This is a genomic window from Sulfurospirillum sp. MES, assembly GCF_000789415.1.
In the GTDB taxonomy this organism is placed as follows: Bacteria; Campylobacterota; Campylobacteria; order Campylobacterales; family Sulfurospirillaceae; genus Sulfurospirillum; species Sulfurospirillum cavolei.
Map to the genome: position 1 here is coordinate 1 of NZ_JSEC01000006.1, position 56,297 is coordinate 56,297.

Sequence of the window (56,297 nt, forward strand, 5' to 3'; positions counted from 1 at the left end):
AAAAACACCAAATGAGTTTTTTCTGTTCCTCAAAGTGTTCAAAAAGTAAAAAATGTAAAGTTTCATAAACCCTGAGGAAACTTTTTATATAGGAAATTTACGATTTTCTATGTGCGAAAGTTGAGTAAACATGAAAAACGCGATGATCTGACCTATGATTTTTGGCTCAGAGACGACGTGAAATTTCAAGACGGTACACCCTTGAATGCCGATGCCGTCGTTGAAAATTTTAACCATTTTCTGCAAGGTGCTTTTACTTACACAGACATTCACCGCAAACTCAAATCCGTCGAAAAACTAGACGCGTACCGTATTCGCATTCATCTCAATGCCCCTTACGGTATGCTTTTTCACGATCTCGCACGCATCAATTTTTACACCAAAGAGTATTACCGACACCATCAATGGTCAAAAAGCATCACTGCCGAAAATACCGCTCTTGTAGGGCCTTTCGGTGCGGGACCGTATATTTTAACGCAAGGGTATGCAACGGGGTTAGCCCAAAGCGATACGGTTGTTTTAAAAGCCAATCCTTACTATTTTGAAAAATCGCAACCCTATATCCAAACTTTAACGATTCACACGCGTATGCCCATCGATCGCGTGATCGACGCACTAAGCAATAAAGAAGGTCAAATCGACATTGCCTTTATCCCGCTGAATAAAAAAACCGAGATCGTCAATTCAAAATACGCAAAATTATACACACTTCCTTCGACGACGACGCTGAGTTTTCATATGAATCTGATGAACCCCCAAACGCCTTTGCACGATCTTCGTATACGCCAAGCGCTGAATGAAGCTTTAAACCAAGAAAACCTCGTCAAATTTGCATACAAAGGCGAAGGCGTTCCCTCTCCTTTTCCGATCTCGGCGAACATGTACGCCGCCAAAGCACTTTCGAATGCTTACATGTCACACCCGCCCGCGCGAATGAGCGACGAGGAGATCGCACGCATTTTAAACGGCGTTCATCTCAAAGTCGTCACGCAAGACCGTTTTGTCTCGATCTGTAAAGGGATCGAATACCAACTTAAACGTTTCGGCGTCACGTTAAGCTACGATATTACAAGCGACGAAAAATACGTTTTCAAACAACTCTTAACCAATCGCGAACATCGGTACGATTGGGACTTGTTATTGTGGGGAAATGAGGATTGGTACGGGCATCCTTGGTCGAGCCTGTTTACGCTTTACACGCCCAACCAATGGTGTGCTATCGACAAAGACGACACGCTTGATGCATACATGCGAACCCTCTTTACGCTCGAAAACAGCGATTCTCGTTTTTTACCCTTGATGGATACTATTTTGAAACATGTGTATGAAAAAGCTTACATGTTAAGCATTCCTTCTCCCAATATGGTCGTAGGCATCAATAAAGAAGTCGATTTTACCCCCTCAAGCGTAGCGATTATGCGTCTATGGGAAGCAAAACTCACACCCTATCATTGGTCGATTCGCTCGTCGCCTCTGCCGCAAGAGCGTTTACGTTACCGTTTACCGACAAAGGTCTTACCCGATGAATAACCTCAGCATCCGCACCAAATTTCTCATTTTGGGCATTATCGCCTTTGTGTCGCTTTTATCGCTGGCACTTCTTTCGATGAACATTAATCAACGCGGCTTTGCCAACCTTCATCACGTCTTTACCGACTTCAAAAAAGTTCAAAACCTGCAAAGCAACTACATCGAACCGCTTTTTATGTTACGCGAAACGATGCTAACCATGGTCATGTCGCCCAACGACGACTATAAAAAGCGTGCGGATCAAAAGCTCATGCCCATTTTTAACAAGCTTGAAACGATGATCGAACAAGCTCCCGAACCGATAGCCGAACAATGGATTCGTTACAAAGAACTTTTGCTCACGACGCGCTCTTACGCCCTGCAAAGCTTTGACGAGGGCTCGTTTATGAATGCCGTTTCAGCGGAAAGAGACGCTTTTTACACGCTCATCGATTCATTGAAAGCCTTGCAAGAAGATCGTTTGGAAGCTTCGCAATCGACCTTTTCCAATGCCGAAAAAAACGTGATTCAAAGCCATTATTATTTGATTGCCGGTTTCTTTTTAATCGCCGTGATCAGCTTCTTGTTCGACTCGGTCATCGTCAAGCAAATCGTCGAGTCGATCGAAAAAGTTCAACACGGATTGCAACAGTTTTTTAGCTATTTGAAAAATCCCGCCAAAACGGACGAGCAGGTTTTTATCACGCTCGATCATAATGACGAACTCGGAAAAATGGCGCAAACGATCAACCAACATGTCGCAAGCGTGCAAGAGAGGCTCAATCAAGATCGATTGTTAATTCAAGAAGCGACGCAAACGGTAAATCATCTCAAAGAGGGGAAATTCGGTCAGCGATTGAGTTTAAGTTCCAACTACCACGAACTCAACGCGCTTAAAGACGTCATGAACGAAATGATGGACAGTTTGGAGCAAAAAATTCAAGCGGAGATCAAACAACGAAGCGATCAAGAAAAGCTTTTAGTCCAACAATCCAAACTTGCCGCGATGGGCAATATGCTCGGCAATATCGCCCACCAATGGCGTCAGCCCATCAGCGAAATCAACGCTATTTTGATGGAAGTCGAAGCCGTCGCGCGTTACGACACGTTAAGTCAAGAGAAGCTTCTCACGTACATCCATACCTGTTGCGACGTCACCGAACACATGTCCAATACGATTTACGATTTTCAAAACTTCTTTCAACCCTCCAAAAATAAAGAAAGTTTTAGCGTTATGGAAGCATGCAATAACGCCATCTCCATCATCAATGCTTCGCTCAAATACCATAACATCACGCTCAGCTATGATTACGCCGCCAAAGACAGTTTGATTATCGGCTATCCCAACGAGTTTGCCCATGCCGTTTTAAATATTTTATCCAACGCAAAAGACGTCTTAATCGAACGACGTGTTTTAGAGCCTTCCATTCGCATCAACATTAAAACGGGTAAGCACTTTACGATCATTCGTATCGAAGACAACGGCGGGGGCATCGCACCTGAAAATATCGATCGTATTTTTGAGCCCTATTTTACGACCAAACACGCTAAACAAGGCACGGGTATCGGGCTTTATATGACCAAAGCGATTATCGAGAACAACATGTAAGGCTACGTCAACGTCGAAAACACCGATCAAGGAGCACTCTTTTCGATCAAACTGCATTTACCGCTCTAAACGCCGTTTTTTCGCCATTTTTTTTCCACCAAATTCCCTTTTTTATCGCTTATACTCCTTCTTAGATTTCAAATATTTTAGTTACTACGGAGGTATTTTATGTGGAAACAAATCGCGGGTATCGCCTTGGCGTCAAGCGCGCTTTTTTCGAACGACGTCGTCTATTTCGTGAAAGAAAAGCCCGTTTATTTGGACGCAACATCCGGAAAAGTCGTGGGGAAACTTCTTCCTACTAACGCGGTCGAAATTCTTTCGCAAGAGGGTGATCGAATCAAATTTAAGATCACGGGGTATCAAAACAAAACTGCGCCCAACGTGATTTATTTTACCGACAAAGCACGTATCTTTTCTTTAGCCTTTGCTAAAAACATCACGCCCGTAACGCAAATCGTGGAAAGCAAAGATCAGTGGAATCTCGTTACCGCTGAAGCGTACACCACTAAAGGGGATTTTGAAAAAGAGCTTCAGCCGATGATGGAGAGAGCCGCTAAACTCTACTCGGATAATTGCTCCATGTGCCATACGCTCAATGCCGTCGATCACTTTACCGCCAATCAATGGCCATCTACGTTTCGCTCGATGCTAGATCGAACACCGATTCAAAAAGACGATGTGTGGTTAGTGACTCAGTATTTGCAAAAAAATGCCAGCGATATGAAAAAGTAAGAGGAGAACGTTATGCAAGAAACAATCAATCGAAGAGGATTTTTAAAAATCGGTGCCACATTAGAACATAAATGGGGACAGGCTACTTTTATGGAACTAGATAATAAATCTTTTACATGTAAATAAACAGTTTTAGGGGTCAGGGCTAAACTTTTAACTTTTTATACTTTAAGCCAATCTACCACAAACGCTCCAAAAATAATATCTCTTTAATCTTTAAAAATAAAACAGCAAACAAGCAAAAAAAGACCTTCTGCCTACTTATTGCACACCCGCCTAAGAAACCTTTTGATACAATGTCGTATTATTTTTTTTGGAGTCTGTAATGAGCAGTATTGTTTTTTTAAACGGAGATTTTTGTAAAGAGGAAGATGCGAAAGTATCGATTTTTGATCGTGGGTATCTTTTTGGCGACGGTATCTACGAAGTGGTTCCTGTTATTAATGGCAAAGTGATCGACAAAGAGCCTTTTTTTGAGCGTTTTGACGGGAGTATGCGCAAAATCGGTCTTCAAGCGCCTTATTCGCATGATGAGGTTATGACGATTTTAAATACCTTGATCGCGAAAAACGACGTCGTCGAAGGCGGAATTTACATGCAAGTTACGCGCGGCGTCGCCCCTAGAGAATTTTATTTTCCCGAGAACACGCCTACGACGTTTACGGCGTTTACCTTTAAAAAAGAGATCATTCACAACGCGCTCGCCGAAAAAGGGGTTAAAGTTTTAAGCGTTAACGATATTCGTTGGAAACGCCGCGACATCAAATCCATCTCGCTTTTGGGACAAGTGCTTGCCAAAGAAGAAGTCCACCAAAAAGGTGCTTACGAGGGCTGGATGGTCGAAGACGGTTTTGTCACGGAAGGTACTTCTTCCGCGGCGTTTATCATTAAAGACGGCGTCATCATCACGCGTCCCCTTTCAAACGCTATCTTACCGAGCATTCGTCGCAAACTTTTGATGGAATACACCAAAGAGAACAACATCAAAGTCGAAGAGCGTCTTTTTAGCATCGAAGAAGCCATCCATGCCGATGAAGCTTTTATGGCAAGTGCTACGATTTTCGTTCTTCCGATCGTTGAAATCGACGGAAAACCGATCGGTACGGGAAAACCGGGACCCATGGTTCAAAAATTACGTGCTATGTACGTACAAGCCGCACTTAAAGAAGCAAGCGAAGCCTAAGCGCATCGTATCGGGCGGTGACTCTATCCGCCCTTTTTTCACATACAAAGGGATACTCCTTCCATGTTAACCTTGGCAAAAAAAATGCAACACCTTGTCGATCTCATCGTCGTCAAATCGCCCGTAAGCGATAAAGAAGAACGTGTCAGGCTGAACCACTACGTGTGGGTAACGTTTATGATGCTTCCTATCACGCTGATTGCCGGAGCGTATCATGCCTCCGTACGCAATTACGCCTTGACGTTTTTAATCGTTCTCTTTTCGGCGTACCTCGTCACCACGCTTTTTTTGATTGCCAAAACCCGTAAAACGTACCTTTTGTATTTTGTCTCCAATGTCATTTTTACCGTTTTGATGATTTATCTGCTCTACCATGCCGATTTTGACGCCTCGATGATTTTATGGCTTTTTACCTATCCGTTGGGAACGATTTTTTTATTTGGAAATCGTATCGGTTTTATGTGGAGTTGCGTATTGCTTGCGATCGTCATGGTCTTTTTCATATGGGTTCCGCACGTCGATCACGCGTACGATCTAGCGTTTAAAATCCGTTTTTGCTTTTCGTATCTTGCGATCGCGTTTATTACCAGCTGGATCGAATACTACAGACATCGCTACCAACACGAGTCCGAAGCCAACCGTGAAGCCCTTTTAGCGGAACAGACCCTTTTAAAAGAAGAGATTCACAGACGCACGCTTTTGGAAGAGGAGTTGCACTACCTTGCGCAAACCGACATGCTGACCAAACTTTACAATCGCCGTCACTTTCTCAACTGCGCTCACAAAGAGTTCGTACGCGCCAAACGTTACGGTTACGATCTGGCATTCGCCCTTTTGGACGTCGACCACTTTAAACACATTAACGACAGCTTAGGACATCCCGTAGGCGACGTCGTACTGCAAACACTCGGAGAGTATTGCGTTTCTCAGGTTCGCGATACCGATATTGTCGGGCGATTGGGCGGCGAAGAGTTGGCATTTTTACTCTTACATGTCAACGAAGAAAAGGCGAAAGAGAAGATGGAACACTTGCGTATCGCTTTAAGCCGATTGCGTATCACGTACGCGCAAGGAATCGAGCCTTTAAACATTACCGCCAGTATCGGCGTGGCTTCGATTACCTCCGAAGTGCAAAGTTTTGAAGATTTGTATCTGCGTGCCGATAAAAAACTGTACGAAGCCAAAAACGCCGGACGCAACTGCGTGCGTTAAGAGGCTTTTTTGAGCTTTGCGTTCTCTTTTTTCGTATGTCCGAAACGATCCAAGCCGTAGCGATTGTATCCGTCGACGAAAATTTTCTGCGACGGATCGAAACTCTCGCCGCAAGCTTCTTTATCGTAAATCACTTCGATACCTCTTTTCCCGTCCTTAACGCGTAACATGTACTCTACGCCTTGAGCGACCATGGAGACTTTGGAAAAGTCGTTGCACTGTCGTTTCAGATCGTCCGGCAAGGTTTTGTATTTGTAAAGTTCGTCAAGAATCTCTTTCGACTGCGACGTCGTCGCATCGAGCAAAACCCGTTTTCCTTCCACATCGACATGTTGGACGACGAGCCTTAACTCTTTGTACTTAAACGTTTGCGGGAGATTGGACTCCATACTTTTTGCCATCACGGACGCAAGAAGTTCAGGCGTTATCTTAAAACCCGACTGGGCACACACAAGCGAAACCAAACATCCTAAAGCCATCCAAAAGCGCATGTCATATCATCCTCAAATAATTTTCGTAATTGTACTTCTTTTTTGAGCAGATGTCAGCCTCCTTTTGCTTCAAAAAAGATACAATATACGCTTTTAATTGAGAAAGGAACTACATGCACAAAAACTCTCTGAGTCGAGGTCTCAAAAACAGACACGTTCAGTTGATCGCCTTGGGCGGAGCGATCGGAACGGGACTGTTCTTAGGCGTTTCAACCACCGTCCAAATGACCGGTCCGGCGGTTCTTTTAGGCTATGCGTTAGGCGGATTTATCGCGTTTATGATTATGCGGCAACTCGGCGAAATGATCGTCGAAGAGCCGGTAGCAGGTTCTTTTAGCCACTTTGCAAATACTTATTGGCATCACTTTGCCGGCTTTGCTTCGGGCTGGAACTACTGGATGCTTTACGTTTTAGTCGGTATGGCGGAACTCACCGCTATCGGAACGTTTATTCATTTTTGGTTACCCAACGTTCCGACATGGGCGTCCGCGGCCTTCTTTTTCGTCATCATCAACCTCGTCAATCTTGCCAACGTACGTTTTTACGGCGAATTTGAATTTTGGTTTGCCATCATCAAAGTGATCGCGATTATTGCGATGATCGCTTTTGGTTCCTACCTTCTTATCAGCGGCAACGGCGGCGAACAAGCACATTTGAGCAACCTTTGGGCACTTGAGGGCGGTTTTATGCCGCACGGATTTTCAGGCTTTGCGATGGCGATGGTGTTTATTATGTTCTCATTCGGCGGGCTCGAACTGATCGGTATCGCAGCAGCCGAAACGGACGATCCGAGCCGTACGATTCCCCAAGCGACCAATCAGGTCATTTACCGTATTTTAATCTTCTACGTCGGAGCGCTCGTCGTTTTACTTTCGTTAATGCCGTGGATGAAAATGACCAAAGAGGTAACGCCTTTTGTGATGGTCTTTCACAGTCTGGATCAAAACTTTGTTGCACACATTCTCAACGCCATCGTTCTTACCGCCGCACTTTCGGTCTACAATAGCGGAGTTTACTCCAATTCGCGTATGCTCTACGGTCTTGCCGCACAAGGTAACGCACCCAAACGCTTTATGAAAACCAATCGCGCGGGCGTACCGGTCAATGCCGTTTTATTTTCGGCTCTCATTACGGGTCTGTGCGTCGTTTTGAACTACTTTATGCCCGAAGACGCTTTGAATTATCTCATGGCATTGGTCGTTTCGGCATTGGTTCTCAATTGGTTTATGATTAGTTACGCGCATCTAAAATTCCGCTTGGCGAAAAATAAAGAGAAAATCGTTCCGAAATTTAAAGCGTTGTGGTTTCCGTACGGAAATTATCTTTGCCTTGCGTTTTTCATCGGTATTTTAGTCGTGATGTGTTTCATCGACGGTATTCGTACGTCGGTTTTCCTCATCCCCGTTTGGCTCATCATTCTTGCGTTAGGCTATAAATTTTTACGCAAATAGTTCTGTTTTTTTCTTACATGTAAAGCCTTAACATGTAACCGACCTTGCGCTGCTGTTGACAAGCACGCCAAGGTCGGCTTTTTGTTCTATCCCAAAGATGAGGGATTTTACAAAAACTCTATTTTTCGAAGGAAATCGTGTGTGTTCGAAAACGACGCTTCCTTTTGAGGTTTTATACCGAGTGCTCCGCTATCTATGACGAATCGCTCCAAAACAGACTATGATGCGCCCATTTCATACAAAGGTCGTTTATGCCAAAAGAGATCAAAGCGCATTTATTGGTTTTACTCAACACGTTTCTCATCGCAGGCTCGTTCATAGCATCCCAAAAAATTGCAGGGCTCATTCACCCTATTTCGCTGGCACTGTTGCGTTTTGTTCTTGCGTCTATTTTACTGAGCCCTTTCATTTTTTTCAACTCTACGAAACGAGAAAAACTGACAAACACATTTCCTAGAGCGATGATGATTAGCCTATTTTATTCACTCTATTTCATCGCTTTTTTTAAAGCGTTGGAGATAACAACAGCGCTCAATACGGGCACACTTTACACGCTTGTACCGCTTGTCACGGCTATTTTGTGCATCTTTTTCTTTAAAGAGCGCATCAGCCCTTTTCAATTGCTGATTTATCTTTGCGGTATCGTGGGAACGGTGACTATCGTTTTTAAGGGCGAGCTCTCTTTGTTGCTTCATTTTTCAATCAACAGAGGCGATTTTATCTTTTTGAGTGCCGTACTTTTTATGGCTATTTATTCGATTTTGACCAAATTTTTGCATCACGAAGAGGATGACGTGCTAGTGTTGGTATTTATGACGCTTGTGGGTGGAAGTCTTTGGATGTTTACCGCATTGATGATCATGGACATACCGCTTCAATGGGGACGCATTACAGGCAATGCGCTCTTTTATATGCTTTATCTTGTCATCGGAGCAACGCTTTTAACGGTCTATCTTACACAAAAAGCCTCCATCATCATCGGTCCCAAAAAAGTGATGGCGTATGTTTACATCAACCCGGCAAGTATCGCTCTTTTACTCTATTTGATTGAAGGCGCTACACTTACATGGGACATTGGCGTGGGCATCGGTGTCTCTGCTGTTTCAACGCTCTTGCTACTGAACCATCACGCTAAGCGTTGAGTGTTACCGAGCCTTGTAAATACGGAACACACGTAGCTGAGACAAAAACACGCTCTTGCGTAACACGACAATAAAGCACGCCCGTACGTTTTGACGCTTGTAGCGCTACTAGTTCACTTTTTCCTAAACGCTTTGCCCAAAACGGTGCAAGTCCTGCATGAATCGAACCGGTCACAGGGTCTTCCACACCGCCGTTGGCAGGCCAAAAGTAGCGTGACGCAAAGTCATATGTCTTGCGTGGAGCGGTCACGACAACGTCCAAAGGGGCAAGCGTTTTTAGTTTTTCAAGATCAGGCACGACTTTTGCCACATCGTTTTCATCGTCATACACCGCAAAATAGGCTTGTTGGTTTTTGTAAAACTCAAGCGGTTGGATGGAAAGTCCATTTTGCAACGCTTCAGGGACATCGTCCACACGTTCAGGCTCACGGTTGGGAAAACACATCTCAATCAAACCATTTTCAAGCGCATTGACTTCTATCTTCCCGACCGCTTTCGCCCAAAACGTGATGCAAAACGGATGACCCAAATGGTTGAAAATGACATACGCACTCGCCAACGTCGCATGCCCACAAAAGTCGATCTCTTTGAGTGGCGAAAACCAACGAATCTCAAAAACGCCCTCAGCATTTTTCACAAAAAAAGCCGTCTCCGAGAGGTTGTTTTCAGACGCAATGCTTTGCATCATAGATTCTGGTAGCCAATGCTCAAGCGGCACAACGGCGGCTTGATTGCCTTTAAAGAGTGTGTCGGTAAAAGCGTCGATGATATAGATGGGAAGCTCAGTAAAGGTCATTGTTGTGTCCTATTCAGGATATTTTGAAATAAAAGTTTAGCGCATTGTCATTAAATTTTCATTTTCTCAAACTATTTTATGTTTTCATTCATACAAACTCTTTACATGTAAAAGTTGTTTATAGATTTTGAACACACTTTTTTATATATTTCACAATATAATGTACTAAAAAATTGGATACTCAATGTTTTTTATTCCTAGAAAACTTCGTAAGATTGATGATAGAAACTCCTCTTTTCATGAGTCTTTTACACTTGAATATCTTCTTAATGAGAATACTCAAGTCCTTGTTTTACTCGGCGAGCCAGGGAGCGGGAAAAGCTTTTTACTTAAATATTTTCATGATGAACATCCTAATACATCTGCTTATTTTTCACTTGCAAACATGAAAGATGAATTTTTCCAAGAGAATCTAGAAAATAAAAAATTTTTATTATTAGACTCTATTGATGAAGGATTATTTGAAGCAACATCTCAAGAAAGGTTCATTGCTTCATTACTCAAAAATCTTGAAAAAAATAAAGACAAAAAAATTGTCATTACATGCCGTTCTTTAGAATGGCGAGAAACTTTTGCAACACGATTAGAAGCACTTTTTGAAAAAGATTCGGTGAAAAAATTTGATTTTCTCCCTTTAGGAGATGATGAAATAATCCTTATCTGCTCACACTTTGGTCTTAATGATTATTCCTCATTTAAAAATTTTGTTGCAAACCATTATCTGCAAGGCTTTCTACAAAATATCTTTATGCTTATCGGTATGGTTCAACTCTATACGAAAAAAGAACTCCCCAACAATTCGCTTGAGATTTATGACAGAACCATCGAAAAAAATCTCATCAATTACAACGATGAACCACTTGAATATACCAATGAAGCAAATGAAAAAGAGAATATCTCACCAGCTAATGCAAAATCAGCGGTGCAAACGCTTGCAATTTATATGACACTGCTTCATAAGGTAGAAATTGAAAAGAAAGAAGCTGACACAATTCTTTCCAATTTTTCATCCAATGAAGTAAAAGCCATTCTTAATACCAAACTCTTTGATACAAAAAATACTAAAACAACTTTCATTCATAAGTCGATACAAGAGTTTTTAAGTGCTCAATTCCTACATAAAGCTAAAATACCCTTTCGTAAAATCAAGCAATTACTAACCAACAAAGGCTCTTTTTTAGAAGCCTATGAAGAGGTCATGGTCTTTTATTCCAATTTTCAGACAAGCTATTTCGATGAAATACTTAACATTGATCCTTTCATTTTACGAAGACATCCCACATTAAATGAAGTGCAAGAAGCCCAACTCTTCACGGCTATTATGAATCTTTTACAGCAGGATAAAACAAGACTGTGGGGAAATTGGAGCAAACTTTACCATACAACGCTCGTACAATTTAAATCTATTGATGCAATAAGAAAAACACTCTATCGAGATTTTCAGCCATCACAACTCAACGATGAGCAGATTGATTATCTCTCCTATATCGTGACCAATAATGACAGTATTGAGATTGAAGAATTTTTACTCAAAGGGTTGCCTGATTATTCTAAAGAACAAGAATTTCCTGCTCAACTTTTAACTTATTATTGCAAAGACAGATGTGTTATAAAACTTTTTGATTTATTGGAAAAACAAAATGCATGGAAAAATATTTCTGATGATTATTTGCAAATTTTTATCGATAGACTTTATAATCTAATTGATTTCAAACGATTGATACCATTGTTTAAAACCATTAAATACCCTCATCGTATCGATACAACGGTAAGTTTATTTTCATATAAGCTAGTGATGCAACTTTTTGAAGCTTTTCAAGAAAAAAGCAACAGCCGCAGGCACCACGAGTATCCACTTGCATGTTTACAGTGGTTTTTAGAACATTATGAAGAGTGCAAAAGACACAACTCAAATTTTCTGCAATGGTTTTTTATAGAAAAATTAGAAACATTGGGTTACGTTTATTATTATCAACCTGAACCGTGTTTTACAAAACTATCACAAGAATTTTTTGATGATATTTTTGCGCTCTATTTTCACCCTGAATTTGAAAAGTATCATCGTATTTTAGAACTTTTTGAACGTTTTTTCACACCAGAAGCATTACAAAGCATATCACTTCCAACATTGTTTAAAACCTATCCTTTGGATACTCATTTAAGAGCTTATCGAAGTTTAATCAATCGTCTACCGCTCAATGAAATTGAGTTAGTGAAGCAACATCCCACCATCCAACAATGGCAAAAAGAAGAAGAGAAAGAGCGTATAAAAACTCAAAAAGAGTATCAAAAAAACGTGGCAAAACGCCAACAACACATCGATACTCAAAAACAAAAATATCAAATGTGGCTTGGCGATATTGATACATATTGGCTTGCTATTTTTAATAACCAAAAGAATCAAGACAATTTTGAGAAACTTCGTGAAAACCTTATCAATGATTTGCAGGGAAATTATCCTATCTTTGTCAAAAAATTACAGGATGAGTTTAAAACACATCAGCTTTATCTTAAAATTCAAGCTAAGGAAGCATCTCGCTATCATTTTTCTGAAGCAATGGCTTTTTTATTTGAAGAACTTCATCTCACACAAAAACTTGATAATGTGATACAAACAAAAGAAGATTATGGAAAACTGTTTGATTACACATTAGATGCTTTCAATCAAGAGAGTGCGCCCTTTTTTATGGCACAATCCAATCGCTTTCAAACAGACTATCTCGAAAAAATGCACCAACATCTTGACTATCTATTTTTAGATGTAGATAATCGTCTTTATATTGTTTCGCACATTCGAAAGACGATTCAATCATTTACGAACCCTGACTTTAACGCGATTAATACTTTTATAAATTCAATCATTAATTTTTTCGATAAAAATATTGATCAACTCAATGAACATCTCCAAGAACAATTTCTTGTTTTAATTACATTGACTACAAACGGCTTTGAAGTCTTAACAACACTCTATCAAGCAAAACCATGCAATCTATTTGCATATTTAAAAGCATTGATGAGCATTGATATAAACAAAGCTTTAGAGTATTTTTTTAACTCCTTGTATTCAAAGAACCATGAAACTTTAAAATCATGCTTGTCTGCATTTTATGAATACCAAGGTCGTTATGAAAAAAAAGATATTAGCGAAATAGATGCACAGTATTGCCAAAAGCTGATTGAAGCTTATTATGAAAACCTATTAGACACAAAACCTTATCATAAATCAGGCGAATCCTATACGCCTCAAGCAGAAGATAATTGGGAAAGAGTTATTTCACATCTTGAACAGGAATTAAAAAAGAGAGGCGATGAAGAAGCATTTATTCATTTAGTAAAAAGTCCTATTGAAGCTTTACGAGATATGGCAAACTACTCTCTTCGGCAAATAAGAATAAACACAGAAAAAACAAACTTTGACATTAAATGTATTCAAAGTTTTTTCCAGCGAAATGCTGAAATAATCAAAAATGATGATGATTTATTAGATCTCCTTTTAGAAACATTAGAAGAGATACAAAAAGATTTCAAAGGAGGATATGGCATTGTCAATCTTCTTTATAAAGATACGATTCATCCAAATGAAGCTCTAGTAAAAGAGCTTAAAAAGAACTATGACAAAGAGCTGATTCAAAACTATCATAAAAAGCCTCGCATCGAATCTTACTTTCAAAGATTAATCGCTTATATGCTCAATGAAAAATTAAAGCAAAAATCATTTGTGATTCATCGTGAAATTGCAGTTGAAAAAAAACATGAAGAAAATAAGCCCGATATTATCGTTAGCAATGGAGTGTGCTCTGTTTTAATTGAATGTAAAAGAGACGACAATGATCCTAAAAAATATGTCAAAGAGCAACTGATCGATAAATATCTTTCACGTTCAGAGTATTCAAGACTTATTTATTTGATCGCTATTTATGATCCAAAAAATCATCATAAACTTGAAAAAACCATCTCTAAAGAGATAGCTTTGCATCAAAAAGAAAATGAGATTTTTCCTTTTTACATGGAAGTTTTTGATTGAGTAATTTTACATGTAAAGACATTTTCAACTAAACAATTCCGAATGCGAGCCAAGTCGTATAAGGTTGAGTGTTTGCTCATCAAACATGTAGACAACCAACAAATCACCACTGATATGAAACTCTCTAAACCCTGACCAATTACCTTCAAGTGCATGATCTAAAGCTTCAGGAGGTAAAGGTTCACATTGGAGGAGTTTTGTTACATAAACGACAAATTTAGCAAAATGCTTTTCGCTCATTTTTACATGTAAAAAATCTTTCGTAAACTGTTTATGTCTCTTAATGCTGAGCACTTTTTTGACTTTCAAATTCTGTTTTTAGCTCTTCAAGTGTGACGGTTTCCATATTGATGCCCAAGCGCGCTTCATGCATCGCTTTTGCCGTTGTTTCATTAGGAATTTTAAGCTCAAAAGGAATGCCATTTTCGCTTTTAACTTTGGCTAAGAACATATTAATCGCTTGAGAAGTCGAAATGCCTAATTGTTTAAAAATAGCTTCTGCGGACTGTTTCAATTCAGCGTCACATCTGGCTCTAATCGTTGCTTCGAGTGCCATTTTTTCTCCTTATTTTATTTTGTAGCACCATTGTAGCACAAATTTGCTACAATGGCTAGTACAACTTCCCAAACTGATCTAAATGCGTGAGGTAAAGCCTGACGTCAAACTCAAGTTGATGGTAACTTGGCTCCATTTTTTCGCACAGGGCATAAAAGGCTTTGTTGTGAACTTTTTCTTTTAAGTGTGCTAATTCATGCACGCAGATCATCTTTAAAAAAGGCTCCGGTGCGGTTTTGAAAAGCGTTGCGATACGGATTTCGCTTTTGCTTCGAAGGCGTCCGCCGTGGTTTTTGATGGTGGTGCGATGCAGCCCAAGTGCGTCGTTAATGTCACTGATCTTTCCGTCGTACGAGACGCGGCTGATCGGTTCGCTTTTACGAAGAAATTCCGAACGTAACGCTATGACGTAGGCATACAAGGCTTTATCGCCGCTGATCGCGTGCGTGGTGGGGTACTTTTTTAGCAGGTATAAACCGAGTTTTTCCTCGTCGATGAGGCGTTGTACTTGTTGTTGCAGGCTATGAGGATAGTGTTCTACGTAGTTTAAAGGATTCATCGTGCCTCATCGCATCGTTGAAAGCGACGAAAACGTTTTTTGAGATTTTCGGCTTTACATGTAGCGATACATGTACGTTTATCTTCACGCAAATCCGCTTTCAGCAGTGCCGAAAGTTCTCGAAGTTCGGTTTGATGCAACGCGTTATAGCGTTTGATACGTTTGATTTGCACATGTTTATCCTGTACGTTTCCCAAGGCGGTTTGCATCGGCTTCAAACTCTTGGCAAAATCTTTCCAGCCAAGAGCGTCGCAGGTATAGCGTAAGGTTTTGTAGTGTAGGCGTAGTTGATGTAAACGTTCGTTGGAAGCATCCGCCACGAGGTGTTGCGAAAGCTTAGCGATCTTTTTCACGCGGGCGCGAACGATTGCTTCGAGACGGTGTGAAGCATGTTTTTGCGTTGGAGTGAGATACAAGCTTGCATCTTCTACGCAACGTTGTAGCGATGAAAGCATCTCAGATTCGCGCTCGTAGCGTTCGCAAAAACGATCGTATGCGTCTTGTCGTTCTTGGCGCAAAATGTTTTCAACCGCTTCGAGTTCAGCAAGCGAAACGGCTTCGACGCGGTTTTTATACGTCTCGATGCACGCTAAAAAGACATCCAAATCCCGCATGGCATTGGTCTCTTTTTGCAAAAATTTAAGGGTTTGTATGAGGACTTTGCGGCGTTTTTTTTCCAAAAACGAACCGAACTCTTGGCATAAAGAGCGGCTAAAACGAAGGTGTATGCGATAACGATGCAAACTCTCCGGCTCGTCGGTTTGTATAAAGCGTTTGACATGTAAGGCTATCTCGCTTTGCGCGTGCATGAGATTTTGTTGGAGAAGCGTTGAAATTTCAAGCGTACCGTGATCGTTTAAAGAGCTCATTTGTCGCCTTTAGAAAACATTGTATAAGTATCAAGAGAAAGAAAAAGCACTCACCGTATCGAAAAAGATTGTAGTATTTTAATCGTAAAAACGGCATTAAAAAGCCCGTATATTTACTTTCCGTATAACAAATAAGGCTATAATAGGACATCTTTAATGCATGTTCTTGTCATACTGCAAGAACGTTTGAATTGTCACAAAGGCTCTATGATGAATGAACGAATGGATGAAATGCTTCAAGACTTAAGTGCGCTAGAGCGCAAACCGACATCGGGCATCGGAACGTATTTAAGCTTAATCGCCCTACCGAGTGCGGCGTATCTTTATTTTATTCTCGGGTATTTGGACGTTCTTCACTTCCATGTCGGCATACACAGCATCGTTTTGATCGGACTGATCTTTTTCGTGTCGCTTGTGTTTGCCAAACATAACGGAGAGTACGGCGCATGCACGTTTCGCCGCTACGGCAACGAGCTCAAAAGCGAACTCAACGCGTACGTGACGAAAAACCTTATGCGTATCGGCGAAACCGAAAAGTCAAACGCAACGTTCGAGACGTTTATGGACGCTTACGCTAAACGCATTCGAAACGACAATTATGCTTCAATCGCCGCGGGCGTTTTCCCGACGATGGGAATTTTGGGTACGTTTATCTCCATCGCGTTGACGCTTCCCGATTTTTCGTCTCAAACGGCGGGTGCTTTGGAGCAAGAGATTTCCGTTTTGCTAAGCGGCGTGGGCACGGCGTTTTACGTCTCGATTTACGGTATTTTGCTCTCACTTTGGTGGATTTTCTTCGAAAAACGAGGACTCAGCCGTTTCGATCGAGACGTTGAGATTATTCGTGAAGCGACCGCATCGCTTTTTTGGACCAAAGAAGAGATCGAACAAGCCTACCTCAAAGAAAACCTCCAACATTTTGAAAAAATCGGCTTGATGTTCGAACGTCTCAGCTCAAACGACTTTTTCGAGCGCTTGGGTAAAAATATCGAATCAAAATTTGAACTCTTCGACGAAATGCTCACCATGGAAGCCAGTGCGGTCAAACGCGTCTCCGAGCATATCAAAGAGGGTATGGACACGTTAGCGCGTTCCCAAGAAAAGCAAAAAGGGTTGATCGAACTGCACGAACAAATGCTTGCCAAAATCGAGGGCTTTAACGAAAATACGACGGCGTTACATGTCAAAATGACAGAGAACCACGAAGAGATGATCGCCACCAATCAAGAGCTTTTACGCGTACTCAAAGAATCCGCCGCGGCGCGCAATCCCAACGAGCCTAACGCGGAAGTCGAATCGCTCAAAGAGAGCCTCAAAATGATCGACGCCGAAACCGAAGAGATCATTCAAAAAATGGATGCGTTAAAATAATGCGCTACCGTCCTTCAAAAAGCTCGGATCAAAACTTTTGGGTCTCTTACGCCGACTTGATGGCAGGGCTTTTGTTCGTCTTTATTTTGCTCATCGGCGCGATCGTCGTCAAATACGTCTACGTTCAGACGGATTTGAAGGGCATTAAAAACGATCTTGAGGCGCAAACGCGCGTCTTACGTCAAAGTCAAGAGGAGCTTTTACGCCAAAAACAAGACTTTTTACGCCTCAAAACCGATATGAACGCGACCAGTGCTTCATTGCAAATCGCCCAAGAGTTGTTGATGCAAAAAGAGTCCGATTTGAACGCATCCAACGCGAAATTGCAATTAAGCGACCAAGAGATCGAAAACCTTAAAAAGCTTCTTTTGGAAACCGAACTGGCACGCGACGAAATCAAAGGCGAATTGGTCGCCAGCCAAATGGAACTGGGCACGACGACGCAAACGTTGAAGCTCAAAGAGGGAGAACTCGCTCTTTTGAGCGCAAAACTCTTGGAAAGCACCGCGGCGCATCAGCAACTGGTTGATGATTTGAATCTGACCAAAGCGCGCATTAAAAACCTGACGGGACTTCGCATCAAAGTAGTACAGGAGTTGAAAAACAAATTGGGCAAGAAGATCGATATCGATCCCAATAGCGGAGCGATTCGACTTCCCTCGGGCGTTCTTTTCGACGTGGGCTCTTACGAGATCAAACCCGAAGCCAAAGCACGCTTAAAAGAGACCTTGCAACCCTATTTGGACGTTCTTTTAAACGACGCGTCCATACGTGAAAACATCGACCACATTATGATCGAAGGGCATACCGACTCAGACGGTACCTATATGCACAATCTGGATCTTTCCCAAAAAAGAGCCTATGCGGTTATGGCGTTGATCTATTCGTGGGACGAAAGTAAAAACGCGCTTTTACAACGTTACGTCAGTGCCATCGGACGCTCTTACAGCGACCGTATCTTTAAAAACGGCATCGAAGACAAAGACGCGTCGCGTCGCATCGAAATCAAATTTAGCCTCTCCAACAAACAAGCCATTCAAGAGATCGAAACGTTTTTACAACGCAAAAACGAATAAAGCGCAAAGAAGGAAATCCTCTTTTTCTCAAGAGTTCTACAAGAACTCTTTTCTTTGCGGTATCGATTTTGTAGCTATTCTCTCTTTTTTACGTGCATTTACCGCTTCATTTTCACAATGTCACTTCCGTCGATCATTTTTATGTTAAGATAATCGCTAAGGAATAAAGGAGAAAATATGGCCTTGATTCAAAAAAACATTTGGACGATTTTTTATATTCTTCTTCTTTGCGGTATCGGCTTTTTAGGCGTCGTATCGTACGCCAAATGGGATAACGTTCGCGAACACTACGCCGAAGATCAGATCAATCTCGTAAAACTCGTCGGCAACGCGACGCACTCTTTGCTTCTATCGCAAGAGATGATACTCGATGTTTTAGGCAAACAAGTTCTCAGAGACAAAGATCCTCGTATTTTAGACGAATTGCTCTTGCTCAATCCCTCCGTCGTAGCCTTCGGTTTTGTCGATGTCGAGGGCAATTACCGTTACGTCAATACCAAATTTGACAAAGCCAAACTCCCCAATCTTCGTCAAAACCCTCTCACGAAAGAGTCGTTCGAGTATACCCTCACGCAAGAATCGATGATCTTAGGCAGAACCTATTATATCGCGGCAAGCGGACGCTGGGGCATTCCGATTCGCAAAAGCGTTGTGGACGATTCGGGTAAAATCATGGGCGTTATGACCGCCGGACTCGGCATAGAAGGAGCGTTTAAAATTTACACCGAGAACCTTTCGCTTGGAGATTACAATAAAGTCACGCTCATTCGAGAGCGCGATCATTTTGTTCAATTTCAATCCGCAAGCCGCGAAATCTCTAAAGAAATTTACGAAAACCCTCTTCCCCAAACGTTTTTTAATGCATTGATGGACGCAATCGTGCAACGATACGCCGTTTCCAAAGACGACATTAAAGCAAGCGGCCGTATTTACACCGCAAATGCGCGCGACGTGACGGGAGAGAATATCCAGTTTGCGCTCAAGTACGAACCCCGCTATGCATTATGGATTCTCTCCGATATTGACGAAACGCAAATTACGCGCGAATTTATGAACCATTTTTTCATCTACATCCTTCTTTTTGTCGGCGTACATGTTGTTTTGTTTATTCTCTTTAAAATCATTTCGAACGCGGAGAACAAACGCCGTGCCGATTTAATGTTCCAAGCCACGCACGATTCGCTTACGCATCTGCCCAATCGCGCTTACTTTCAACAATACATCCACGATTGGATGGGCGAAAACGCTCCGCCTTTTAGCCTTTTGTACCTTGATTTAGACCATTTTAAAAACGTGAACGACAGTTTCGGACATCATTTCGGCGATCTCTTGCTCATCGAATTTTCAAGGCGGCTTTTAGAGGTTAAGACGCCCGAAAGCATCGCCATTCGACAAGGCGGCGACGAGTTTCTTCTCTTAAGCTACGTAACGGACGATCACGAACTCTTAGCCCAAGCCGAAAAAATTATGCAAGAGATTTCCAAACCTTACCGTATCAAACAGTTTAATTTTGTGGTAGGTGCAAGCATCGGTATCGCCAAGTATCCTGAACACGCCCAAAGCGTGGATATGCTTTTGCGTGCCGCCGACATTGCGATGTACGAGGCGAAAAAATACAAAAATAGCGTTCGTCTTTTTGCCGCTTCGATGCAAGAAGGATACCTCAATCGCGTGATGATGGAACATATGCTCCGCCAAGCATTGGAAAAAGGGGAGCTTTACGTCGCGTATCAACCGCAGATGGATAGAAACGGCGTTATGTACGGCGTCGAGGCGTTAGCGCGATGGCAAAATGCCGAATTGGGGCTCGTTCCGCCCGATCAATTTATTCCGGTCGCCGAAGCATCGGGTTTGATGCCCAAATTGGGAGATTATATCTTGAAAAAAACGCTCGAAGAGATGCAACGTTTTCAAGAGACGTTAGACATAAGGTTTCAAGTCTCCATTAATATCTCGATTAAGCAATTTATGGAAGTGAACTTTCTTGAAAAGCTCACGCGCGAAATCCAAAAAACTAAGCTCGACAACCTTGCGATATGCCTTGAAATTACGGAAAGTCTGTTTATCGAGGACATCGACTATCTTTTGCCGCTTCTAAAAAAAATACGCGAAATGGGGCTGTACATCTCGATGGACGACTTCGGTACGGGTTATTCGTCGCTCAATATTTTGCGTAAATTGCCTGTCGATGAACTCAAAATCGATAAGAGTTTTATCGATACCCTCATCGAGGACGTTACCGCGGAAAAGATGGTTCAAAATATCATCACGATCGGTAAAAATTTAGAATTGGCGATTTTAGCCGAAGGTGTAGAGACCAAGGCGCAAGAAGAGAAGCTTCTACATTTGGGGTGCGATCGTTTTCAAGGCTATTTTTACGCTAAACCGTTGACTTACGACGCACTCCAAACGTTTGTAGAAGAGCAAAAAAGACATTGACATGTAAAGCCGTTTATCACTCCAAAAGCTTCTTGTATCGCAATGCGTCCAAGGTAATACTTTTGCGTAAAGGCAATTCGTCGCTTGAGGGAGTGAGTAAATTCGTCGCAAAAAAGTAAACGCCTTTAGAACTTTCCACATAGCCCACGTACCAACCGTGATGCTCGGCATCTTTGGGAACCGCCCAGCCTGTTTTCGCACGAACCGTGTAGTTAGCTCCTTGCTCGTCTATCATAATTTTTTTCAGAAAATCAAGATGTTTTTGCGCAAACGGTAAATCGTTTGTGTAAAGTTTTTTCAAAAATGCACTCTGCTCGTAAGCGCTGATGCGAAGCTTGCCATCCAGCCAAAAACGCTCGACGTCATTGCCCGTTTTTTCGTTGCCGTAGTGCAGTTTTTTAAGGTAACTATCGTACTTTTCCAAGCCGATGTGACGCGCGAACTTTTGGTAACACCAAACACACGACGTTTTAAACGCACTCTCTAAGGTTTGGTCTTGGTTCCATGCGGGAATGCTTCGTTTTACTTTATCCCAAACAATCAGGCTCTTTTCATTCACGACACCTTCTTCTAGGGCGATAAGCGTATTAGGAATTTTAAACGTAGATGCGGGCAAGAGCGGCATTTTAGCACGCGCTTCATTATAAACAAACGACTCTTTACCATCAAGTGATTCGATAACCATCGTACCTTTGACGCCAAAATCGTCAAAGAGTTTGGCAAGGGTTGCGTCATCATTTGCCAAAAGCGATAGTGACCAAAAAAGGAGAGGCAATAACCATCTCATGATGACTCCTTTTTTGCTAAATTATAACCAAAAAGAAACGGTGAATTCCTTTTTCTTTTACATGTAATTTTCGCTTGCTATGCTACTATGTACCATTATATTTTTATGTTTACATGTAAGGAGTGTCCATGAAACCTTTTATCAGTATGATCAGCCTTGGAGTAAGCGATTTGAACGCTTCCATTGCCTTTTATCAAACGGGACTTGGTTTTCCACGAATGGAACCCTACGATGAGAATATCGCTTTTTTTACTTTAAATGGAACATGGCTAGCACTGTACGAAAAAAAAGCGTTGGCAGAAGATGCCAATATCGCCTTTGATGAAAGCCATTTTCATGGCTTTACCCTTTCACATGTACTAAGCAGTGAAGCCGAAGTGGATGCACTGTTTAAAGAAGCCATTCAAGCAGGAGCCACACCTACCAAACAACCTCAAAAAGTATTTTGGGGCGGTTATAGCGGCTACTTCAAAGACCCTGACGGTCATTTGTGGGAAATCGCTTATAATCCTTTTTTTAAGATAGGTGGAAATTAACTAATTGCCCCATTTTTTACATGTAAAGCCTAAAATCACCCTTCTGTAGGATTTTGGGGACCATTTAGTTGAAGTTCGTAAAAGGCTAAGTCGAGCCATTGACTAAATTTATAGCCTGCTTTGTGGATAATGCCAGCGGAGTGAAAGCCTAGTTTTTCGTGCAGATGAATACTTTTGGTATTGGCAGCATCAATGCCTGCTACGAGGGTAGCGTATCCTTTGGCATTGGCATCTTCGATGATGGTTTCAAGTAAAGCTTTTCCAAAACCGTGTTTGCGAAACTCTTTGTGAACGTACACGGAATGTTCAATAGTGTACTTGTAAGCAGGACTGCTTCTAAACGAGCCATAGGTGGCATACCCGACAACGTTTCCCTCGTGTTCGTAGACCCACAGAGGATAACCCTCTTCGCATTTTTTGCGAAACCAAAGTTGGCGTTCTTCTAAGGTCTTGGCGTGGTACGTGTAAACAGCAGTGGTATTTAAAATAGCATCGTTGTAAATCGCTAAGATCGCTTCCAAATCATTTTCTGAAGCGAAGCGAATCATGGTATTTTTACCCCACCAATCGACAGGCGAAGCAGTTGGTTTGATCTTTACATGTAAAGCATGCGGGGGCGACAAGATCGAGCGAATCGTAGATAAATTTTTTCCAGAGTTTATCGGCGGGTTTGAGCTCGAAGAGTTTGGGAAAGTGGCATTTCATGTATTTGCCCATCTGCACACGGTTTTTAAAACCCATGTCTTCGTACAAGTGGCGTTCGCGCATCGACATTGCCGCAACGTGCGGGGCGATGACGTATTTGGAGTAACGATTTTTGGCGTAACCTTGCAAGAAGATCGTGACCGTCGCTTCTATCTTTAAGCGTTCTTCTTTCGTATAGGGGTTCATGCTTGTACCTTGTAAATTTTTTTGCGTTCTTTAGACGATGCGACGTTCATCAGCTTTCGGTATTTCGTAATCGTACGTCGGACCATTTTGATGTTGAAGCGTTTTTCAATCCGTTCGAGTAAATCGTCGTCGGTTAAAGGCTCTTCTTTGTTTTCGTATTCGATTTGTTGGTTAATAAAATTTTTGATCTCGGAAGAAGAGAGCTCTTTGGTCGCTACCGCGTTGGTAAAGAACGACTTTAGCGGGAAAATGCCCTGTTTCGATTCGACGTATTTGTTCGAAATTGCCCGTGAAATCGTCGATTCGGCGAAAGAGAGCTCATCGGCTAAATGACTCATATTGAGCGGCCTAAGCTCGCCTCCGACAAAAAAAGAGAGCTGCTTCTCGACGATTAAAAGCACGATTTTGTACAACGTACTTTTGCGTAGTTCCAGAAGATTGACGATGTCGCGTGCCTCTTTAAGTTTGTCCTTGATCGAGTCGTTTTTGCTCGAAAAAGGCTCTTGAATCACGATGTCGGGGTAATATTCGTTATTAATACGAAGCCGTATATCTTCATCCACTTCCACGTAAAAATCGGGAATAATTTGCTTGGGTGTGGCTTGATACTCCAATGCCGGAGGGTTGGAAAATTTCTTTAAAACCGCCCTTGCCTCTTCAAAACGGTGATGTTTGGAAAACTTATCGACTTTGTGCATCTGTTCGATCATCTTTAAAACCAAATGATACAGCTCGTCATCGACCTCGTCGCTCATTGCGTCGAGTTGAAACACGAACGATTCATGCGCATCCAAAGCGCCGACTCCATAAGGCTCGATTTTGGAAAAACGTTGTCGTATCCGCTCGACATAGTCGCTATACACGTTACAGGTGATCGCGATTTGTTCGATATCGCCGTCAAAATAACCCTCTTCATTGATGTCGCACAGTATCTCGTGGGCGACTTTTTGCGAAACGGGTGTGGGAAAAAGCGGCGGAACAATTTGTTCGAGTATCTTTTCATGCAAAGACTCATGGCTCAACACCAACTCTTCTACCATGCCGTGACTGCTAGCACCCATCGTATGCTCATACGGGCGTTTGACCTCTAAAAACGGATTTTCGTACGAAAGCGTTTCGAGATGCGTGCTTAACTCTTGAAGAGGTAGCTGTAACAACGGGAGCCAAAGTTTGAGCGAGAGGTTGAGACTCTGCTTTTGTTTAAATTCTAGATTGATACTTCTCATGCAAAAAGTATGCCCTATTTATGAGCTATTTTCGTTTTTTTCTTGATTAATTTTTATGCATTTTAAAAGAGATTTTACAAAAATGTAACAGAGATTCGACACGGGGGAAAAAGAGGCTACGCGGGATGTTTGGATGCGTAGCGACTCTTGAAAAGAAGGATTAGTATTTGATACGAACGACGCCGTTTGGCTTTTCGATTTTCATCTGGCATGAAAGGCGCGTATTGGGTGTACATGTACTTGCAAGTATCTCTTTTAAAACCTTGATCTCTTTGTCGGTTTTAGGCGATAAAAACTCCATACCTTGAACGATCTCCACGGCACACGTTCCGCATTGACCGTCACGACAGCCAAAGGGCAATGCGCTTCCGCTTGCTTCTACGACGTCTTGAATGGTAGCACCCGGTTTAACGTTGACGGCTAAAAAGTCGTTGACGATTTCTACTCTTGTTGTCATGGTTGATCCTTTACTTTTTAAATGGTTTAATCAAAACATCACCCTTAATCATCATCATCGAAGCGATGCGAATTTTCGGGCTTACGGTAAATTGTTGGCAAATATCGGCGTCATCTTGGCTAATCGCACCTAATTTGACGAGTTCGTCGAGCTCTTCGTCTTCCATATAACTCGTCGGTTCCTCATCGCTGATATGCTCAACGCTAATCAGACACGTCGAATGATCTTTGGGATCAAACGTAATAGGAATCCCTTTTTCTTTCGCTAAACGAACGACGGGTTCGCCGATTTTGGCATCGTAAATACCGTCTTTTTCCGCATCAAAATGCATAAAAATCACTTTGGCCATAACACTTCCTCCTTACTAAGATTTGTTTTTATAATGCTCACTCATCCACGCATGTTCTTCGGCTTCGAGATCGCGATACGGCTCCATCGCCTCTAATTCGTGTTCCCTACATCCGATCACTTCGACAACCGCTTCGGCGTCTAAAAAATGAACTTCGTAAACGCGTATGACTTGTAAAAAATCCCCGACGGATCGGATATAACCGATCGAGCCTTTTTGAATCATCACTTCGCCGATTTGAAGGTACGGATAAGTTCCGTCATTTTTCACGTCTTCAAGCAATTTCACTTTCTGTCCGAGAAAAAACTTTGCTTTGGCTTCGTCTTTGCCCGACAACTTTGCGGTAACCGTATCGTGTAACACGACGCTTGGATCAACAATCACAACTGCCTCCTTTTTGCGAAGACGTCGTACACGAAGCACACCCTTTGGCATGTCCGTCTTCCGCCATACCCCACACTTCCGCGGCACTCGGGGAATGCCCGTGTTTATAGTCCATATAAACGCGCATCAAAGCAAACTTCAAAAAATCCATCAAGTATTTTTCATCGCCTTTGTAAAACTCAAAACCCTTTTTAATCAACGTGCCGTACTCTTTCATAATGTGAAAACGCTTAACGTGAACGATGTGCTCGTCATACTCGATAGCAAAAAAATCAAAGTAGTCTTCTGCCGCTCTTAATTGATAAAATTGCTCCAGCGTTCTCATGTCGTATCCTTTACGCCAATTCTTTTTTAAGTTGCGCTATCCACGTTTCGATACGCTCTTCGGATTTGTCCTCTTCATTGATATTGTCAATAGCCAAACCGCAAAATTTATCTCCCACGCACGCCAAACTCGCCTCGTAATCGTAATCGCCAGCATCGACAAAACCGATAACCTTTGCACCCGCTTTGGAAAAAATCTGATAAAACTTGCCCAAAGCGCTGCAAAAATGTTCTCCGTGCGTCTTACTATCGCCCGCACCGAAAAACGCCATCGTTTTGCCTTTAAAGTCGATATTTTCGGAAGTAATTTCAAAAAGAGCGTCGACCCAGCTAAAGTGAACGTCGCCTTGTCCCCATGTCGAACTTCCGAAGAAAAGGACATCGAATTCCTCGAACTGCTCAACGCTATCGAAGTCGTCTTCCATTAAAACGCATGCATCGTCTTCGACCTCAAACGCTTCTTTCAACGCCTCGGCGATTTGTGTCGTATTGCCGCCCGCACTCGCGTAAAAAATACCGATATTTGCCATCGTTTTATCCTACTTTTAAAGTGTATTGTTCGTAAATTTCGATTGCGCTTTTAAGCATCTTACCGCCTTCTTTGACCACGTCTTCATACGTGCGAAAACTATAACGGTGCGCATCTTTAAAAAATTTATTCGTCACGACGATTTTATCCGCCAAGACGACCGCCCGACCGAAACCCTCGTGACTCATCTCCATCACGACCGAACACATGACACCCGTTTTGAGCTCAAACGCCAAAGCGATCGCTTGAAAAATGAGACGAATATCTTGAATCTGCATCTCATCGATGTCGGCAATGATGGGAACATTTTTAAGCTCTTCTTTGCTTTTGACGTATTTTTCGCACAAAAGCTCTTCATCGCTTTTTTTTGCCCACGTACCGAACTGATCGAGTGCTCTGGTTTGTGAAATCAGCGTTTCGATAAACAATTTTTCAAGCTCGTTCATAACCTATGCCCTTGCTTCTAAAATTTTTTTGATAAACGGAGGAGGATTGGTCGCCATCATAGAGGTGAGCTTTTCCAATTCGTCTTCGATGTTGACGACAGTTTTATATTTGATAGGGAAAATCTTTCCGTTGACGACTTTTGCCGCTGCCGCAGGTCCGATCTCGACACAGTACATAATATCGACATGTTCGTTAACGAGCATCTCGACTCTGCCCTCGGTGCGCTCTTCACCGGTCGGAATAACGCCGTGTAGACTATAACCGTTTGCATCGACGTCGTAAACGGCAAACTGCTCGCCTGAACCGAAATGTGCATCAATGTTTTTCAAATCGTTCGTAAAAAACGCTACTTTAACCATCGGTGTGTTCCTCCTATCCTTAAACTTACGGATGTATTTTCAAAAAGTGTTCCGTAGACAAATTTAGTTCCGATAAGATAAACTAAACAAAAATAATATGAGGAGTTTTTCTATGATAAGCTTTGAGCCGATCGGCGTTATCCACACGCCCTACCGTAACAATGCCCCTTACCAACCGGTTTCAAACGACGTCGGAGAATTTTATATCGATCTTTGCGAAGCCTATACGGACGGGCTTAAGGAGTTGTTGCGTTTTAAATATATCTATCTTCTGTTTTATATCGATCGGCTTCACGAAAAACCGAAAATGCGCTTTACGCCGCCTTGGCTTAAAAACAAAGAGTTGGGTCTTTTTGCCACGCGTACGCCCAATCGCCCCAATCCTATCGGGCTTAGTATCGTAAAGCTGATTAACGTCATCGATCGTAAAATCATCGTATCGGGACTCGACGTCTTTGACGGTACGCCGCTTTTGGACATCAAACCCTATATTAAAGAGCTAGACGATAAAAGCGACGCCAATTACGGATGGCTAGACGACGTCGACAACAGGGAACATTTTATGTTGCACATCAAAGGAGTACCGCACGATTATTGACATGTCAAACCCAGCGTTCTTCTTAGGCGTTTCTAGCCAAGTTTATGGTAAGATATAACCCACCAACCTCTAAGGAGAACGTATGAAACGAGATAAAAGTATCGAGTTGCTCAATCGCGCTATTGCCGACGAGCTTGCCACGGTTCATCAGTACATGTTTTTTCATTTTCATTGTGACGATCAAGGATACGACTTACTTTCAACCCTTTTTAAACGTATCGCGATTGCCGAAATGCTTCATATCGAACGCTTAGCCGATCGCGTGCTTTTCTTAAAAGGAACCATCGAAATGAAAGCCGCCCAAGAGGTTCAACAAATTACCGACGTCAAAGCAATGCTTGAATTTGCACGTCAAGGCGAAGACGATGCGGTAACGATGTACAACCAATTTGCGATCGAGTGCGGCAATAACGCCGACAGCGTGACCAAAAAGCTCTTTGAAGAACTGGTCTTAGACGAAGAAGGACATTACGCCGAGTACGACGACGAGATGGATAATATGCTCAAATTCGGCGAGCAATACCTCGTCCTTCAATCCATGGAACGCAGTAAGAAAAAAGCGACGATGGCGGCCGCCGCCGCAACGACGGCAGAACCTGCCTGAGTCTTTTTTGGCATAGAAGCTCACGGCTTCTATGCTACCTTCCTTGTTTTTCCAGCAGTAAATACCGCTCGATTTTCAGCGGGTCTAAAATCGAAAGCATCTCCGCTTTTTCCTGTCCGGCATCTGATTTGACGATGGCTTTAGTGAGGGTATGTTGCCCGAGCATCGCTTGGTTCGTCTCGTCGATGCAACGAATGGGCACTTCGGGACTGTCTTACACCGCATCGATGACCAATCCGAAAGGATGATCGTCGTTTCCTTTCAAAACGATAATATAATTTTTTTCTTTATCGTAACTGCGTTCGTGTTGAAAATACTTCGCCAACGAAGCAACGGGGATCGTTTTGTTATTCCACGTAATCATACCGACGTAGATTTCGTCCGAACCGATCACTTTTGTGACATCTTGCCCTTCTAACGCGGCGTAGATCTGCTCGCTTTGTATCGCGTACAAATTCCCGTATAGCCAAAACGTCGAAAGATCGACGCTTTTTTCGCTTGCCGTGACTTTAGGATACGCATAATGTTTTGCGTGGACTTTTTTTGCCTCTTGCGACAAAGCGTTTTTATGTGCAATCCGAATACACACGACCGCAAAAACGTCGTTGACGTATCCGTCGCTGACTTTATACTCGCGATACCCCTTCGAAGCCGATTTCCCGATAATGTAATAATCATCGTCGATTAAAACGATTTTTTCGTTCGTGTCGCAAAAACGGCAACGCTCGCCTACGTTCATTTTAGGCGACGTCGATGCGATGATCGTTTGGGTTTTAGCTTCGATAAACAGTGCGAAAGAGCGTTCGTCTTCGCCAATCACGTCATGCAACATCGCCTCAAATTGCGCTTGAGCGTCAAAAACGATCGCAATGCCTCCCAATGCCTCTTTGTGCCCTTCGATAAAGATTGGAGCATTATAGATATACGTGTATTTGCCTTCGTACAGTTCGCTGGGTTCGAAGGCACTGACGACATACTCTTTAGAACTTTTTAACGCCAAGGTTTGAGCGATATAAGGCGCACCGATACGTTTCCCGACGAAATGCGCGTATTTTTCTTGACTGACCGCCAAAACACATCCTTGCGCATCGTATACAAGCAGGTGCGCATAAACGGTGTAAAGTGCGTTGATCGTGCTAAGAACATCGCTCATCTCGCGTCCGAACTCTTTTTTAATCGTACTAAAATCTTTATACTTAGCGCTAAAGGCTTTAATAAACACGGGACTGAGCGCCCACCAACGGCAATCGTTGGCACGCTCGTAAAGGTTGCGATCCATAATATCAATCGCCAACGTCGCACGAAACGCCGCATCGTTAATATACGAAGCCACCACCGTCCAATTCAAATTGCCGATTGACTCCTCAAAAGTCTTTTTCGTTTGTGCGCCCGTACGCGAGATCTCGTTGAGAAGCGATTTTGAAAACGAATTATCGCCGCTTTTTTGATTGGCGATTTGCACGTTTCCGTTCCAAATCGTCATATCGAGTTTGCGCTGAATCGCTTCGGCTTTGGAAGGGATATTCGTGAACTCTTCGGAAAAAAGCGACGAGTTTTTAATGATTTTTGTCTGTTCATCGCTAAAAGGCAAATGCGCTTGTTTTTTGGAAAATGCAAACAAAAGCGGTATGAGCGCGTGGGATTGCCATCCCAAACCGAAAAACCCCTGATACCCTTTGGTCTGCTTCGTACATACAACGTACTCTTGGGCTAAAAAGGGTACCGTATCGACTCGATTCAAAACGGTTTTGTGCGGCGTACACAAAGGGTAATGAAACGGGTTACTACTGTAAATCGTGCGATTTTTAGCGTCTAAGAGCAAAATATCCGTCCACGTTTCATGATCGATCAAAGGAGAGATAATCACGTGCATTTCGTCTTGAAATTTAAACACCAATCCCAGCACCGCCAAAGGTTTGCCCTGATCGTCGCAGACGCGGTAGGAGTAGATCAAACTCTCTTTGTCGTTGACGATGGGATAGATACCGAAATTTTCAACGTACTCTTTGGACGTGTTCAACGCCGTATCGATAAAACGCCGATCGATTTTCTTACCTAATTTTTCGCCGTGCGTCGAAGCGATGAGCGTACCGTCCAAATCAAACAAGAGCACGTCGTCGTAAACGCTGTATTTTTCGATGTACTCGGCAAACCGTGCTTGTATAGAAGCCAGCGCATCGCGTTGTGCGGGCGCGTCCATCATCGCAAAATCGCATAAGCTAACGTCCGTCGCCAAAAAACCGACGTCTGCGGTTCGTTCGAACAAATTGCGTATCAAAATATCGATGGCGACTTGCGCTTTGGAACACATTTCGGTCGAAAGTTTTTTAACGGTTTCTTCGCACAGTCGTCCTAAAAGTTGTTCGGAAAGTAAACTAAAGGCTTGTCGTGTTTCGGAAATATCCATACCGATGTTACTCATTTGCCCTAGTAAAGAGAGTAAATTCCATCGTTCGGAAAGTTGATCGAGTGCTTTTTGATAAGCAACCACCTCGGGGATAAAGGCATTGTAACGCGACGTGTCTCCTTCTTGAACCATACTCAAACCCCTTGTGTAAAGTAAATTATTGTGACGCTTGATGATGTACTAACAGATTGTTGACTTCGCACAAAAACGTACAACTACCCTCATACAAAATAGTGTTGCGAAGCCCGACGCCGACTTGCTCATAGTTGGGAAATCCTCGAATCAACAAAGCTTTATGGTAGCGATGGGCCAGACGTTCGCCGTGGAAGTTGGAAATCAACATGTCAGAAAGCGGCAAAGACGTTTCGACCTCTTCAAAATCGCCGATGCAAACTTCACATGTAAACTCTTCTTGAATCTCGCTTCGTTGCGCAATAAAGGCTTTAACGGAAGTGCCGACTTCTAACAACGCTTTGGCGATAGCGTATGCGCTATCGGGTTCGTCGGCGATGATCACTTTGCTTTTGCCTAAAACAAAATGGGTATCCAAAAGAACGTCTTGCAAACGCGCTCGCCAACGCTTGACACGGTTAGGAACGCTTTGAATGCCAAGATACGCCAACATTTCGGCGTAGAAGCGATCGCTGGCTTCCAAGCCCGTTAAGGTGTCAAAATGCACATGTTTCGTTTGCGCGTTTTTCTCCAAAAAAAGCTCGCCGCATTTTCGAACCGAACGCCCTATCGTGACAACAAGCCCGCAATCACCGAGTGCTTCGATGTCGTGTACTAAAATTCCGCCGCCGCTTAAAGAGCCTTGTTTTACGCCCAAATGTCCATCAAGCGAATCGCTTAGATCAGGCAGTGCAAACACGTCAAATCCCAATTCTTCCATCGCTTCTTTGAGTTTTTCGACTTCGATCGGACTCATATTGACGTTGGGGACGAGTAAGGCTTTCTCTTGTTTTACCTTGCTCGCAGGTGCGACGAGTTGCGTTATGATATTTTGAACGCTTAAGCTCCAACCGCTCTCCAATCCGCCTTCAAAATCGGGCGTATGTACGTAAACGATTTTTTGCTTTTCCTTCAAAAGCAGCGTTGCGCCTTTGATGTCATCCCCTTTGGTTTCGGTCATTCCCGTCGTAAAAAGACCGACCAAATCGGGCGTCGTTTTTTTCGTAATGTTCTCGATCGCTTCGGAGATGCCCCTTTCCCCGCCGTCGATCACCGCGCTAATATCGTTGACCGCGGTTGTTTGAATCGCGATCGGGTCGTTAAAGTGACGCGTAAAAAGCACTTTCGTAAACGAAGCGCACCCTTGCGCTCCGTGCATTAAAGGCATACAGTTTTTGATCCCTAAAAACGCCAAGGTCGCACCCATCGGTTGCGAAAGCTTCAGCGGATTGACATGTAAGGGTTTAAGCGTGTTTGTTTTTGCCTCTTTCAACGAAAATGCCGTACTCATATGATCCTCCTAAGCCGCTTCCCACGGTGCTTGTGTTCCGACGAGTTTAAAAACGGGATTGCGTAACGCCGCACAAACGTCGAGTGCTAGATTTTCAAGTCCGCCGTACGCTCCGTAACTCATTTTTTTCTCTTGATTGACGTCGACAAAGGCGATGCGCTTCTTAATCGCCGTATAAAGGCTACGCCCGCCCGCTAATAAAATATCGACCTTATGTTCGTCGATGAGACGCGGTTGTTCGGTTGCGGGACTTTTAAACACGATCGGCACGTACTCTTTGGCAATGGCGATGTCTTCTTCGGTCGCCTTTTGAATCGACGTCGCAACCACGTCGATGCCGATGTCTTGAAGTGCCGAAGCGATCGACCACGACTTGTTGCCGCCGGTATTTAAAATCGCTTTTTTCCCTTTAAGCAACAATCGATACGGAGCTAAACGCTCCTCGAGCTTTGCCTCTTCTTCGGCGATAATCCGCTCGGCGCGTGCCGACAAATCCGCATCTCCAAACGCGTTGACGATGGAGCGAATGGCGTTGGAGGTATCGCGCTTACCGTAAAACGAAACACTCACGTAAGGAATACCGTAACGCTCTTGCATCTTGCGGCACAAGGTCACTAACGACTTCGCACAGACGATCACGTTGAGCTTGGCGGTATGCGCTTGTTGGATCGCCTCGATACGTCCGTCACCCGAAAGCGTCGAAACGACGTGAATGCCGATACGCTCTAAAATCGGACGGTATTGCCACATATCTCCCGTCACGTTGTAATCGCCGATCAAATTAATACCGTAAGGATGAATCGTCTCAGGCTCTTTCGTGCCGATGAGTGCGTCCAAAACCGCTTCGCCGGCAAGTCTTGAGCCAAGGTTTTTACTGCCGACGAATCCGGGAGCATGCACCGCAACGATCGGAAGACCGAACTGCTCTTGTGCAACCTTACATGTATAGTCGATGTTGTCCCCGATCATCGCCGTAACGCATGTTTCGTAGACAAAAATCGCCTTAGGCTTTTTATGCTCTACGATGTACGCCAAAGCCGAAGCTAGCTTCTTGTCGCCGCCGAAAATGATGTCTTGCGTCGTCACGTTCGTGCAATATCCCAAAGGCGTATTGTTCTCGCCTTGATAGCTTGTAAGCGTTGCTCGTGTTTCCCACGAAGCACCAAGACAGGTGTCCGGACCGTGTACGAGGTGCACGGCGTCGGCATAAGGAAAGAGGGATATTTGCGCTCCTTCAAACGCACACCCTCCGCTTGTCGCTCCGGGTTTGGGTTTATCACAGCTACTTTTTTTGGTTTTGTTATGAGAACAAGCACTCTCGTTTAACAAATCCTTGATCAGTTTCGTATTTACCATATAGCTTAATTTGCAAGAGGTGTTCCTTTGACTTTTTTATCTCCAAAGGAACACCTTATGCAATGTAGAAAGCGTGTACCTTTAAAAACCCTTACTCAACGCGACCCTGATGCAAATATGCCCTTATTTGCCTCAGGGTTGATTTTTACAAAGGTTTTTTGAGAGACACTATTTTACATGTAAAGGATCTATCATGGCAGTCAAAATTACCGAACTTTGCATCAATTGCGACAGTTGTATCGACGAGTGCCCCGCAACCGCGATCGTAAGTGCATCCGATTCGCCTATCAACGGCGAAACAACGTACGTTAAGCCCGAAAAATGCATCGAATGTGCCGACGGTACGATGCCAAAATGTGCAGACGCCTGTCCGACAGAAGGAGCTATCGTTTGGGATATGCCTTATACGGCAGAATTTAACGCGTACTACGTATCGGGTCACGAAAGCGGTTTGTACAATATCCGCGAGCATAAGAAAAACGGCATCATGTTTCCCGAAGTTTCCCCTAAACCGTATCGCGAAGCTATCTCTATCGCTGATCGCCAAGCGCACGTTCCCGTTAACGCGTAAGGAAATACGATGAAAATAGCATTTGCATCAACGGACAATCTCCATGTCAACGACCATTTCGGATGGTGCAAATGCTTTTACATGTACGAACTTCATAACGACTCTTTTAGCTTTTTAAAAACGCTTCCTTCGCCGAACGAACACAGCGAAGAAGGCGATAAACTTGCCTATAAAATTGCCTGTTTGGAAGATGCGAATATCCTCTGTGCTTCCCATATCGGACCGCGTGCTTCGCTCTTGGTCAAGGGCTCGGGTATTTTTGTTTTAAAAAGCGAAAAAGAGAACGAACCCATCGAGGATGTTTTAAACACACTTTTACGGCTCAAAAACACGCAACCTCCTTTGTGGATGCAAAGGTTTTTACATGCACCCTCTGCCTCTTGAAATCGCACCGGATATTTTTTACATAGGCGTACTCGATCCCGATATTCGAACGTTCGACATCGTGATGCACACCGCTAACGGCTCGAGCTATAACGCTTATTTGATTCAAACCAGCCAAGGCGTTATCATCGTCGATACCGTCAAAAAAGAGTTTCAGGAACTTTTTTTTAACCGCATCGAGTCTTTATGCGATTATGCGGCGATTCGCTACGTCATCGTTCATCACATCGAGCCCGATCATTCGGGGGCACTTCCCGAACTCATTGCGCGCGCACCGCATGCTAAAGTCTTGATATCGCCGCAAGCCACGACGATGCTCAAAGCCCTTACCGGAAGCGAAAATATCGACTTTGAAACGATCTGGACCAACAAACAACTGCGTTTAGGAAACAAAACCTTAACGTTTTTGAGCACGCCTTATTTGCATTGGCCCGAGACGATGAGTTCGTACGTCGAAGAGGACAAACTGCTCTTTAGCGGCGACGTTTTCGGGGCGCACTATTGCGATCGACGCCTTTTTAACGATAAAGTGGGCGATTTTTGGTATGCGTTTGAATATTATTACGACCATATTATGCGCCCGTTTCAAAGCTATGTGAAAAGTGCGCTTAAACTCTACGATCGCTTGGATATTCAAACGATCGCGCCGCTTCACGGTCCGATCATTCGCGAAAATCCTTCCACGTATATCGAAGCATACCGTCAATGGAGCACCAAGCTCGAACGCCATAAAGAGGGGCAAAAAGTTCTCTCGATTTTTTATTTGACGAGCTACAAAAACACGCAAGAGATGGCGCAAGCCATTTACGAGGGTGCGGAGAGCGTGGAAAACATCGTAACCAATATCTACGATTTGGCGTCTATCGAAGAGCAAAATATGATTCGGATTCTGGAAGAGAGCGACGGATTTTTAATCGGAACGCCGACCATTAACGCCGATGCGCCCAAACCGGTCTGGAATCTGCTTTCGTGTTTGATGTTTTTGGATAAGCAAGGTAAAAGTGCCGGAGCGTTCGGCTCTTACGGCTGGAGCGGCGAAGCCATTGATCATATTCTTGCGCGCTTGAAAGCTCTCAAACTCAGGGTTCCTCCGCTAGAACCGATGAAAATCAAGCTGATTCCTACCGAAGAAGAGCTTCAACGATGCTTTTGTTACGGCGTCGAATTTGCCGAAATTTTAAACGGTAAAATGATCGAAATCGATCTGGCGTAACAAGGCGTTAGTTGAGCAGCTCTTGTTGCGGCTTACCGATAAAATACCCTTGAAATTCGTCGATACCTAAGGGAATCAACGTATCGAAAACCGCTTCGTTATGCACAAACTCGGCAATCGTTTTGATTTGCAAAGCTTTGGCAAACGAGACGATCGCTTTGACCAACTGAAACGATTGGGTATCGTGATCGATGTCTTTAATCAAGCTCCCGTCGATTTTCAAGTAAGCCGGATGTATCTCCATAATGTTGGTAAAGTTGGAATACCCCGTCCCAAAATCGTCGATCGCAATAGGCGCTTTTTCATACTTGACGTATTTTAAAAAATGCTTGATCGTATTAAAATCTCCGATTTTTTCACTTTCTACAACCTCAAACACCAAGTTAAATCGTTGATGCTTCTCTTGGTAATCGATGATTTTCGCACGCACGCAATCGCGAATCTCTTTATTGAGCATATCCCGAAAACTAAAATTGATCGAAAAATCAAGATCTAAGTTGGCTTGTGCTTTTTCGAGAACTTTTTCGATCATACAAAAACTTAACATGTCATACTGTTTCGTTCGGCGCGCAATATCGAGAAAATAGTACGGAGAGACGTATTGCTCCACTCCAAATTTATCTTTCGTGCGAATGCGAATCAACGCCTCATACTTGACGATGCGCTTATCGGCATTGCAAATCGGCTGAAAGAACGGAACGACGTTGTCTTGGTTAAGCGTGTCGTTAATGACGTCTTGCCAATAAAAATCGTTCGATAAGGATTCGGTTTCGTCAAGATTGCTTGTATAAACGACGAAACTTTTTCCCGTTTGCTTGGCAAAATCAAGTGCGGTAAACGCTTTATTGAAAAGATTTTCCTGATCGAACGTCACGCCCATCGAGATATGAATCAAGATTTTTTCGCTTAACGCGTCGACTTTTAACTCCAAACCGTCGAGGGCCTCCAAGGTTGCTTGAACGTCTTCGTAAATCTTTTCGGGATCGAGCTGTTGATCGATCGAGAGCATCACAAATTCGTTGGTCGCAATGCGAAACGCGCTGTAAAAAAGAGACTGCGCCACCTCTTTTAAAACGTCTGCAAAGGCTTTAAGGATATCGTTGCCGATCTCCATACCGTAGAGTTTATTGTAATTTTTAAATTGATCGATCGTAATCAGGAAAAGAGCCGGTACGTCGTCGGAGGAAATCTCTTTCAACATTAAATCGAGTGCGTTTTTATTGGAAAGTTTGGTTAAAGGGTCACTGTAACGTTGCTCTTCAAGCGCATGATTTTGCGTCAAAATCGTCTGTTCCAAACCGTACATGTAAGCTTTGGTCTCTTGCTTCATCACGATCGTCTCGACGGTGGAAGAAAGCGTTTCAAAAAATTGGTCGAGTTCGAGGGGTTTTAAAATATAGCCGTTGACGTTTAAGCGAATCGTTTCGATGAAGAACTCGCTGTCGTTATACGCGGAAGTAACGATCGTTGCGACGTCGCGAGAGTGTTTGCGTATGTTAGCGATTAACTCTAGACCGTTCATTTTCGGCATTTTGATATCGCTCATCACCAAATCGTAAGGTCGTCTTGCTTCAAGAAAGAGTCGATACGCCTCTTCTCCGTCTTGTGCCGTGTCGATGTGTTCAAAAAAATCTTTTAAAATATCCAACATCGAACAACGAATTTCTTCGTCATCTTCAGCGTATAAAAGAAAAAGCGGTTTAGTGCGTATTTTTAACGCCTCAATATCAGAAAAATTCATTAGCATGCCCCAAGCTAGATACACGAAGTATAGCGGACAAAACTTCGTGTATTATCAGCTCATTATGAGGATCGTTAGAGAAACCTCTATTTATAAGACAAGCCTATAACCCGTTCCGTATTCTGTCATCAGATAAATCGGCTTTTTTGGGTTATCTCCCAACTTTTTGCGAATATTTTGGATATGGTAATTTAACGATTGAGGAGAACTGAGAGAGGAGAGATGAATGGCTAAAACGTTACGATAAACCACGCGATTTTTATTTTCTATGAGGAAAGCAAGAATTTTATATTCGATGGCGGTCAAGGAGAGCGGTTGTTGGTTAAATAAAATCGTCTGCGTATTGTAATCGATCGCCAAACTTTTTCTAGCGACGTCCAATTTGATGCGCGAACAACGTTTTAAAATCGCCCAAATACGTACTTCTAGCTCCTCCAAAACGAAAGGCTTGCATAAATAATCGTCCACGCCGAAACGAAAAGCCTGTATTTTGATCGCGGTGTCGTTATAGGCACTTAACACGATAATCGGAATGGAACTTTGGTTGTTGATCTGTTTAATCACTTCCAAACCGCTAAAATCGGGCAGGCTTAAATCCAACAAAAGCATGTCGTAAGCATGAAGCGAGAGTTTTAAAAGCCCGTCCACCGCCGTCTCCGAAACGTCGACCTCAAACCCGACATTCTCCATAAAATGCACCGTTTGATTTGCGGCATCGCAATCGCTTTGCACTAAAAGAATCTTAATTTTTTTTTGCATTCGTCCTAACCGCCCAAAAATTCATTGTAAACATTATACACCAAAGAAAGGTGCTATTTTGCCAACAACCGTTTAAAACCAAGCTTATAGCTTATGAAATGCACTCATCGAGTAACTACGAAACCTTAAAAGCATTGACGCGTCCAAGGAACACTTCGTGCACTTTTTAGACAAAATCACTTCAAAGGATCGCACATGAGTTGCTCTTGCTCATCCTCAACCAATACACAAAACGAGCTGCATGCGAGCATCTTACAAAAGATTAACAACCACCCTTGTTACTCTCAAGACGCTCATCAACATTATGCGCGTATCCACGTAGCGGTTGCTCCCGCTTGTAACATCCAATGCAACTACTGCAACCGCAAATACGACTGTTCCAACGAAAGTCGTCCGGGCGTGACCAGTTACAAACTTAAGCCCGAAGAAGCCGTCAAAAAAGTCTTACATGTAGGCGGACTCATCCAACAACTAAGCGTCGTAGGCATCGCAGGTCCGGGGGACGGTCTTGCCAATCCGAAACAAACCTTTGAGACCTTTGCACTTTTGAAAAAATATGCTCCGGACATCAAACTGTGTCTTTCCACCAACGGTTTGATGATTCATAAACATATCGATGAGATCGCTAAGTACACCATTGAACACGTGACGGTTACGTTAAACAGCGTCGACGAAAGCGGTGAAATCGGCGCAAAAATCTATCCGTGGGTGTTTTACGAACACAAAAAACACCGCGGCGTCGAGGGTGCAAAACTGCTTCTTGAAAAGCAGCTTTTGGGCATTAAGATGCTCGTTGAACGCGGTATTTTGGTTAAAGTCAACTCCGTCCTCATTCCGGGCATCAACGACGAGCACCTTCCTTTGGTCGCCAAAAAAGTCAAAGAACTCGGCGTTTTTATTCAAAACGTTATGCCGTTGATCTCCAAACCGGAATTCGGTACGAAATTCGGCTTAGACGGCGTTCCGAGCGCAACGCACAAACAGTTGATGAAAGCACAAGAAGCGTGCGACGTTAACGTCAAAATGATGCGTCATTGCCGTCAGTGCCGTGCCGATGCGGTCGGACTTTTAGGCGAAGATCGAAGCGACGAGTTTTTTAAAGAGAGTTTTGTAGAGAAAAGTTTTGAAGAACTTTCCCACCATTATAATCTCAATCAGCGTATGAAGACACACGAAAATATCGAAACGTGGCGTCGTGCGCTTCGTGCGGCGAACGGCCGCGTGCTTCAAGAAGAAGCCCTTGACAAGCACGCGCTTAGCTCCACGGGAGAGACCAAACTCATTGCCGTGACGACACGCGGAAACGGGCTGATCAACGATCATTTCGGAAGCGCGAAAGAGTTTTTAATTTACGAAGCGGGCGATAAAGCAATTAAGTTTTTGATGCACCGCAAAGTCGAAAAAGCGTACTGCATGGGTAAAGAAGGATGCGACGGAACGTATCCGATCGACGAGATCAAGCAAACGTTGCAAGATTGTGATCTGTTACTCACGCAAAAAATCGGCGAATGCCCGCAAAAAGAGCTCAATAGCATTCAGCTGACATGCGATGAGAGTTTTGCGGACGAACCCATCGAGATTTCCGTTTTGAAAGGTGCGCGAAAACACTTTTATACCGCTTCTTAAGAAGCAAAGGATACGGCTATGATTATCAACGATACGACGCTTCGAGACGGGGAACAAGCCCCTTACGTCGCTTTCAATACGGATGAGAAAATCGCCATCGCATCGGCATTATACCTTGCCGGAGCAGACGAACTTGAGGTCGGAATTCCGGCAATGGGCGTAAAAGAACAAGCCGACATTAAAGAGATTTTGGCACTCGATCTTCCGCTGCGCATTATGAGCTGGAACCGCGCCACGATGAGCGACCTTGAAGCCTCCCTTGCCTGCGGTCTGAAAGCGGTCGATCTGTCGATTCCGGTTTCGGATATTTTGATCGAGGCAAAATTTAAAGGCGATAAAACACGCCTCTTAAAGAACCTCGAAGAAGTCTTACATGTCAGTCGATCCGAGGGACTTTTTACCTGCATCGGCGGCGAAGACAGTTCGCGTGCCGATCTGGGCTTTTTAAAAGAAGTCATGAGCTTAGGCGCCCAAGAGGGAGCCGATCGGTTTCGCTACTGCGATACGGTCGGTATTATGCGTCCGCATCAGATTTACGAGCATATTTTCGCACTGTGCGATCTTCACCTTTTAGAGATCGAAATGCACACGCATAACGATTTCGGGATGGCAACCGCCAATGCGATCAGCGGCTTGGAAGCGGGAGCTATCAGCGTCAACACGACCGTCATCGGGCTAGGCGAACGCGCCGGAAACGCCAGCTTCGAACAAACGCTCATGGCACTAACCCATCTTTTCGGAGAAGCGCGTACGGTTGACGCTAAAGCACTTCATCACGTCGTCTCTTTGGTACAAAAAGCCGCACATCAGACCATTTCGCCGACCATGCCCATCGTCGGGAAAAACATCTTTTCGCACGAATCGGGCATTCACGTCAACGGCATGATCAAACACGAACAAGCCTATGAAGCCTTCTCACCGCAAAGCGTGGGCATGAAACGCACCTATCCGATCGGCAAACATTCGGGCAGCTCCACCCTCGTGTATCATCTGCGCGCTATGGGTGTTGAACCCGAACACGAAGTCGTCAATCGCATTTTACCGACCGTACGGGAATTGGTTACGGAGCGTAAAAAAGTCCTCAACAAAAAAGAACTTAAGGCACTTTACAACGCACATAAAGCCGGATAAAGCGATGCACGAGTACGCCTCTAAAATCATTTGCGAATGCGGGCAAAAAACGATCCAAGACGCCGTCGACATTTTCAAATCGACGACGCTCCCGTATAAAAAAGCCAAAAAACTAGTGACCGAATGCAATCAAACCTGTTGTCGAAGACCGCTGATGGCCCTTTTCAACATGGTCGAATTCGGAGAAATCGATTATGAAGAGATTGCCTTTTTAATCGATCAAAAAAACAATCGCCGCGACGAAACGGAAGGAGAAAACGATGGCTGATGGAATTCGCGATTTTGCCGCATGGATCAAGTCTCAAGGTTTGGAACATACGCTACCGCGCGATTTAAGTAAACTCGAGGGACTTACGACCTTGGATTTGAGTCGCAAAAAGCTCAAAAGCCTTCCGGAGAGCATCGGCGCACTTCAAGAATTAAGCATTCTCAAGCTCTCGGGCAATCGCTTAAGCGAACTGCCCGAGAGCCTTTGTAGGCTTAAAAATTTGCGTAACCTCCAATGCGAAAACAACCTCTTAGAAAGCCTCCCCGAAGCAATCGGAGACCTCTCTTCCTTGGTCATCCTCAATCTCAACGGCAACCAACTCAGCTCTCTTCCTTTGGGGTTTTACGAGTTGTGCAATTTGACGCGTTTAACCTTAGCGGTTAACCGATTGAGTCGTTTGGACGACGCGTTTAAAAACCTCAAAAAACTCTTACATGTCAGTTTGGATACCAACTATTTCGCTCATTTGCCCGAAGTGTTCGGCTCAATGCAGTCGCTTTATTATCTGGATCTTTCTTTCAACAAACTTCATGCACTTCCGCAATCGCTCGGCGAAATCCAAGAACTAGAAACGCTGATTCTAGAAGGCAATCTTTTATGCGATTTGCCCGCCTTGGAAGTGCATGACATGTTAGTCAAACTCAACCTTGCGTCCAACAATCTCTCTTCGATCGATATCGATTTTTCCAAACTCGAAGATTTGCAAATCCTCTCTTTAGAAAACAACCGACTTGAGAGCGTGCCCGACTCGCTTTGTTCACTCCAAAAATTGACCTCGCTCGATCTGAGTGCTAACCGCCTCAAAAGCCTGCCCGAATGCATCGGAAAGCTGGAAAACCTCTACGAACTCGATGTCGAGGAAAATGCCCTCAGTTCGCTTCCCGAATCGATCAAAGAGCTCAAACACCTCAAAAACCTCTACATTGCCGGCAACCGAGGGCTTAAACGTCCCAAGCTTACTTCGCTGGAATACTGCGACGTAGAATAAGGAGTTTTTAACTCCTCCTTGGCTACCATATATGAATGACACCTATTGAAAAGATTCGACTCTTAAAGCTCTTGTACCAATACCGTGCCATGGGCTTTGAGTATTTTCAAGAATACCGACCTTTAGCGTCCGTGCCCTCCTTGCCTCAAACGCTTGAAGAGCTTAAGCGCGACGTGGCGCATTGCCATTTATGCGCACTTTCCAAAAGCCGAAAAAACGTCGTTTTCGGAGCCGGAAATTTGAGGGCGAAAGTGATGTTCATCGGGGATAATCCCGGAGCGAACGAAGATGAAACGGGCTTGCTCTACGCGGGAAAAAGCGGTGAGTTGCTTGCCAAAATGATCGAAAACGTTTTACTCGTTCCCAAAGAAGAGGTTTACGTGACGACGATTTTAAAGTGCAAAACGCCGCAAAATCGCGTTCCGACGCCGGAAGAAGTGGCATGTTGCAAACCCTACGTGATGCAACAAATTCAAACGATTAAGCCTCAGATCATCGTGGCTTTAGGCTCGACCGCCTTTCACCATTTAACGGGCGAATACGACACGCCGATCGATCGCGTGCGAGGCTCCGTGCTAAATTTCGGAGAAGCGAAACTTGTTGCGACGTTTCATCCGAGCTTTTTATTGCGAAATCCCAGTGCCAAGAAAGAGGTTTTCGCCGATTTGTTAAAAATAAGGAGTATGTTATGAGATTTTGGACAACCGTAGTGATTCTCGTAGCTTTTTTAACCGGTTGTACGACGACCCAGTCGACGCCCCAACCCTATAAACCCTCAACCTACAACGTAGCGTCCGCCCAAAAAGGCAACCAAAAAAGCACCGTAACCTATCCCGGTTCGGAAGGTGCCGCACCGACGATTACCGGCAAAGTAATCCAACAACAACAACAACCCAAAGCGACCCCGCAACAAGAATCCGCGACGCCTTACGCCGAAACGACGATCAGCTCGACGACCTTGGCCATGGCAACGCCAACACCTTCTACCGGCGTTGAAGCGACTCCGACGACGCCGACGCAACCGGAAGCTTCCGAGGAAAAAGAAGGCACGCTTAGCGTCGCATCGCCGATGCCAAAACCTTTAAACGACGATAGTACGATGATTAAAGTTGCCGTTTTAATTCCGCAAAAAACCATCAAAAAATACGCGATTTCAACCGTCAATTCCGTCATGTCGTATCTGTTGTATAAAAACTACTATTTCGATTTGAACGTCTTTAATTCCGGAGACGAAAGAGAAGCTTCGATCGTTCAAGCGTTGAACGAGATCAAAGCGGGCGGTTACCGCTATATTATCGCGCCGGTAACGAACGAGGGGGCGATCGTCATCGCTAACAACGTTCGCGATACCTTGGTTTTCATCCCGACGCTCAATAAATCCGCCGTATCGATCACCAACGCCAATATCGTCTTCGGCGGTATCGATTACGACAAACAAATCGCGCTTCTTGCCGAAAAAGCCAACGAAAAAGTGGGGACTTTTGAAGACGGAAGTGCGCTTAGTTCACAACTCAATACGCTTGTTAGACAACACAACAGCCGTGTTTTTTACGAGAAACGCGTCGAAAACTCCAAAGCCAATTTTAAAGGAATGTTTAAAGGAAACGGCTCTTTAAACAACGCTTCGTTTTACCTCAATACGCCGATCGTCACGTCAAGCTTGATCGCATCGCAATTACGCGCAAACGACATTCAAGCTTACGCCCTGCTTTCATCGCAAATCAATTACAACCCCTTATTGCTCACGTTGACGCAATACGAAGATCGTAACCGCCTCTACATCGCCAACTCGATTCAGCGCGCGCCGAGCGGACTTGAAGAGATCAACGCAATGTTTGGGCATGACATCGTGTACGATTGGGTCAACTATTCGACATCTATCGGAGCGGATTTCGTCTGCTCCAACTTTTTTGAAGGACGCGTGGCTCGCGCGTTTAAAGAACCGATGATCGATAATCAAGTGGCGTATCACACATCGCTTTATCAAGCCGGACGTAACGAATTTATTCGTGTTACGCCTTGAGGCTTAGGAAAAACGCTTTCGTATCCTCATCGATACGAGAGGGTTTTCCTTCTTTGACGTACGCCAACGTCGCAACCATCCTGAACAACACCGCTTCTTCTTTGTATATCGTTTGCTTTAAGACCAACGATGCATTTTTCAATTCGACCAATTCGCTTTTCACTTCGATAAGATCGCCGAGCTTCGCGGATTTGAGATAATCGGCTTCCAAATGTTTCACGACGAAATGACCGCCGTTTACCGCCGGACTCATACCCCGTTCGTAAAAAAGATCACTACGCGCACGTTCGCACAACGTGAGATAATTTGCATGATAGACAACGCCTCCGGCATCGGTATCGTCGTAATAAATCCGTGTCTTCATCGCTCATAAACCTTTGTGGTAAAAATCGCTTTGTCACAGGCTTTTTGCATCAGCCCTTCAACTTCAACAAAGTCTATTATACAAAATGCACTCTTTTACGCCACTGTAAAGTGATAATGACATGTCAAAAGAAATCGAGGCATGCCGTCTCTTACATGCCTCGTTACAACATCGTTGGGCAGGAGGGTGAATGAGCCAAGAAGCCGCTCCTTGCACATCACATGTTAAAAAAGATCGGCGTTTTCGTCTATCCATTTAAAATACTCGATAATATCTTTGATCTCTTGATCGTTCATATTTTGGTTCGGCATTTTAAGATTGAAAAATTCGATCAGCTTTTTCATATAAGGCTCTTGAAATTTGCTCTCGGGATTTTTGACATATTCGGCAACCCATTGTTCTGCATTTTTGTGACGTTTTAACACGCCCGTTACGTCAGGTCCCGAACTCACTCTCCCGACGACATGGCATCCCGAACAGCCGCCTTCTTTAAAAGCACCCTCGCCCCGTTTTGCGGCGGCAGATTTGGGAGAAGCCAAGGTGTTGACCAAGAGATCTTTCGCTCTAATCGCCGAGTCCGCGGTTTTAATGATGTACTGCCATGCCATATTCTCAAAAAGAATCGCATTTTCCAAATTATTTTCCTTGAATGCTTTTGCCGCTTTCTCTTTCTCCGGAAGAATCTTCGCATATTGGTCTTTTGCGTCTTCGAGCAAGTTATTTACGGTCGGATATTTTGAAGCTTGGTTCTCTTTTAAAAACGCAAACAGAGCATCGACGACGCGTTGAGTCGCTTCGTTATTCGCCGTAATTTTTTGATACTCTTCTTGCAGTTCCGCCGGAGAAAGATTTTTGATTTTGGATTTTTGGCTCCAATCATACTCTTTTTTCGGATCTTTGACTAAAAAATACCCCATCATTTCCAGATGCAACGCCGAACAAAATTCCGTACAATAGTAAGGGAAAACGCCTTCGATGTCGGCAATAAAATCGATCTGCGCCGTTTCGCCCGGTTCGACGGAGACGTGAATATCGTGATGGTCGATCGTAAAGCCGTGTGTTTCGTCTTCGGCACGTTCGACGTTGGTAATATACATCGTAATTTTATCCCCTTTGTTGACGGTAATATGCTCTGGGTTGATATGCGAACGTACCATCGTCGCATAAACATACACATGATCTCCTTTACGAACGATATGCTCTTCTCCCGCAAGCGTTTTACCGATATGCGGCTGATTTGTTTTCGGGTTCGTTCCCATAGGGTATCTGACTTCGGGGTGTATTTTACTGGCGCGAATGGATGCGGCTTGATGCGGCTCGCCTAAAGGTATCGGCAAGTCGTATAAGAGTTCCATTTTCTTATCGCCGATGTCGATGAGCTGATTATTTTGTGGATGCAACGGCCCTACCGGTAAAAATCTATCGATCGCCAATTTATTTAAAGCAATCAGATATTTTCCTTGCGGATCGGCGGATTTGCCCTCCATCGCTTCGAGGTGACCGACATTGTAATGAATATTGACCCTATCGTATATCTTCAAGTTTTTATAGTCCCATTTGACGATTTGAGAGTCGACGTATAGCGAGCTGTACACAATACCGTCTTCTTTTCCGAAGCTGTTATGAAGATGCCCCAATCCTAATTCCAGTTGACCGTGTAGTGATTTCTTTAAATCAAGGATCGGTATGCCGTACGCATCTTTACCGACGAACTCTTTAGCGTCTATTTGTTGAAGAATTTTTTTAAAGTCATAGACAGACGCATGCGTATCGAGCTTTCCGGAAACGATAATGTATTGACCGTCTGGGTTCACGTCGACGCCGTGCGGAGATTTATTTTCGGGAATTAAAAAAAGCGCATTGTTTTTGACCGCTATATCGATCGGAATGACTTTGTGATTATTAATGATTTTAACGTTTTTTGCATCTTTAGCAAGCTCTGCCAATTTTTTCCAGTTATAGACATGTAAATAATCCGTATCGTTTCGACTGCATCCGGCTTCAAAAGGAGGAAGCCCTTTTTCGATGCCTCCCGTATAAAGTTCGGAATTATAAGAATTGGTAAATCCCCACCCTTCCGAAATACCTTTTCCGGCATCAGTCAAGTCTTGCATGTACGGAGGCAGTTCCAGAGTAAACGATTGTTCGGGTAAAATTCTTCCTTTTTCTTTGTTAAATTTCCAAAATGTCACGCCTCCTCGATACGTGTCTTGATACGCTTCCATCGGATAATAATCGTTTGTTAAAGGTGCGGCATACTGGCACGATTCGAGAATATATTCGGTATTGGGCGTTACGAATGCACCGCCGTGATCCGATTTAAAAAGAGGGTTAACGACAATTTGCGAAGTTTCGAAATACTTCAAGTTAATCACGGCGATTCGCGCATTGGCTTTATCGTTGATAAAAAGGTATTGCCCGTCATACACGCCGTTGGTTTCGGAAAGTGCGGGATGGTGCGTATCGCCCCAATTAATTTCACGACCTCGGATATTGCCTTCGCGTAAAATTTCTTTTGAATCCGTATCAAAACCGTATCCTTGCCACGGCTCGGGAGTAAAAACGCTGATATATTTCAATATCCGCATCGAAGGTACTCCGTAAACCAACACTTGTCCCGATTGTCCGCCGCTGGCAAACACGTAGTATTCATCATGCTTACCGCTCGGCTGATAAACTTTTAACGCCGCAATCGCGTCTTGTTCGGAGAGCCCGCGTTGTTGCATCACGTCTTGAAATTTAGATTGTGCCTCCATAGATTGTGTGAAAAACAACCACACTGCTATCACGCTATACATCAGCCATACATACTTTTTCATCACTTCTCCTTTCTCATAAGCCCGACTTATCTGGCTTCAAACCGACTAATCTCGTCGATAACGCTTTGTATCTCTTCTTTTGACATGTGATCCAGCACGGCAATGTGCATCTCTTCTTGGTGTTGCTTATAGTCCAATAACGTTTGCATCATCGCGTCTTGTTTTAGCCCAAGCAGTTTTGTTCCCATCGCCCCTTCGCCGTTAACGCCGTGGCAGGGAGCACAATTGCTTTTATAGAGTTGGCTGACTTTAAACTTTCCAAGAGAACCTGCTCGATTTTCTAGAGCTTTGACTTTGAGTGCTTGTTTATTTTGTTCGGCTTCTCTTTCTTTTTCGATCGCTTCTTGCGTCTTCACGGAGGGGGTTTGAACGATGACTTCCGTTACGGGTTGGGGTTTCGTCGTACCGACGATAGCGGAAATTTTTGCCAACGTATTGACGTTCATATCCGTCATTAACGTATAAAATCCTGCCGATAGGGCGGCTATCACTACCCATGCTGCCCAAAAATGGCGAAGAAGCGTCGCTTTGCGTTCGACGTGATATTTGCATGCTTTGACTTTGAGTATCCAAGCCGTTAAAGACAATGCGCTAATAAACGCCAATGCCCAAAAACCGATAACGGGATAGGCATGTGTCGTAAATTGAGCAACTTTTCCGTCTCCAAGCAGTATAGGCATAAACGGTTTTATCGTAATCGCACCGCTTTGAAGCGTATGCCCGAACCAATAAAGCCAATACCCGTAAATTCCCATAAACAAAAAAGGCAAGAGTACGGGAATCGCCATCAAAAAATCAATCCATTTATAATCGTAAATCATAAATAAGGCAAGCAACAGCGCCAGCATAATCAAAGCGTAAGGAGCAAGCGCACGTTCGTAAATGCCGCCTCTTTCCATATGCGCCATACCGACATAGTGGTTAATCGTATTCATCTCGTGTACCTCGCCGCTGAGTCCATCAAAATGAATAAAGACGGGTAGCCCGTAAGGGAAAGCTTCTTTGGGATAGTTCGGGGCTTCAAGCGAAAATTTCCATACCGGCATGGACGGGACACCGATCTCTTCGGATATCTCTATCATTTTTTTAAGATCGCCTCGTACTTTTTGGGGTGTATTGATACTGATATACCGATCTTTTTGATAAAAATTCCACAGCGGGTAGACGTAAGCGGGAATCTCTCCGACTTTACCGTCTTTGATACGCTCCAACGTTCCGTGAAAGCCTACCGAAGGAACGACAAATCCGTACATTAAAACGATCAAAGCCAATCCCGCCAATATTTTTGATAGCCAATACGCTACTTTCATAATGAGCTCCTTTTGACTTATTATAAAAATTTTTTTAATTTTATTTCTTAATTTTATACCTTTGGCGGTCTCTTTTCGGTCGCTCGTAAGAAAAATATGCCAAAATTATTTTTTTGAGTGATGGGTCTCTTAAGTTGGGCAAATAAAAGTAAGGAAAAATTCGTATTTTTTCACGCACAAAAGGTGCTATAACGCAAGGATAAGCAGAAGAATGACCGCGCTACAAAGGAAGACTTTTTCAATACCATACGATGAAGAGCGTCTAACATCGCATGGTATTGAAGCAAACGATCGGCTATGACGCGTTTAAGCGTTAAAGCAAATCGTCGATGTCGGCTTGTCCCTCTTCGATTTGGGCTAAAAGCTCTTTTTCTCTTTTAGAATCGCGCGTGACGACGCCCAGTTTGGATTGAATTTTTTGGATCCACTCTTCTTTTTCGCGGTACTCGAGATTGCTGGTTTTGACCGTATCGAGCAGTTTTCGAAGCTCTTGCGGCGATTTTTCGTCTAAGTTAATCGTAGGCATACGAAATCCTTTAAAATGACATGTAAGCGAGAATTATAGCACGCATTGCATCTAAAACGGTTACCTTAGCTTCCGTCAAGAAAAAGCGTGTTAGAATCGCCTATATTCGATCGAAAAAACGATCGTTAGGAGAGTGACATGGTTACGCATCGATTTCAAAACAAAGCCGCCTTCGCACTTACCATTGGTTTACTAGGCGCATGCCTCTTTTGGAGCGGATGTGCAACGCATCCCGATACGCCACCGCTTCCAAGCGTTGCTTCGGTCGATTTGGAACGCTACGCGGGAAAATGGATCGAAATAGCACGCTATGAAAACCGTTTTGAAAAAGGGTGCGTCGGAGCGACCGCCCAGTACCGCGTAGAAGCCGCTAGCGTATCGGTACTCAATCAATGTTACGATGCGAATGGCGAACGCATCGGCGAAGCTAAAGGAGAAGCAAAAATGGTAGAAGGGAGCAATAACAGTCGCCTAAAAGTGAGCTTTTTTTGGCCTTTTTACGGTGATTATTGGATCGTTATGCTCGATAAAGAGTATCGCTATAGCGTCGTGGGCGAGCCTACAAGACGCTATTTGTGGATACTCTCTCGAACCGCGACGCTTTCCTCGCACGATAAGCAAACGATTTTGGCGTATCTGCCGACGATCGGTTACGATCCCGATCAACTTTATTGGACGAAACCGATCGATTTAGCGCAATCGGTTGTTGACAAATCGCACGCTCAAGAAAACCAAAATCGATAAAATGATCATCACGCCGGCAACCGGAGCGGAATAACTGAGTCCAAAACTCGTAAAACGATCGTAAATCAAAACGGGCGCGGTCATCGGATGGTAAACCAAAATCACCACGGCACCGAACTCTCCGAGTCCTCTCCCCCACATCATCAAACAGCCGTTAACAATGTCTTTTTTCGCATTGGGCAGAGAAATTGCAAAAAAGACTTTCAGAGGCGTTGCCCCAAGCGTGCGTGCAACTTTTTCGAGCTTAACGTCCACTTTTTTAAATCCCTCTTTGGCTCCGTTAATCAAAAACGTGGAAGAGAGGAACATCATCGCGATCATAATACCCGTTTCCGTACCGATAAAATGAATCCCCAAAGCGTTGAAAAAATCGCCCCATAAACCGCTTCCAAATGCCACAAGCAACGCAATTCCCGCCGCGGTATGCGGAATCATAATCGGAATATCAATCAAGGTTTCTAAAAACGAACGCCCGAAAAAAGTGTGTCGCGCGATCAGATACGCCAAAGGCAGTCCGGTGAACAGCGCAAAGAGAGTCGAGAAAAAAGAGACTTTCATCGTCAGCCATACCGAAGCCGCGACATCGGCTTCTTGAATCGTCTTTAAAAGCGTTTTAACGTCGTTTCCGATCAGCATCTTAAACAAAGGAACGGTTAAAAACAGCAACATCACAAGCCCTAACAGTGCTAAGAACGTCGTAAACCAGTAGCGTCTCATAAGTAACACACATCCTTTCGATTAAATCCGATATAAATCGCTTCTCCCCGATGAATCGAACACCCTTCGTGTTCGCGTTTGATGATTTTGACGAAAAATTGCTCTTCTCCGACCGTAATAAACAATTTAAAATGATCCACGATGCCCATGCATTCGTCCAACGTTCCGCTAAAACGATAATCACATGTCAACGTATCTTCTTTGGAAACCATAATGTCGTTCGGATCGATCGAAAAAAGTTTGCTCGCGTCTTCATCGATAAGTGTCGTCGAAAAAATATTTTTAAAGCCTAAAAATTCGGCAACTTTTAACGAGCTCGGATGAGAAAGCACTTCGTTGGCGGAGCCGACTTGTTGGACGCATCCGTCCATTACGATAGCGATACGATCCGCCAAATAGGACGCTTCTCGAAAATTGTGCGTGACATGTAGCGTGGTTAAGCCGTAACGACGATGCACGTCTTTGAGAAATTTCATAATGGCATTTCGAAACGTCGGGTCGATCGCGCTGAGCGGTTCGTCTAGCAGTAAGATTTTGGGGCGCGCATAGATCGCTCTGGCAATGGCGATACGTTGTTTTTCGCCGCCGGAGAGATTGTCGATGCGACGTTCCAGCAATTTTTCCAATCCTAAAAATTCAACCAAATCTTCAAACAAGCTCTCGGCGTCTTCGATCGTCTTATAACGTCCGGCAAAACGGATATTTTCACGTACGCTTAAATTGGGGAAAAGCGCAAAGTCTTGGTAGACAAATCCGATCGAACGCTCTTCGGGAACTTTGTGCATGATCTCTTCGTTATTAAAAATTAACTTGCCGCCGACTTGGTGTAAGCCGGCAATCGATTCTAAAATAACCGTTTTACCCGCACCCGAATGCCCCAAAATCACAAAGTATTCGCCCTCGCCGACGTCGAAGCTAATGTCTTTTAAATCGAACGCCCCTACTTTACATGTAAGGGCTTGCAAGGAGAGATAACTCATTTTTTTCCTAAAATAGAGGCATCGCCCGTAATAATCGGCGGATTCATCGCATCTTGACCGTTTTTCTTCATGATCGCCTGTCCCTCAGGACTCAAAATAAAGTTGACAAATGCCACCGCACCCGCTTTATTGGCAGGAGATTTAGCATTTTCAAAAATACTCAAACCGTACACCATCGGCGCACCGACTTGCTTCTCGACTTCGCCAGGTTTTTTACCGTCGATATTAAACGATACTTCGGAATAGACGTTATCGTATTTAGCGCTTTTGAGCGAAATAGCTTCTGGGAGCGTAACGTATTTGAGGTGATGTTGATCGGCTACGGATTTATAAATAAACAAATAGTCGTATTGCCCTGCTTCCAAAAGACCTAAAAGATCGGTCTCTTTCGGTCGAACGACGACTTTTTTAGGGTTTTCTTCTCCGACTTCGTAATGGTCGCCGTAATTAAAAAGCGCTTGATACAAACCGGGTTTGACATAGTATTTTTCCGCCAACATCGTTACCAACATCGAGCGATAGCCGCATGGATCGAGATTTGGGTTTGAATGTCCCACGACAACACCCTCTTTCATAAAAATATCCGTCCAGTTCTTATCGTTAATCTCTTTGGCAAATTTTGATTTGTCGGTATAGGCTAAAACCATTTCGTTGGTCGCAAACTGCGCGTTAAATTTGGCATTATTAGGGATTAGCATCGCATCGATCACTTGATAGTCGGCACTGCCCATAACGTCCGCCGCACGTCCAAGATCGGTTACTTTACGCGCTGCGGCGATACTGCCGCTGGGTTCTCTTTGCACGTCATACTGCGGGTATTTTTCTTCAAACACTTTTTCGATCTCCGCAAACGGCACCGAAAGGCTTCCGGCATGTAAAACGACGATAGGCTCTTTTGCCAACAAAAACGACGCCGCTAAGGCACTGAGTAACCATATTTTTTTCATATACAACTCCTTTTAAAATATGTATTTTTTGCATAATCACACTGCGCGAGGGGCTTCAAATGAAGCGCGCGCTCACACGAGGCGTATCGGAAAATCTTACCCTATTTGTATAGCGACAAAATAGCCGATACTGTTTTAATCTTTAAATTCTTTTTTATTTCTCGGTCTTAAGAATAACTCTTTAAAGCGTTCGTTTGCATAATTTTCGATGTCCGCTTGGAGTTTGCGGTAGTTGTCCATATACTCTTTGGCAACGAGGGTGAGTTTCGTACCCGCGTCTTCTCCGCCGCCTTGTTTGGTTTCAACCATCACGTCGTTAATGTTTTTCTGTAAAATCTTAATATGCGTCCATGCTTTTTTATAGTTCATACCGATTTTTTCGGATGCCTTGGCGATAGAGCCTTCTTGCTCGATCAACTCTAAAATTTCGGTTTTCCCTTTGCCGAAAAGCAATTCGCCCTCGGCGTTTTCAATCCACGTTTTGGTTTTAACGTAAAGCCTCGGACGTCTTTTCTCGGTAAAACATCCCAAAGAACAATACGTCACGTCGATATTTTTTTCCTTGAGCGTTCCTCGAATTTTTTTCAACCCGATACCCGAAGCCTGCGCGCGTGCGGCCTGACATGTCACGCGATTTTTATCGTCTAAAAGCGGCGTCAAGCGATTGAGTGCTTCGACGTCGAATACGCCGCCTTCAATCTTACCGAACTGTCCGAGTTCGCAACGATCGATACGTATTTCAAGAGCTTTGGCGGCATCGCCGACTTCGCGGATCGGACATTTTAACTTGGCGGCGATTTTATACGCATCGGAGCAATCGAGCTTCCCGTGTTCGTTCAAATACTGTCGAATCAACGCTTCCATTTCATTCATGCTTATGCCTCCTCCATCACGATACGATGAGCATGGCGGTAAACGTTCATCGTATCGCCGCGTACAAAACCGATTAAGGTAAGTCCGAATTTTTCGGCGATCATCAAACCTAAACAGGTCGATGCGGTACGTGACGCTAAAATAGGAATTTGATGCATGACCGCTTTTGCCACCATTTCCGAAGAGAGTCTGCCGCTAACCATTAAAAAAGCATTGCGCGTATCCACACCCGCCATCACGGCTTTACCGACGACTTTATCGATCGTGTTGTGCTGGGCGATGTCTTCGCCGATAAAATAGGTCTTTTCATCGGTAAAAAGTTTTGCCGTATGCACGCAACCCGTTTGCTCGTACAACGGACATTCGGTATAAAATCGGCTCATTTCGTAACTCAATTTTTGAGCACTCAGGCAAAAATCGCTTTTGATCACTTTCGCTTCGATGGCTTTGGGATCGATATTGGCGGTCATACTCTTACCGCATCCGCTAATGACCACGCCTTCGGCGTTGAGCTTGTGAATGTTTGCTTCATTGACTTTAGCCTCGATACGAACTTGCATACCGTCGTTTAGGAGCTTGAGCGAAAGGACGTCGCTAAATTTTTCGATAATGTTTTCACTCATCAAATAACCGATTGCCAACGCTTCTTGATCGACGGGTGTTGCCATCAACGCACCCACGCGCTTTTCATTGACGAAAAGTTCCAGTTTAATTTCGCGTACCAGCGTATCGTCTCGCTCAAAGACCTCTTTGCCTTTAATTTTAGTAATTTTGGTTGAAAAAATCGGTTCCATATTCGTTCCTTCGTTATGCGTTTAGCGCATATTTATCGTCAAAAAAAGTGTAGCGTACGAAGCTTAATCGTACGCTACATGACACGCTATTTTTTAGAACTTACCCTGATTTTTGAGCTTTTTATACCACGTGCTGTGGAGGATTTTCACTTCCTCTTCTTCCACGTAACCCGTGATAATACTTTGCACCGCACCTTTAATGGCAAACATTGACATGTAAACATGCGTGATGAAGAGCGCAACGACCGCAAAACCCATAACGTTATGGATAATCGCGGCGGCACGTAACATGTCGATTTGACTCATGCCCGTTAGATTATGGAGCATTTCCATTTTAAAGTCAAGAAAAAACATAAACGCACCGCTTAAAATCATCGTAATACCGCCAAGGATTGCTACCCAATACCACATCTTTTGACCCGCGTTAAATTTTCCCGCAAGGATCGGTTTTTTCTCTTTGGAGAGATACCCTCCTAGGATCATAAACCATTTAACGTCATCAAGGTTAAAAAGAGCTTCTTTGAGCCACATCAATGCCATCGGAATGACGACGATCGTAAAAGGAACCGTAAAGAGTCCGTGTAAATTTTTACAAAATCTAACAAACATTCCTCCGCCGAAGAAGTCGCCGAAAACGATCACGAATCCCGTCGGGACGATCACGATAAAGCTAATCGCCGCGATTTGGTGGATTATACGGTTATACAGATTAAAGGCGTAGTATTTCTTTTCACTGTGCGGAAACACTTTAGGCCCTATAATCTTATAATGCAGGAAAAAAGCTCCCGGTACGCCGATTAAGATGCCTAAGAATATCCATGCAAAGTAGTGATGTTGGAGCATGGTAAACAAGGGGCCTAATTTCAAGCTCTCTTCTTGTCCGTATCCTAAGATATTTTGTATGCGCATCTCACCCCATATTTGGCTATCGACGGCAAATGCCGCCGATGCCAACGCTAGGGTCGCAATGAACATGTAAAGGTATTTTTTCATTGCGGCTCCTTTCATTGGTTTTTATACGCCTTATCCCATACCAACGGATTGCTTGCGCCTTTTGCGCGGGAGGAGACACGGGTTCGGATAATGGCAGACACCGATTCGGAGTCTCCGACCAAAAGTGCTTTGGTAGAACACATCGCCGCGCATACGGGTACTTTTCCCTCAGCGATTCTATTTTGACCGTAAAGATGTCGCTCTTTTTCGGAGTTTGTCTCTAAAGGTCCTCCGGCACACATGGTACATTTATCCATCGCTCCTTTAGCCCCGAAAATCCCTTCACGCGGAAATTGCGGTGCGCCGAAAGGACATGCGTACAAGCAGTAGCCGCAACCGATACATTTTTCTTTATCGTGTAAAACGATGCCGTCTTCACGAATGTAGAAACAATCGACCGGACAGACTTGCTCACACGGTGCGTCGGTACAGTGCATGCAGGCAATCGACGTGGAAAACTCTTTTCCGGGGATGCCTTCATTGATCGTAATCACTTTTCGTCTTGCGATCCCTACGGGCAGCTCATGCGCTTCCGCGCACGCTACCGAACATCCGTCGCACTCGATACATCGGTGCTCATCACAGTAAAATTTCATTCTTGCGTATTCCATCATCCACCCCCTACGCTTTCTCTATGCGGCACAAGCCGCCTTTAGTCTCAGGAATCTGAGTGATGATGTCGTAACCGTAGTTGGTAACGGTGTTAACACTCTCACCGCTTGCATACGGTTTCGTTCCTGCCGGGAAATTGCCCGTTCGATCCGTACCTTGAAAGTAACCCGCAAAGT

Annotated in this window: 59 protein-coding genes (1 of these 59 running past the window's edge); 24 read left to right on the forward strand and 35 right to left on the reverse strand. The window is 43.9% G+C overall.

Translation table 11 applies throughout. The features are described 5' to 3' along the window. Positions 1-120 precede the first annotated feature (120 nt). The 5 genes from OA34_RS09130 (at position 121) to OA34_RS09150 (ending at position 6,248) form a co-directional block, all read left to right on the forward strand. Entirely contained in the window at positions 121-1,530 is a 1,410-nt protein-coding gene (locus OA34_RS09130; protein ID WP_286682954.1) for an ABC transporter substrate-binding protein, read from the forward strand. Continuing rightward, positions 1,523-3,118, forward strand: a complete 1,596-nt coding sequence (locus OA34_RS09135) for a sensor histidine kinase (protein ID WP_286682955.1) — start codon at positions 1,523-1,525, stop codon at positions 3,116-3,118. Before OA34_RS09130 ends, OA34_RS09135 begins: the two co-directional genes overlap by 8 nt. Positions 3,119-3,286: 168 nt before the next feature. Further along, on the forward strand, positions 3,287-3,853 hold the full coding sequence (locus OA34_RS09140; protein WP_039674611.1) for a hypothetical protein: 567 nt from the start codon (positions 3,287-3,289) through the stop codon (positions 3,851-3,853). Between the two features lie 325 nt (positions 3,854-4,178). Next, positions 4,179-5,036 carry a D-amino-acid transaminase gene (locus OA34_RS09145; protein WP_039674613.1) on the forward strand — a complete coding sequence of 286 codons (858 nt, stop codon included), beginning with the start codon at positions 4,179-4,181 and terminating at the stop codon, positions 5,034-5,036. Positions 5,037-5,099: 63 nt separating this feature from the next. Further along, the gene (locus OA34_RS09150) at positions 5,100-6,248 is read left to right on the forward strand and encodes a GGDEF domain-containing protein (protein ID WP_039674615.1); all 1,149 of its coding nucleotides are present in this window, start codon (positions 5,100-5,102) and stop codon (positions 6,246-6,248) included. Here the strand turns inward: OA34_RS09150 and OA34_RS09155 are convergent. Then, positions 6,245-6,739: a hypothetical protein gene (locus tag OA34_RS09155; protein WP_039674617.1), complete on the reverse strand. Its 495-nt coding sequence runs from the start codon at positions 6,737-6,739 to the stop codon at positions 6,245-6,247. The two genes, OA34_RS09150 and OA34_RS09155, sit on opposite strands and share 4 nt — an antisense overlap. Positions 6,740-6,852: 113 nt before the next feature. Between OA34_RS09155 and OA34_RS09160 the strand changes: the two genes are divergently transcribed. Together OA34_RS09160 and OA34_RS09165 are read left to right on the forward strand one after the other, a co-directional pair. Further along, on the forward strand, positions 6,853-8,190 hold the full coding sequence (locus OA34_RS09160; protein ID WP_039674618.1) for an amino acid permease: 1,338 nt from the start codon (positions 6,853-6,855) through the stop codon (positions 8,188-8,190). Positions 8,191-8,441: 251 nt separating this feature from the next. Beyond that, a complete protein-coding gene (locus OA34_RS09165; RefSeq protein WP_039674620.1) occupies positions 8,442-9,332 on the forward strand; it encodes a DMT family transporter in 891 nt (296 codons plus the stop codon). On the opposite strand, the gene OA34_RS09170 is transcribed toward OA34_RS09165, so the two are convergent. After that, positions 9,322-10,128, reverse strand: a complete 807-nt coding sequence (locus tag OA34_RS09170) for a PhzF family phenazine biosynthesis protein (RefSeq protein ID WP_039674622.1) — start codon at positions 10,126-10,128, stop codon at positions 9,322-9,324. The two genes, OA34_RS09165 and OA34_RS09170, sit on opposite strands and share 11 nt — an antisense overlap. Positions 10,129-10,312: 184 nt before the next feature. On the opposite strand from OA34_RS09170, the gene OA34_RS09175 reads away from it, so the two are divergent. Beyond that, positions 10,313-14,152 carry an NACHT domain-containing protein gene (locus OA34_RS09175; protein WP_039674624.1) on the forward strand — a complete coding sequence of 1,280 codons (3,840 nt, stop codon included), beginning with the start codon at positions 10,313-10,315 and terminating at the stop codon, positions 14,150-14,152. Between the two features lie 24 nt (positions 14,153-14,176). Here the strand turns inward: OA34_RS09175 and OA34_RS09180 are convergent, their stop codons facing one another. The 4 genes from OA34_RS09180 to OA34_RS09195 are packed head-to-tail and all read right to left on the reverse strand — an operon-like array spanning position 14,177 to position 16,136. Then, positions 14,177-14,461 (reverse strand): type II toxin-antitoxin system YafQ family toxin, encoded by a 285-nt coding sequence (locus tag OA34_RS09180; protein ID WP_286682956.1) that lies wholly within the window; start codon positions 14,459-14,461, stop codon positions 14,177-14,179. Then, positions 14,433-14,708: a type II toxin-antitoxin system RelB/DinJ family antitoxin gene (locus OA34_RS09185; RefSeq protein ID WP_039674628.1), complete on the reverse strand. Its 276-nt coding sequence runs from the start codon at positions 14,706-14,708 to the stop codon at positions 14,433-14,435. The genes OA34_RS09180 and OA34_RS09185 overlap by 29 nt, the downstream gene beginning before the upstream one ends. Before the next feature lie 55 nt (positions 14,709-14,763). Then, a complete protein-coding gene (locus OA34_RS09190; RefSeq protein WP_039674630.1) occupies positions 14,764-15,267 on the reverse strand; it encodes a YgjP-like metallopeptidase domain-containing protein in 504 nt (167 codons plus the stop codon). Then, the gene (locus OA34_RS09195; protein WP_039674632.1) at positions 15,264-16,136 is read right to left on the reverse strand and encodes a CHAD domain-containing protein; all 873 of its coding nucleotides are present in this window, start codon (positions 16,134-16,136) and stop codon (positions 15,264-15,266) included. The genes OA34_RS09190 and OA34_RS09195 overlap by 4 nt, the downstream gene beginning before the upstream one ends. A 210-nt stretch (positions 16,137-16,346) precedes the next feature. Here OA34_RS09195 and OA34_RS09200 point away from each other — a divergent pair, with 210 nt between their 5' ends. From OA34_RS09200 to OA34_RS09210, 3 genes are all read left to right on the forward strand, one after another. After that, a complete protein-coding gene (locus OA34_RS09200; RefSeq protein WP_039674634.1) occupies positions 16,347-17,507 on the forward strand; it encodes a MotA/TolQ/ExbB proton channel family protein in 1,161 nt (386 codons plus the stop codon). Beyond that, complete coding sequence (locus OA34_RS09205) at positions 17,507-18,583, forward strand: OmpA family protein (RefSeq protein ID WP_039674635.1); 1,077 nt, start codon at positions 17,507-17,509, stop codon at positions 18,581-18,583. The genes OA34_RS09200 and OA34_RS09205 overlap by 1 nt, the downstream gene beginning before the upstream one ends. Before the next feature lie 177 nt (positions 18,584-18,760). Beyond that, on the forward strand, positions 18,761-21,022 hold the full coding sequence (locus OA34_RS09210) for a bifunctional diguanylate cyclase/phosphodiesterase (RefSeq protein ID WP_039674637.1): 2,262 nt from the start codon (positions 18,761-18,763) through the stop codon (positions 21,020-21,022). Between the two features lie 16 nt (positions 21,023-21,038). Here the strand turns inward: OA34_RS09210 and blaOXA are convergent, their stop codons facing one another. Continuing rightward, positions 21,039-21,809, reverse strand: coding sequence for a class D beta-lactamase (gene blaOXA, locus OA34_RS09215; protein WP_039674639.1), 771 nt, complete (start codon positions 21,807-21,809; stop codon positions 21,039-21,041). Between the two features lie 128 nt (positions 21,810-21,937). Here blaOXA and OA34_RS09220 point away from each other — a divergent pair, with 128 nt between their 5' ends. Beyond that, positions 21,938-22,345: a VOC family protein gene (locus OA34_RS09220; RefSeq protein ID WP_039674641.1), complete on the forward strand. Its 408-nt coding sequence runs from the start codon at positions 21,938-21,940 to the stop codon at positions 22,343-22,345. A 35-nt stretch (positions 22,346-22,380) separates the two neighbouring features. Here OA34_RS09220 and OA34_RS09225 read toward each other — a convergent pair whose 3' ends face one another. The 10 genes from OA34_RS09225 to OA34_RS09270 form a co-directional block, all read right to left on the reverse strand. Continuing rightward, positions 22,381-22,893, reverse strand: a complete 513-nt coding sequence (locus OA34_RS09225; RefSeq protein WP_039674643.1) for a GNAT family N-acetyltransferase — start codon at positions 22,891-22,893, stop codon at positions 22,381-22,383. Positions 22,894-22,900: 7 nt separating this feature from the next. Continuing rightward, on the reverse strand, positions 22,901-23,236 hold the full coding sequence (locus OA34_RS09230) for a nitrogen fixation protein NifQ (RefSeq protein WP_039674645.1): 336 nt from the start codon (positions 23,234-23,236) through the stop codon (positions 22,901-22,903). Beyond that, the gene (locus OA34_RS09235) at positions 23,233-24,462 is read right to left on the reverse strand and encodes an RNA polymerase factor sigma-54 (RefSeq protein ID WP_041962456.1); all 1,230 of its coding nucleotides are present in this window, start codon (positions 24,460-24,462) and stop codon (positions 23,233-23,235) included. Before OA34_RS09235 ends, OA34_RS09230 begins: the two co-directional genes overlap by 4 nt. 160 nt (positions 24,463-24,622) lie before the next feature. Next, the gene (locus OA34_RS09240) at positions 24,623-24,919 is read right to left on the reverse strand and encodes a 2Fe-2S iron-sulfur cluster-binding protein (protein WP_039674647.1); all 297 of its coding nucleotides are present in this window, start codon (positions 24,917-24,919) and stop codon (positions 24,623-24,625) included. A gap of 10 nt (positions 24,920-24,929) precedes the next feature. Next, the gene (locus tag OA34_RS09245; RefSeq protein WP_039674649.1) at positions 24,930-25,268 is read right to left on the reverse strand and encodes a hypothetical protein; all 339 of its coding nucleotides are present in this window, start codon (positions 25,266-25,268) and stop codon (positions 24,930-24,932) included. Between the two features lie 15 nt (positions 25,269-25,283). Then, positions 25,284-25,652 (reverse strand): nitrogen fixation protein NifZ, encoded by a 369-nt coding sequence (locus tag OA34_RS09250; protein WP_286682957.1) that lies wholly within the window; start codon positions 25,650-25,652, stop codon positions 25,284-25,286. Then, positions 25,642-25,977 carry a nitrogenase-stabilizing/protective protein NifW gene (locus tag OA34_RS09255; RefSeq protein WP_039674651.1) on the reverse strand — a complete coding sequence of 112 codons (336 nt, stop codon included), beginning with the start codon at positions 25,975-25,977 and terminating at the stop codon, positions 25,642-25,644. The genes OA34_RS09250 and OA34_RS09255 overlap by 11 nt, the downstream gene beginning before the upstream one ends. Before the next feature lie 10 nt (positions 25,978-25,987). Continuing rightward, positions 25,988-26,506, reverse strand: coding sequence for a flavodoxin (locus OA34_RS09260; RefSeq protein WP_039674653.1), 519 nt, complete (start codon positions 26,504-26,506; stop codon positions 25,988-25,990). Positions 26,507-26,510: 4 nt separating this feature from the next. Further along, positions 26,511-26,951: a NifX-associated nitrogen fixation protein gene (locus OA34_RS09265; protein ID WP_039674655.1), complete on the reverse strand. Its 441-nt coding sequence runs from the start codon at positions 26,949-26,951 to the stop codon at positions 26,511-26,513. Positions 26,952-26,954: 3 nt separating this feature from the next. Continuing rightward, positions 26,955-27,311, reverse strand: coding sequence for a NifB/NifX family molybdenum-iron cluster-binding protein (locus OA34_RS09270; RefSeq protein ID WP_039674657.1), 357 nt, complete (start codon positions 27,309-27,311; stop codon positions 26,955-26,957). A 112-nt stretch (positions 27,312-27,423) separates the two neighbouring features. Here OA34_RS09270 and tsaA point away from each other — a divergent pair, with 112 nt between their 5' ends. Then, a complete protein-coding gene (gene tsaA / locus OA34_RS09275) occupies positions 27,424-27,909 on the forward strand; it encodes a tRNA (N6-threonylcarbamoyladenosine(37)-N6)-methyltransferase TrmO (RefSeq protein WP_039674659.1) in 486 nt (161 codons plus the stop codon). A gap of 82 nt (positions 27,910-27,991) precedes the next feature. Next, entirely contained in the window at positions 27,992-28,513 is a 522-nt protein-coding gene (locus OA34_RS09280; RefSeq protein ID WP_039674661.1) for a ferritin-like domain-containing protein, read from the forward strand. Between the two features lie 34 nt (positions 28,514-28,547). Here OA34_RS09280 and OA34_RS13740 read toward each other — a convergent pair whose 3' ends face one another. The 4 genes from OA34_RS13740 to OA34_RS09295 are packed head-to-tail and all read right to left on the reverse strand — an operon-like array spanning position 28,548 to position 33,738. After that, the gene (locus OA34_RS13740; protein WP_286682958.1) at positions 28,548-28,715 is read right to left on the reverse strand and encodes a hypothetical protein; all 168 of its coding nucleotides are present in this window, start codon (positions 28,713-28,715) and stop codon (positions 28,548-28,550) included. Between the two features lie 12 nt (positions 28,716-28,727). After that, complete coding sequence (locus tag OA34_RS09285) at positions 28,728-31,052, reverse strand: chemotaxis protein CheW (protein ID WP_039674662.1); 2,325 nt, start codon at positions 31,050-31,052, stop codon at positions 28,728-28,730. A gap of 25 nt (positions 31,053-31,077) precedes the next feature. Continuing rightward, a complete protein-coding gene (gene nifN, locus OA34_RS09290) occupies positions 31,078-32,382 on the reverse strand; it encodes a nitrogenase iron-molybdenum cofactor biosynthesis protein NifN (RefSeq protein ID WP_286682959.1) in 1,305 nt (434 codons plus the stop codon). A gap of 9 nt (positions 32,383-32,391) precedes the next feature. Beyond that, positions 32,392-33,738 carry a nitrogenase component 1 gene (locus OA34_RS09295; protein WP_039674665.1) on the reverse strand — a complete coding sequence of 449 codons (1,347 nt, stop codon included), beginning with the start codon at positions 33,736-33,738 and terminating at the stop codon, positions 32,392-32,394. A 193-nt stretch (positions 33,739-33,931) separates the two neighbouring features. Between OA34_RS09295 and OA34_RS09300 the strand changes: the two genes are divergently transcribed. The 3 genes from OA34_RS09300 to OA34_RS09310 are packed head-to-tail and all read left to right on the forward strand — an operon-like array spanning position 33,932 to position 35,906. Then, on the forward strand, positions 33,932-34,309 hold the full coding sequence (locus tag OA34_RS09300; protein ID WP_039674667.1) for a DUF362 domain-containing protein: 378 nt from the start codon (positions 33,932-33,934) through the stop codon (positions 34,307-34,309). 9 nt (positions 34,310-34,318) lie between these two features. After that, entirely contained in the window at positions 34,319-34,693 is a 375-nt protein-coding gene (locus tag OA34_RS09305; protein WP_039674668.1) for a NifB/NifX family molybdenum-iron cluster-binding protein, read from the forward strand. Next, a complete protein-coding gene (locus OA34_RS09310; protein ID WP_039674671.1) occupies positions 34,674-35,906 on the forward strand; it encodes an FprA family A-type flavoprotein in 1,233 nt (410 codons plus the stop codon). Before OA34_RS09305 ends, OA34_RS09310 begins: the two co-directional genes overlap by 20 nt. 7 nt (positions 35,907-35,913) lie before the next feature. Here the strand turns inward: OA34_RS09310 and OA34_RS09315 are convergent, their stop codons facing one another. Together OA34_RS09315 and OA34_RS09320 are read right to left on the reverse strand one after the other, a co-directional pair. Then, positions 35,914-37,647 carry an EAL domain-containing response regulator gene (locus tag OA34_RS09315; protein ID WP_039674673.1) on the reverse strand — a complete coding sequence of 578 codons (1,734 nt, stop codon included), beginning with the start codon at positions 37,645-37,647 and terminating at the stop codon, positions 35,914-35,916. A 90-nt stretch (positions 37,648-37,737) separates the two neighbouring features. Further along, complete coding sequence (locus OA34_RS09320) at positions 37,738-38,406, reverse strand: response regulator transcription factor (RefSeq protein WP_039674675.1); 669 nt, start codon at positions 38,404-38,406, stop codon at positions 37,738-37,740. 195 nt (positions 38,407-38,601) lie between these two features. Between OA34_RS09320 and nifB the strand changes: the two genes are divergently transcribed. The 6 genes from nifB to OA34_RS09350 are packed head-to-tail and all read left to right on the forward strand — an operon-like array spanning position 38,602 to position 44,442. Continuing rightward, positions 38,602-40,032, forward strand: coding sequence for a nitrogenase cofactor biosynthesis protein NifB (nifB, locus tag OA34_RS09325; protein ID WP_039674677.1), 1,431 nt, complete (start codon positions 38,602-38,604; stop codon positions 40,030-40,032). An 18-nt stretch (positions 40,033-40,050) separates the two neighbouring features. Then, the gene (nifV, locus tag OA34_RS09330) at positions 40,051-41,163 is read left to right on the forward strand and encodes a homocitrate synthase (RefSeq protein WP_039674679.1); all 1,113 of its coding nucleotides are present in this window, start codon (positions 40,051-40,053) and stop codon (positions 41,161-41,163) included. Between the two features lie 4 nt (positions 41,164-41,167). After that, positions 41,168-41,431, forward strand: a complete 264-nt coding sequence (locus OA34_RS09335) for a hypothetical protein (protein WP_039674681.1) — start codon at positions 41,168-41,170, stop codon at positions 41,429-41,431. Beyond that, positions 41,424-42,419: a leucine-rich repeat domain-containing protein gene (locus OA34_RS09340; RefSeq protein ID WP_039674683.1), complete on the forward strand. Its 996-nt coding sequence runs from the start codon at positions 41,424-41,426 to the stop codon at positions 42,417-42,419. Before OA34_RS09335 ends, OA34_RS09340 begins: the two co-directional genes overlap by 8 nt. 35 nt (positions 42,420-42,454) lie before the next feature. Beyond that, a complete protein-coding gene (locus tag OA34_RS09345) occupies positions 42,455-43,111 on the forward strand; it encodes a uracil-DNA glycosylase (protein WP_039674685.1) in 657 nt (218 codons plus the stop codon). After that, on the forward strand, positions 43,108-44,442 hold the full coding sequence (locus tag OA34_RS09350) for a hypothetical protein (protein WP_039674687.1): 1,335 nt from the start codon (positions 43,108-43,110) through the stop codon (positions 44,440-44,442). Before OA34_RS09345 ends, OA34_RS09350 begins: the two co-directional genes overlap by 4 nt. Here OA34_RS09350 and OA34_RS09355 read toward each other — a convergent pair. The 4 genes from OA34_RS09355 to OA34_RS09370 all read right to left on the reverse strand — a co-directional run bounded on the left by OA34_RS09355 (position 44,432) and on the right by OA34_RS09370 (position 49,461). Continuing rightward, positions 44,432-44,806, reverse strand: a complete 375-nt coding sequence (locus OA34_RS09355) for a YbgC/FadM family acyl-CoA thioesterase (RefSeq protein WP_039674689.1) — start codon at positions 44,804-44,806, stop codon at positions 44,432-44,434. The genes OA34_RS09350 and OA34_RS09355 overlap by 11 nt on opposite strands. A gap of 224 nt (positions 44,807-45,030) precedes the next feature. After that, entirely contained in the window at positions 45,031-47,625 is a 2,595-nt protein-coding gene (gene nosZ / locus OA34_RS09360; RefSeq protein WP_502685205.1) for a Sec-dependent nitrous-oxide reductase, read from the reverse strand. A gap of 26 nt (positions 47,626-47,651) precedes the next feature. Beyond that, positions 47,652-48,935 (reverse strand): c-type cytochrome, encoded by a 1,284-nt coding sequence (locus tag OA34_RS13895; protein ID WP_353681562.1) that lies wholly within the window; start codon positions 48,933-48,935, stop codon positions 47,652-47,654. A 313-nt stretch (positions 48,936-49,248) separates the two neighbouring features. Beyond that, complete coding sequence (locus tag OA34_RS09370; RefSeq protein ID WP_039674690.1) at positions 49,249-49,461, reverse strand: hypothetical protein; 213 nt, start codon at positions 49,459-49,461, stop codon at positions 49,249-49,251. Positions 49,462-49,599: 138 nt separating this feature from the next. On the opposite strand from OA34_RS09370, the gene OA34_RS09375 reads away from it, so the two are divergent. Further along, positions 49,600-50,205, forward strand: a complete 606-nt coding sequence (locus OA34_RS09375; RefSeq protein WP_286682960.1) for a lipocalin family protein — start codon at positions 49,600-49,602, stop codon at positions 50,203-50,205. Here the strand turns inward: OA34_RS09375 and OA34_RS09380 are convergent. The 8 genes from OA34_RS09380 to OA34_RS09415 all read right to left on the reverse strand — a co-directional run. Beyond that, positions 50,152-50,922 carry an ABC transporter permease gene (locus OA34_RS09380; RefSeq protein WP_039674691.1) on the reverse strand — a complete coding sequence of 257 codons (771 nt, stop codon included), beginning with the start codon at positions 50,920-50,922 and terminating at the stop codon, positions 50,152-50,154. The two genes, OA34_RS09375 and OA34_RS09380, sit on opposite strands and share 54 nt — an antisense overlap. After that, on the reverse strand, positions 50,919-51,902 hold the full coding sequence (locus tag OA34_RS09385; RefSeq protein ID WP_039674692.1) for an ABC transporter ATP-binding protein: 984 nt from the start codon (positions 51,900-51,902) through the stop codon (positions 50,919-50,921). Before OA34_RS09385 ends, OA34_RS09380 begins: the two co-directional genes overlap by 4 nt. Next, the gene (wtpA, locus tag OA34_RS09390; protein WP_039674693.1) at positions 51,899-52,849 is read right to left on the reverse strand and encodes a tungstate ABC transporter substrate-binding protein WtpA; all 951 of its coding nucleotides are present in this window, start codon (positions 52,847-52,849) and stop codon (positions 51,899-51,901) included. The genes OA34_RS09385 and wtpA overlap by 4 nt, the downstream gene beginning before the upstream one ends. A gap of 135 nt (positions 52,850-52,984) precedes the next feature. Further along, on the reverse strand, positions 52,985-53,722 hold the full coding sequence (locus OA34_RS09395; protein WP_039674694.1) for a winged helix-turn-helix domain-containing protein: 738 nt from the start codon (positions 53,720-53,722) through the stop codon (positions 52,985-52,987). A 2-nt stretch (positions 53,723-53,724) separates the two neighbouring features. Then, positions 53,725-54,516 carry a formate dehydrogenase accessory sulfurtransferase FdhD gene (gene fdhD, locus OA34_RS09400; protein WP_039674695.1) on the reverse strand — a complete coding sequence of 264 codons (792 nt, stop codon included), beginning with the start codon at positions 54,514-54,516 and terminating at the stop codon, positions 53,725-53,727. A 93-nt stretch (positions 54,517-54,609) separates the two neighbouring features. Then, positions 54,610-55,509, reverse strand: a complete 900-nt coding sequence (locus tag OA34_RS09405; RefSeq protein ID WP_039674696.1) for a formate dehydrogenase subunit gamma — start codon at positions 55,507-55,509, stop codon at positions 54,610-54,612. Positions 55,510-55,520: 11 nt separating this feature from the next. Continuing rightward, the gene (gene fdh3B / locus OA34_RS09410) at positions 55,521-56,123 is read right to left on the reverse strand and encodes a formate dehydrogenase FDH3 subunit beta (protein ID WP_173636960.1); all 603 of its coding nucleotides are present in this window, start codon (positions 56,121-56,123) and stop codon (positions 55,521-55,523) included. A gap of 7 nt (positions 56,124-56,130) precedes the next feature. Next, positions 56,131-56,297 carry the 3' portion of a formate dehydrogenase subunit alpha gene (locus OA34_RS09415; RefSeq protein WP_286682961.1) on the reverse strand. The gene runs 2,692 nt beyond the window's last position, so only the last 167 of its 2,859 coding nucleotides appear in the window; its start codon lies off the right edge, out of view — the gene reads right to left on this strand; it ends in the stop codon at positions 56,131-56,133.

Excerpts from the sequence above, each read along its gene's own strand:
- OA34_RS09135 (WP_286682955.1), top strand. The coding sequence starts at position 1,523 with ATGAATAACCTCAGCATCCGCACCAAATTTCTCATTTTGGGCATTATC.
- OA34_RS09140 (WP_039674611.1), top strand. The coding sequence starts at position 3,287 with ATGTGGAAACAAATCGCGGGTATCGCCTTGGCGTCAAGCGCGCTTTTT.
- OA34_RS09145 (WP_039674613.1), top strand. The coding sequence starts at position 4,179 with ATGAGCAGTATTGTTTTTTTAAACGGAGATTTTTGTAAAGAGGAAGAT.
- OA34_RS09150 (WP_039674615.1), top strand. The coding sequence starts at position 5,100 with ATGTTAACCTTGGCAAAAAAAATGCAACACCTTGTCGATCTCATCGTC.
- OA34_RS09155 (WP_039674617.1), bottom strand. The coding sequence starts at position 6,739 with ATGCGCTTTTGGATGGCTTTAGGATGTTTGGTTTCGCTTGTGTGTGCC.
- OA34_RS09160 (WP_039674618.1), top strand. The coding sequence starts at position 6,853 with ATGCACAAAAACTCTCTGAGTCGAGGTCTCAAAAACAGACACGTTCAG.
- OA34_RS09165 (WP_039674620.1), top strand. The coding sequence starts at position 8,442 with ATGCCAAAAGAGATCAAAGCGCATTTATTGGTTTTACTCAACACGTTT.
- OA34_RS09170 (WP_039674622.1), bottom strand. The coding sequence starts at position 10,128 with ATGACCTTTACTGAGCTTCCCATCTATATCATCGACGCTTTTACCGAC.
- OA34_RS09175 (WP_039674624.1), top strand. The coding sequence starts at position 10,313 with ATGTTTTTTATTCCTAGAAAACTTCGTAAGATTGATGATAGAAACTCC.
- OA34_RS09185 (WP_039674628.1), bottom strand. The coding sequence starts at position 14,708 with ATGGCACTCGAAGCAACGATTAGAGCCAGATGTGACGCTGAATTGAAA.
- OA34_RS09190 (WP_039674630.1), bottom strand. The coding sequence starts at position 15,267 with ATGAATCCTTTAAACTACGTAGAACACTATCCTCATAGCCTGCAACAA.
- OA34_RS09195 (WP_039674632.1), bottom strand. The coding sequence starts at position 16,136 with ATGAGCTCTTTAAACGATCACGGTACGCTTGAAATTTCAACGCTTCTC.
- OA34_RS09200 (WP_039674634.1), top strand. The coding sequence starts at position 16,347 with ATGAATGAACGAATGGATGAAATGCTTCAAGACTTAAGTGCGCTAGAG.
- OA34_RS09205 (WP_039674635.1), top strand. The coding sequence starts at position 17,507 with ATGCGCTACCGTCCTTCAAAAAGCTCGGATCAAAACTTTTGGGTCTCT.
- OA34_RS09210 (WP_039674637.1), top strand. The coding sequence starts at position 18,761 with ATGGCCTTGATTCAAAAAAACATTTGGACGATTTTTTATATTCTTCTT.
- blaOXA (WP_039674639.1), bottom strand. The coding sequence starts at position 21,809 with ATGAGATGGTTATTGCCTCTCCTTTTTTGGTCACTATCGCTTTTGGCA.
- OA34_RS09220 (WP_039674641.1), top strand. The coding sequence starts at position 21,938 with ATGAAACCTTTTATCAGTATGATCAGCCTTGGAGTAAGCGATTTGAAC.
- OA34_RS09225 (WP_039674643.1), bottom strand. The coding sequence starts at position 22,893 with ATGATTCGCTTCGCTTCAGAAAATGATTTGGAAGCGATCTTAGCGATT.
- OA34_RS09230 (WP_039674645.1), bottom strand. The coding sequence starts at position 23,236 with ATGAACCCCTATACGAAAGAAGAACGCTTAAAGATAGAAGCGACGGTC.
- OA34_RS09235 (WP_041962456.1), bottom strand. The coding sequence starts at position 24,462 with ATGAGAAGTATCAATCTAGAATTTAAACAAAAGCAGAGTCTCAACCTC.
- OA34_RS09240 (WP_039674647.1), bottom strand. The coding sequence starts at position 24,919 with ATGACAACAAGAGTAGAAATCGTCAACGACTTTTTAGCCGTCAACGTT.
- OA34_RS09245 (WP_039674649.1), bottom strand. The coding sequence starts at position 25,268 with ATGGCCAAAGTGATTTTTATGCATTTTGATGCGGAAAAAGACGGTATT.
- OA34_RS09255 (WP_039674651.1), bottom strand. The coding sequence starts at position 25,977 with ATGAGAACGCTGGAGCAATTTTATCAATTAAGAGCGGCAGAAGACTAC.
- OA34_RS09260 (WP_039674653.1), bottom strand. The coding sequence starts at position 26,506 with ATGGCAAATATCGGTATTTTTTACGCGAGTGCGGGCGGCAATACGACA.
- OA34_RS09265 (WP_039674655.1), bottom strand. The coding sequence starts at position 26,951 with ATGAACGAGCTTGAAAAATTGTTTATCGAAACGCTGATTTCACAAACC.
- OA34_RS09270 (WP_039674657.1), bottom strand. The coding sequence starts at position 27,311 with ATGGTTAAAGTAGCGTTTTTTACGAACGATTTGAAAAACATTGATGCA.
- tsaA (WP_039674659.1), top strand. The coding sequence starts at position 27,424 with ATGATAAGCTTTGAGCCGATCGGCGTTATCCACACGCCCTACCGTAAC.
- OA34_RS09280 (WP_039674661.1), top strand. The coding sequence starts at position 27,992 with ATGAAACGAGATAAAAGTATCGAGTTGCTCAATCGCGCTATTGCCGAC.
- OA34_RS09285 (WP_039674662.1), bottom strand. The coding sequence starts at position 31,052 with ATGGTTCAAGAAGGAGACACGTCGCGTTACAATGCCTTTATCCCCGAG.
- nifN (WP_286682959.1), bottom strand. The coding sequence starts at position 32,382 with ATGAGTACGGCATTTTCGTTGAAAGAGGCAAAAACAAACACGCTTAAA.
- OA34_RS09295 (WP_039674665.1), bottom strand. The coding sequence starts at position 33,738 with ATGGTAAATACGAAACTGATCAAGGATTTGTTAAACGAGAGTGCTTGT.
- OA34_RS09300 (WP_039674667.1), top strand. The coding sequence starts at position 33,932 with ATGGCAGTCAAAATTACCGAACTTTGCATCAATTGCGACAGTTGTATC.
- OA34_RS09305 (WP_039674668.1), top strand. The coding sequence starts at position 34,319 with ATGAAAATAGCATTTGCATCAACGGACAATCTCCATGTCAACGACCAT.
- OA34_RS09310 (WP_039674671.1), top strand. The coding sequence starts at position 34,674 with ATGCACCCTCTGCCTCTTGAAATCGCACCGGATATTTTTTACATAGGC.
- OA34_RS09315 (WP_039674673.1), bottom strand. The coding sequence starts at position 37,647 with ATGAATTTTTCTGATATTGAGGCGTTAAAAATACGCACTAAACCGCTT.
- OA34_RS09320 (WP_039674675.1), bottom strand. The coding sequence starts at position 38,406 with ATGCAAAAAAAAATTAAGATTCTTTTAGTGCAAAGCGATTGCGATGCC.
- nifB (WP_039674677.1), top strand. The coding sequence starts at position 38,602 with ATGAGTTGCTCTTGCTCATCCTCAACCAATACACAAAACGAGCTGCAT.
- nifV (WP_039674679.1), top strand. The coding sequence starts at position 40,051 with ATGATTATCAACGATACGACGCTTCGAGACGGGGAACAAGCCCCTTAC.
- OA34_RS09335 (WP_039674681.1), top strand. The coding sequence starts at position 41,168 with ATGCACGAGTACGCCTCTAAAATCATTTGCGAATGCGGGCAAAAAACG.
- OA34_RS09340 (WP_039674683.1), top strand. The coding sequence starts at position 41,424 with ATGGCTGATGGAATTCGCGATTTTGCCGCATGGATCAAGTCTCAAGGT.
- OA34_RS09345 (WP_039674685.1), top strand. The coding sequence starts at position 42,455 with ATGACACCTATTGAAAAGATTCGACTCTTAAAGCTCTTGTACCAATAC.
- OA34_RS09350 (WP_039674687.1), top strand. The coding sequence starts at position 43,108 with ATGAGATTTTGGACAACCGTAGTGATTCTCGTAGCTTTTTTAACCGGT.
- OA34_RS09355 (WP_039674689.1), bottom strand. The coding sequence starts at position 44,806 with ATGAAGACACGGATTTATTACGACGATACCGATGCCGGAGGCGTTGTC.
- nosZ (WP_502685205.1), bottom strand. The coding sequence starts at position 47,625 with ATGAAAAAGTATGTATGGCTGATGTATAGCGTGATAGCAGTGTGGTTG.
- OA34_RS13895 (WP_353681562.1), bottom strand. The coding sequence starts at position 48,935 with ATGAAAGTAGCGTATTGGCTATCAAAAATATTGGCGGGATTGGCTTTG.
- OA34_RS09370 (WP_039674690.1), bottom strand. The coding sequence starts at position 49,461 with ATGCCTACGATTAACTTAGACGAAAAATCGCCGCAAGAGCTTCGAAAA.
- OA34_RS09375 (WP_286682960.1), top strand. The coding sequence starts at position 49,600 with ATGGTTACGCATCGATTTCAAAACAAAGCCGCCTTCGCACTTACCATT.
- OA34_RS09380 (WP_039674691.1), bottom strand. The coding sequence starts at position 50,922 with ATGAGACGCTACTGGTTTACGACGTTCTTAGCACTGTTAGGGCTTGTG.
- OA34_RS09385 (WP_039674692.1), bottom strand. The coding sequence starts at position 51,902 with ATGAGTTATCTCTCCTTGCAAGCCCTTACATGTAAAGTAGGGGCGTTC.
- wtpA (WP_039674693.1), bottom strand. The coding sequence starts at position 52,849 with ATGAAAAAAATATGGTTACTCAGTGCCTTAGCGGCGTCGTTTTTGTTG.
- OA34_RS09395 (WP_039674694.1), bottom strand. The coding sequence starts at position 53,722 with ATGAATGAAATGGAAGCGTTGATTCGACAGTATTTGAACGAACACGGG.
- fdhD (WP_039674695.1), bottom strand. The coding sequence starts at position 54,516 with ATGGAACCGATTTTTTCAACCAAAATTACTAAAATTAAAGGCAAAGAG.
- OA34_RS09405 (WP_039674696.1), bottom strand. The coding sequence starts at position 55,509 with ATGAAAAAATACCTTTACATGTTCATTGCGACCCTAGCGTTGGCATCG.
- fdh3B (WP_173636960.1), bottom strand. The coding sequence starts at position 56,123 with ATGATGGAATACGCAAGAATGAAATTTTACTGTGATGAGCACCGATGT.